This window comes from uncultured Campylobacter sp., assembly GCF_938045205.1.
In the GTDB taxonomy this organism is placed as follows: Bacteria; Campylobacterota; Campylobacteria; order Campylobacterales; family Campylobacteraceae; genus Campylobacter_B.
On the sequence record NZ_CALIMY010000034.1, the window covers coordinates 1 to 57,671 of the forward strand.

The 57,671-nt window shown below is 46.3% G+C and carries 59 protein-coding genes and 1 tRNA gene (1 of these 60 running past the window's edge); 52 read left to right on the forward strand and 8 right to left on the reverse strand.

Annotated features, from left to right (window positions below):
- Positions 1–275: 275 nt before the first annotated feature.
- The 9 genes from rpmE (at position 276) to trxB (ending at position 7,804) form a co-directional block, all read left to right on the forward strand.
- Positions 276–476 carry a 50S ribosomal protein L31 gene (gene rpmE / locus Q0198_RS02010; protein ID WP_177387662.1) on the forward strand — a complete coding sequence of 67 codons (201 nt, stop codon included), beginning with the start codon at positions 276–278 and terminating at the stop codon, positions 474–476.
- Positions 477–1,292 (forward strand): 16S rRNA (cytidine(1402)-2'-O)-methyltransferase, encoded by an 816-nt coding sequence (gene rsmI, locus Q0198_RS02015; RefSeq protein WP_297894404.1) that lies wholly within the window; start codon positions 477–479, stop codon positions 1,290–1,292.
- Positions 1,293–1,327: 35 nt separating this feature from the next.
- A complete protein-coding gene (gene rlmB / locus Q0198_RS02020) occupies positions 1,328–2,029 on the forward strand; it encodes a 23S rRNA (guanosine(2251)-2'-O)-methyltransferase RlmB (RefSeq protein ID WP_297894406.1) in 702 nt (233 codons plus the stop codon).
- Positions 2,001–3,017, forward strand: coding sequence for a hypothetical protein (locus Q0198_RS02025; protein WP_297894408.1), 1,017 nt, complete (start codon positions 2,001–2,003; stop codon positions 3,015–3,017). The genes rlmB and Q0198_RS02025 overlap by 29 nt, the downstream gene beginning before the upstream one ends.
- A 533-nt stretch (positions 3,018–3,550) precedes the next feature.
- The gene (locus tag Q0198_RS02030; RefSeq protein WP_297894410.1) at positions 3,551–4,756 is read left to right on the forward strand and encodes an LL-diaminopimelate aminotransferase; all 1,206 of its coding nucleotides are present in this window, start codon (positions 3,551–3,553) and stop codon (positions 4,754–4,756) included.
- On the forward strand, positions 4,756–6,024 hold the full coding sequence (locus Q0198_RS02035) for a homoserine dehydrogenase (RefSeq protein ID WP_297894412.1): 1,269 nt from the start codon (positions 4,756–4,758) through the stop codon (positions 6,022–6,024). The genes Q0198_RS02030 and Q0198_RS02035 overlap by 1 nt, the downstream gene beginning before the upstream one ends.
- 1 nt (position 6,025) lies before the next feature.
- Positions 6,026–6,364: a YraN family protein gene (locus Q0198_RS02040; RefSeq protein WP_297894413.1), complete on the forward strand. Its 339-nt coding sequence runs from the start codon at positions 6,026–6,028 to the stop codon at positions 6,362–6,364.
- 70 nt (positions 6,365–6,434) lie between these two features.
- On the forward strand, positions 6,435–6,749 hold the full coding sequence (gene trxA, locus Q0198_RS02045; RefSeq protein ID WP_295151069.1) for a thioredoxin: 315 nt from the start codon (positions 6,435–6,437) through the stop codon (positions 6,747–6,749).
- A 110-nt stretch (positions 6,750–6,859) separates the two neighbouring features.
- Complete coding sequence (gene trxB / locus Q0198_RS02050; RefSeq protein ID WP_297894415.1) at positions 6,860–7,804, forward strand: thioredoxin-disulfide reductase; 945 nt, start codon at positions 6,860–6,862, stop codon at positions 7,802–7,804.
- A 156-nt stretch (positions 7,805–7,960) separates the two neighbouring features.
- On the opposite strand, the gene Q0198_RS02055 is transcribed toward trxB, so the two are convergent.
- The 4 genes from Q0198_RS02055 to Q0198_RS02070 form a co-directional block, all read right to left on the reverse strand.
- Positions 7,961–8,614, reverse strand: a complete 654-nt coding sequence (locus Q0198_RS02055; RefSeq protein ID WP_297894418.1) for a hypothetical protein — start codon at positions 8,612–8,614, stop codon at positions 7,961–7,963.
- A gap of 347 nt (positions 8,615–8,961) precedes the next feature.
- A complete protein-coding gene (locus Q0198_RS02060) occupies positions 8,962–11,745 on the reverse strand; it encodes an MMPL family transporter (RefSeq protein ID WP_297894420.1) in 2,784 nt (927 codons plus the stop codon).
- A gap of 23 nt (positions 11,746–11,768) precedes the next feature.
- On the reverse strand, positions 11,769–12,353 hold the full coding sequence (locus Q0198_RS02065) for an ABC transporter substrate-binding protein (RefSeq protein WP_297894422.1): 585 nt from the start codon (positions 12,351–12,353) through the stop codon (positions 11,769–11,771).
- Between the two features lie 2 nt (positions 12,354–12,355).
- Complete coding sequence (locus Q0198_RS02070; RefSeq protein ID WP_297894424.1) at positions 12,356–13,078, reverse strand: VacJ family lipoprotein; 723 nt, start codon at positions 13,076–13,078, stop codon at positions 12,356–12,358.
- Positions 13,079–13,261: 183 nt separating this feature from the next.
- On the opposite strand from Q0198_RS02070, the gene Q0198_RS02075 reads away from it, so the two are divergent.
- The 10 genes from Q0198_RS02075 to carA all read left to right on the forward strand — a co-directional run bounded on the left by Q0198_RS02075 (position 13,262) and on the right by carA (position 25,870).
- Positions 13,262–14,050 carry a TOBE domain-containing protein gene (locus Q0198_RS02075; RefSeq protein WP_297894426.1) on the forward strand — a complete coding sequence of 263 codons (789 nt, stop codon included), beginning with the start codon at positions 13,262–13,264 and terminating at the stop codon, positions 14,048–14,050.
- Positions 14,051–14,151: 101 nt separating this feature from the next.
- Positions 14,152–14,919, forward strand: a complete 768-nt coding sequence (gene modA / locus Q0198_RS02080; protein ID WP_297894428.1) for a molybdate ABC transporter substrate-binding protein — start codon at positions 14,152–14,154, stop codon at positions 14,917–14,919.
- Positions 14,919–15,311 carry a hypothetical protein gene (locus tag Q0198_RS02085; RefSeq protein WP_295151054.1) on the forward strand — a complete coding sequence of 131 codons (393 nt, stop codon included), beginning with the start codon at positions 14,919–14,921 and terminating at the stop codon, positions 15,309–15,311. The genes modA and Q0198_RS02085 overlap by 1 nt, the downstream gene beginning before the upstream one ends.
- Positions 15,298–16,146 (forward strand): ATP-binding cassette domain-containing protein, encoded by an 849-nt coding sequence (locus tag Q0198_RS02090; RefSeq protein WP_297894430.1) that lies wholly within the window; start codon positions 15,298–15,300, stop codon positions 16,144–16,146. Before Q0198_RS02085 ends, Q0198_RS02090 begins: the two co-directional genes overlap by 14 nt.
- Positions 16,147–17,193: 1,047 nt before the next feature.
- A complete protein-coding gene (gene modB / locus Q0198_RS02095) occupies positions 17,194–17,883 on the forward strand; it encodes a molybdate ABC transporter permease subunit (RefSeq protein WP_297894431.1) in 690 nt (229 codons plus the stop codon).
- Between the two features lie 51 nt (positions 17,884–17,934).
- Positions 17,935–22,002, forward strand: coding sequence for a diguanylate cyclase (locus Q0198_RS02100; RefSeq protein ID WP_297894433.1), 4,068 nt, complete (start codon positions 17,935–17,937; stop codon positions 22,000–22,002).
- Positions 21,999–22,862, forward strand: a complete 864-nt coding sequence (locus Q0198_RS02105; protein ID WP_297894435.1) for an ATP phosphoribosyltransferase regulatory subunit — start codon at positions 21,999–22,001, stop codon at positions 22,860–22,862. The genes Q0198_RS02100 and Q0198_RS02105 overlap by 4 nt, the downstream gene beginning before the upstream one ends.
- Positions 22,859–24,109: an adenylosuccinate synthase gene (locus Q0198_RS02110; protein ID WP_297894437.1), complete on the forward strand. Its 1,251-nt coding sequence runs from the start codon at positions 22,859–22,861 to the stop codon at positions 24,107–24,109. The genes Q0198_RS02105 and Q0198_RS02110 overlap by 4 nt, the downstream gene beginning before the upstream one ends.
- Before the next feature lie 91 nt (positions 24,110–24,200).
- Entirely contained in the window at positions 24,201–24,752 is a 552-nt protein-coding gene (locus Q0198_RS02115) for a DUF507 family protein (protein ID WP_297894439.1), read from the forward strand.
- Complete coding sequence (gene carA / locus Q0198_RS02120; protein WP_297894441.1) at positions 24,752–25,870, forward strand: glutamine-hydrolyzing carbamoyl-phosphate synthase small subunit; 1,119 nt, start codon at positions 24,752–24,754, stop codon at positions 25,868–25,870. Before Q0198_RS02115 ends, carA begins: the two co-directional genes overlap by 1 nt.
- A 500-nt stretch (positions 25,871–26,370) precedes the next feature.
- On the opposite strand, the gene Q0198_RS02125 is transcribed toward carA, so the two are convergent.
- Complete coding sequence (locus Q0198_RS02125) at positions 26,371–26,574, reverse strand: hypothetical protein (protein ID WP_297894443.1); 204 nt, start codon at positions 26,572–26,574, stop codon at positions 26,371–26,373.
- Between the two features lie 108 nt (positions 26,575–26,682).
- Between Q0198_RS02125 and Q0198_RS02130 the strand changes: the two genes are divergently transcribed.
- The 8 genes from Q0198_RS02130 (at position 26,683) to Q0198_RS02165 (ending at position 37,746) form a co-directional block, all read left to right on the forward strand.
- Entirely contained in the window at positions 26,683–27,408 is a 726-nt protein-coding gene (locus tag Q0198_RS02130) for a response regulator transcription factor (protein WP_297894445.1), read from the forward strand.
- A gap of 276 nt (positions 27,409–27,684) precedes the next feature.
- Positions 27,685–30,597 (forward strand): PD-(D/E)XK nuclease family protein, encoded by a 2,913-nt coding sequence (locus Q0198_RS02135; RefSeq protein WP_297894447.1) that lies wholly within the window; start codon positions 27,685–27,687, stop codon positions 30,595–30,597.
- Positions 30,584–33,502: a RecB-like helicase gene (locus Q0198_RS02140; protein ID WP_297894448.1), complete on the forward strand. Its 2,919-nt coding sequence runs from the start codon at positions 30,584–30,586 to the stop codon at positions 33,500–33,502. The genes Q0198_RS02135 and Q0198_RS02140 overlap by 14 nt, the downstream gene beginning before the upstream one ends.
- Positions 33,503–33,617: 115 nt before the next feature.
- Positions 33,618–34,043: a 50S ribosomal protein L13 gene (rplM, locus tag Q0198_RS02145; protein ID WP_005869672.1), complete on the forward strand. Its 426-nt coding sequence runs from the start codon at positions 33,618–33,620 to the stop codon at positions 34,041–34,043.
- Between the two features lie 2 nt (positions 34,044–34,045).
- Positions 34,046–34,435, forward strand: coding sequence for a 30S ribosomal protein S9 (gene rpsI / locus Q0198_RS02150; protein ID WP_005869670.1), 390 nt, complete (start codon positions 34,046–34,048; stop codon positions 34,433–34,435).
- 99 nt (positions 34,436–34,534) lie between these two features.
- On the forward strand, positions 34,535–35,557 hold the full coding sequence (locus tag Q0198_RS02155) for an OmpA family protein (protein ID WP_297894450.1): 1,023 nt from the start codon (positions 34,535–34,537) through the stop codon (positions 35,555–35,557).
- A 66-nt stretch (positions 35,558–35,623) separates the two neighbouring features.
- Entirely contained in the window at positions 35,624–36,706 is a 1,083-nt protein-coding gene (locus Q0198_RS02160) for an HAD family hydrolase (protein WP_297894452.1), read from the forward strand.
- Positions 36,707–37,672: 966 nt separating this feature from the next.
- A tRNA-Gln gene (locus tag Q0198_RS02165) sits at positions 37,673–37,746 on the forward strand.
- A gap of 169 nt (positions 37,747–37,915) precedes the next feature.
- Here Q0198_RS02165 and Q0198_RS02170 read toward each other — a convergent pair.
- Both Q0198_RS02170 and Q0198_RS02175 read right to left on the reverse strand, forming a co-directional pair.
- Positions 37,916–38,377, reverse strand: a complete 462-nt coding sequence (locus Q0198_RS02170) for a DUF411 domain-containing protein (protein ID WP_297894454.1) — start codon at positions 38,375–38,377, stop codon at positions 37,916–37,918.
- Positions 38,378–38,535: 158 nt separating this feature from the next.
- The gene (locus Q0198_RS02175; RefSeq protein ID WP_040303372.1) at positions 38,536–38,964 is read right to left on the reverse strand and encodes a hypothetical protein; all 429 of its coding nucleotides are present in this window, start codon (positions 38,962–38,964) and stop codon (positions 38,536–38,538) included.
- 220 nt (positions 38,965–39,184) lie between these two features.
- On the opposite strand from Q0198_RS02175, the gene rplU reads away from it, so the two are divergent.
- From rplU to fmt, 5 genes are all read left to right on the forward strand, one after another.
- On the forward strand, positions 39,185–39,493 hold the full coding sequence (gene rplU / locus Q0198_RS02180) for a 50S ribosomal protein L21 (RefSeq protein WP_040303368.1): 309 nt from the start codon (positions 39,185–39,187) through the stop codon (positions 39,491–39,493).
- Between the two features lie 10 nt (positions 39,494–39,503).
- Positions 39,504–39,761: a 50S ribosomal protein L27 gene (gene rpmA / locus Q0198_RS02185; RefSeq protein ID WP_291938329.1), complete on the forward strand. Its 258-nt coding sequence runs from the start codon at positions 39,504–39,506 to the stop codon at positions 39,759–39,761.
- A 110-nt stretch (positions 39,762–39,871) separates the two neighbouring features.
- Positions 39,872–40,927: a GTPase ObgE gene (obgE, locus tag Q0198_RS02190; RefSeq protein ID WP_297894455.1), complete on the forward strand. Its 1,056-nt coding sequence runs from the start codon at positions 39,872–39,874 to the stop codon at positions 40,925–40,927.
- 126 nt (positions 40,928–41,053) lie between these two features.
- Positions 41,054–41,395: a hypothetical protein gene (locus tag Q0198_RS02195; protein ID WP_297894457.1), complete on the forward strand. Its 342-nt coding sequence runs from the start codon at positions 41,054–41,056 to the stop codon at positions 41,393–41,395.
- A gap of 114 nt (positions 41,396–41,509) precedes the next feature.
- Positions 41,510–42,430 carry a methionyl-tRNA formyltransferase gene (fmt, locus tag Q0198_RS02200; RefSeq protein WP_297894458.1) on the forward strand — a complete coding sequence of 307 codons (921 nt, stop codon included), beginning with the start codon at positions 41,510–41,512 and terminating at the stop codon, positions 42,428–42,430.
- Positions 42,431–42,714: 284 nt separating this feature from the next.
- On the opposite strand, the gene Q0198_RS02205 is transcribed toward fmt, so the two are convergent.
- Positions 42,715–42,879 (reverse strand): hypothetical protein, encoded by a 165-nt coding sequence (locus Q0198_RS02205; protein WP_297894459.1) that lies wholly within the window; start codon positions 42,877–42,879, stop codon positions 42,715–42,717.
- A 41-nt stretch (positions 42,880–42,920) separates the two neighbouring features.
- Between Q0198_RS02205 and Q0198_RS02210 the strand changes: the two genes are divergently transcribed.
- The 20 genes from Q0198_RS02210 to Q0198_RS02305 form a co-directional block, all read left to right on the forward strand.
- Positions 42,921–43,556, forward strand: coding sequence for a biotin--[acetyl-CoA-carboxylase] ligase (locus Q0198_RS02210; RefSeq protein WP_297894460.1), 636 nt, complete (start codon positions 42,921–42,923; stop codon positions 43,554–43,556).
- The gene (locus tag Q0198_RS02215) at positions 43,553–44,344 is read left to right on the forward strand and encodes an AAA family ATPase (protein ID WP_177389424.1); all 792 of its coding nucleotides are present in this window, start codon (positions 43,553–43,555) and stop codon (positions 44,342–44,344) included. Before Q0198_RS02210 ends, Q0198_RS02215 begins: the two co-directional genes overlap by 4 nt.
- Positions 44,332–45,195: a ParB/RepB/Spo0J family partition protein gene (locus tag Q0198_RS02220; RefSeq protein ID WP_297894461.1), complete on the forward strand. Its 864-nt coding sequence runs from the start codon at positions 44,332–44,334 to the stop codon at positions 45,193–45,195. Before Q0198_RS02215 ends, Q0198_RS02220 begins: the two co-directional genes overlap by 13 nt.
- 74 nt (positions 45,196–45,269) lie before the next feature.
- Positions 45,270–45,692 (forward strand): F0F1 ATP synthase subunit B', encoded by a 423-nt coding sequence (locus Q0198_RS02225; RefSeq protein WP_297894462.1) that lies wholly within the window; start codon positions 45,270–45,272, stop codon positions 45,690–45,692.
- A 10-nt stretch (positions 45,693–45,702) separates the two neighbouring features.
- Positions 45,703–46,218, forward strand: coding sequence for a F0F1 ATP synthase subunit B (locus Q0198_RS02230; protein ID WP_297894464.1), 516 nt, complete (start codon positions 45,703–45,705; stop codon positions 46,216–46,218).
- On the forward strand, positions 46,218–46,748 hold the full coding sequence (locus Q0198_RS02235) for a F0F1 ATP synthase subunit delta (protein ID WP_295099002.1): 531 nt from the start codon (positions 46,218–46,220) through the stop codon (positions 46,746–46,748). The genes Q0198_RS02230 and Q0198_RS02235 overlap by 1 nt, the downstream gene beginning before the upstream one ends.
- Before the next feature lie 11 nt (positions 46,749–46,759).
- Positions 46,760–48,274, forward strand: a complete 1,515-nt coding sequence (gene atpA, locus Q0198_RS02240; protein WP_297894466.1) for a F0F1 ATP synthase subunit alpha — start codon at positions 46,760–46,762, stop codon at positions 48,272–48,274.
- 12 nt (positions 48,275–48,286) lie between these two features.
- Positions 48,287–49,195, forward strand: coding sequence for an ATP synthase F1 subunit gamma (atpG, locus tag Q0198_RS02245; protein ID WP_297894467.1), 909 nt, complete (start codon positions 48,287–48,289; stop codon positions 49,193–49,195).
- Positions 49,196–49,206: 11 nt separating this feature from the next.
- A complete protein-coding gene (gene atpD / locus Q0198_RS02250; protein WP_297894469.1) occupies positions 49,207–50,604 on the forward strand; it encodes a F0F1 ATP synthase subunit beta in 1,398 nt (465 codons plus the stop codon).
- 10 nt (positions 50,605–50,614) lie between these two features.
- The gene (gene atpC, locus Q0198_RS02255; RefSeq protein ID WP_291938303.1) at positions 50,615–51,019 is read left to right on the forward strand and encodes an ATP synthase F1 subunit epsilon; all 405 of its coding nucleotides are present in this window, start codon (positions 50,615–50,617) and stop codon (positions 51,017–51,019) included.
- Between the two features lie 2 nt (positions 51,020–51,021).
- Entirely contained in the window at positions 51,022–51,597 is a 576-nt protein-coding gene (locus tag Q0198_RS02260) for a MotA/TolQ/ExbB proton channel family protein (protein ID WP_297894471.1), read from the forward strand.
- Positions 51,597–51,995, forward strand: coding sequence for a biopolymer transporter ExbD (locus Q0198_RS02265; RefSeq protein WP_005869629.1), 399 nt, complete (start codon positions 51,597–51,599; stop codon positions 51,993–51,995). Before Q0198_RS02260 ends, Q0198_RS02265 begins: the two co-directional genes overlap by 1 nt.
- Entirely contained in the window at positions 51,988–52,968 is a 981-nt protein-coding gene (locus Q0198_RS02270; protein WP_297894473.1) for a TonB C-terminal domain-containing protein, read from the forward strand. Before Q0198_RS02265 ends, Q0198_RS02270 begins: the two co-directional genes overlap by 8 nt.
- 17 nt (positions 52,969–52,985) lie before the next feature.
- On the forward strand, positions 52,986–53,399 hold the full coding sequence (locus Q0198_RS02275) for a hypothetical protein (RefSeq protein ID WP_297894475.1): 414 nt from the start codon (positions 52,986–52,988) through the stop codon (positions 53,397–53,399).
- Positions 53,396–54,643, forward strand: a complete 1,248-nt coding sequence (tolB, locus tag Q0198_RS02280; protein ID WP_297894477.1) for a Tol-Pal system protein TolB — start codon at positions 53,396–53,398, stop codon at positions 54,641–54,643. Before Q0198_RS02275 ends, tolB begins: the two co-directional genes overlap by 4 nt.
- A gap of 55 nt (positions 54,644–54,698) precedes the next feature.
- On the forward strand, positions 54,699–55,172 hold the full coding sequence (locus tag Q0198_RS02285; protein WP_291938293.1) for an OmpA family protein: 474 nt from the start codon (positions 54,699–54,701) through the stop codon (positions 55,170–55,172).
- A 1-nt stretch (position 55,173) separates the two neighbouring features.
- The gene (locus Q0198_RS02290) at positions 55,174–55,992 is read left to right on the forward strand and encodes a tetratricopeptide repeat protein (RefSeq protein ID WP_297894483.1); all 819 of its coding nucleotides are present in this window, start codon (positions 55,174–55,176) and stop codon (positions 55,990–55,992) included.
- A 50-nt stretch (positions 55,993–56,042) separates the two neighbouring features.
- Positions 56,043–56,690: an FKBP-type peptidyl-prolyl cis-trans isomerase gene (locus tag Q0198_RS02295; protein ID WP_297894485.1), complete on the forward strand. Its 648-nt coding sequence runs from the start codon at positions 56,043–56,045 to the stop codon at positions 56,688–56,690.
- A gap of 9 nt (positions 56,691–56,699) precedes the next feature.
- Positions 56,700–57,644, forward strand: a complete 945-nt coding sequence (fabD, locus tag Q0198_RS02300; protein WP_297894488.1) for an ACP S-malonyltransferase — start codon at positions 56,700–56,702, stop codon at positions 57,642–57,644.
- Positions 57,641–57,671, forward strand: partial view of a 5'-methylthioadenosine/adenosylhomocysteine nucleosidase gene (locus tag Q0198_RS02305; RefSeq protein ID WP_297894490.1) — the 5' portion only. It continues 668 nt past the right edge of the window; only the first 31 of its 699 coding nucleotides appear in the window; the start codon lies at positions 57,641–57,643; its stop codon lies beyond the right edge, outside the window. Before fabD ends, Q0198_RS02305 begins: the two co-directional genes overlap by 4 nt.

Sequence of the window (57,671 nt, forward strand, 5' to 3'; positions counted from 1 at the left end):
CGGCAAGCTCGAAGCCGAGGGCGAGTTTGAGCGTGGCAGGCTCGTGCGCACCAAAAAATACGACGAAAGCGGCAAGCTAATCAGCGACAAATCCGATAAAAACGGGCTAGCAAGGGAGTAAAGCGGGCTAAATTTTAAAACTTCGCGTCCAAAAAAGCATATTCAAAAAGAAAATCCACGCTTTGCCGAGAGTTTTTAAAAACCCTTTAAATTTGCTTTTTAGATAAAAAAGTTGTATAATCGCAACCTCTTAAAATCATCAAAAAGGATCAAAAATGAAAAAAGATATACATCCGAACTTTGTCGAAACGACCGTTACCTGCGCTTGCGGAAACACTTTTAAAACGCGCTCGAACAAGCCAGAGATCCGCGTCGATATCTGCTCCAATTGCCATCCGTTTTTCACGGGCAGCGAGAAGATCGTAGATAGCGCGGGCCGCGTCGAGAAATTTAAGCAAAAATACGGAATGAAATAGTTGCTATATCTCATTCCTACGCCGATAGGAAATCTAAGCGATATCTCGAGCCGCGCGCTTGAGGTATTGCAAAGCTGCGAAATCCTAATCTGCGAGGATACGAGGGTTTCAAAAAAACTTCTAAACTTATTATCCGATAAATTTCAAATTTCATTTAAAATTTCACAGTTTTACTCGCTGCACACGCACAACGAAGCGGAATTTTTCGCAAGCTTTGATGCAGCGCTTCTGCGCGAAAAAGTTTGCGCATACGTAAGCGACGCCGGCATGCCCTGCATCAGCGATCCGGGAATTGCGCTCGTTAAATTTGCGCAGCGAAGCGACGTGCCTTACGAGGTGCTTAGCGGCGCAAACGCTCTGCTACTCGCAGCCGCCGCAAGCGGGCTAGTGGAGAAAGAATTTAGCTTTTTAGGCTTTTTGAATAATGACGGCGCGCAGCGCAAAGCTCAGATTCTAAATTTAATGCAAAGCCCCTATCCGTGCGTGCTATATGAATCCCCAAAGCGCGTGGTAAAACTGATAGAACAGATCGCTGGGATCGACACGCAGCGCAAAATTTTTGCGATCAAAGAAGCTACGAAAAAATTTGAAACCAAATTTTTCGGTAGCGCCGCAGAGGTTCTATCCAGCCTAAACGGCGCAAATTTAAACGGCGAGTGGTGCGTCGTGATTGACGGTGCAGGCGAGAAAAGCTTTGAAAAAATCACGCAGGAAGATATTTTGTCGCTTGAGATCGCGCCGAAAATAAAAGCGAAACTGCTCTCAAAAATAAACGGCGAACCCGCCAAAGAAATATATAAAAATTTGATACGCTAAGTCATATTTTAACCGTTTTTTGCTAAAATCTCAAAATGATTATTTACGGCAAGCAGCTGTTTTTGCACCTTTTAAATCGGCATCCGCAGAAATTTATCCGCATCATCCTTGCAAAGGAGTGCGAGAAAGAAATTTTTAAAAAGATCGCCGCGACCGGCGTAAAAATCGAGCGCGCCGATGCGAAAAAAGCTCAAGCCCTCGCTCGCGGCGGCAACCATCAAGGCTTCTTGGCCGAGGTGGAGGATTTTAGCTTCGGCGATCTGGCTAGCGTCAAAGACGATAAATTCGTGCCGATCTTTTATGGGCTTACCGACGTCGGAAACATCGGCGCGATAATGCGCAGCGCCTATGCTTTGGGCGCGGACAGCGTGATCGTCGTCGCAAATAATCTAAATATGGCGGGCGTAGTGCGCGCAAGCTCGGGCGCGGCGTATGAGCTAAACGTCGTTAAGGCCGCAGACGGGCTTAGCGTGCTAAACGAGCTTAAACAAAGCGGCTTTGAAATTTACGCCGCGAGTGCGGGCGGGACGAACTTTAAGGAGTTAAAGCTCGGCGCGAAAAACGCACTCGTAATGGGGAACGAAGAAGAGGGGATACCTGCTAGAGCGCTTAAAAAATGCGACTGCGCGGTATCGATAAAGATGCGCGAAGGCTGGGATTCGCTTAATGTAAGCGCGGCATTTGCGATACTATGCGATGGAATTTTAAATGGAAGAAATAGAAGAGAAGTTAAATAATACGGACGAGAAGGCGGAACAAACCGAGAAGCCGGAGCAAACACAGCAGCCAAAAAATAGCGATCTGGATAAATTAAAGTCCATGGATCTGATAGAGATAGCGCGCACGACGCGCATCGACGCGCAAAATTTAGAATACATCATCAATAAAGATTTCGAGAAGCTAGCAAATTTTAACGTGAAGGGCTACATTAAAATTTTAGAGCGCGAGTTCGGGCTGGATCTATCGGACTGGCTTAGCGAGTTTGAGAGCGCCAAAGCGAGCTTTGTGCCCGTTAAAAAAGCTAAAGTCGAGCAGGTCTATGGTCAAAGAGTTAGCCCTAACAAAAGCGGCAGCGGCTGGCTTATGTGGCTGCTTGTGATGGTGTTAATTATAGGTGCGATCTTTTATTTCGGACTTTATAAAAGCTTCGGCGAATTTTTGGGCTCGCTTTTATGGGAACAAAACAAAACCACCTACTCGGACGCTCCAATCGTAAATAACACTCAAAAAAAGCTTGAAAACATCGGTATCGACGTCGTTTCGCACAACGCTACAGATGAAAAATTCGCACTAAAGTCAGATGCCAATGCAGCCGCTGTTGCGGATGAAAATTTAAGCTCGCTAAACGCGCTGGACCGCTCTATTAGAATTGAGCGTGCGAGCATTAAGACTGAGGAAAATTCTACCGACGGAAACGCTACTCAAAGCGCGCCCGCACCCAGCAAAGATATCGTGCTTAGCCCGCGCGGTAAGATGTGGATCGGCATCATCAATCTAAAAAGCGGCAAGAAGCGTGAGATGGTCATAAATACCCCTTACGTCGTCGCTTCGCAAGGAGATGAGGAACTGCTAATCTCTACCGGTCACGGGATGTTTGAGCTCGGCAAAGCCGATGGCAACGTAACTTTCAGCGAAAGAAACACTCAAAAATTCCACGTCAAAGATGGTAATATCACTAAAATTTCAGCAGATGAGTTTCTGCGCCTAAACAAGGGCAAAAAGTAGTAAAATCCTCGCTCTCGCGCGTGGCTCTTCGCTCGTAGGACTGCGCCGCCGCCGAGGATAGAATTTCGGCTCTCTGCGGCGAGTGCGACTTAAAATAAACCCACGAGCGTAAATTTAGAAGGTTTTGAACCGCGCCGCCTTAGATAGAATTTTAAGCGGCGCAGGCAAAATTTAACGGTGCGATAAAATTTCAAACGGTGCGGGCGGCTTGCTGTAGCGCGGCAAATTTAAAGGGCATCGTTCGAGGACGCGGCGTAAAAACGGCAGCTTTAATCGTTATCGTTTTGATCGGACGTAAATTTAAACAGCGCCGCAAAGGGTCGTGATGCTCTAAATTTAAACAATCAATGCCTCCGCGGTTTTAAAATTTTAGCGAGGTAAAAGTTTAAATTGCTCGAGCAATATAAAAAGCGCCGCCGCATCGACGCTAAGGCTTGAAATTTTAGCCTCCGTGCGGCGCGAGCAGATCGCGGCGCTTAAGGCGCGAAATTTTAAATATGGTTTGAAAATTACTTTAAGATAAGAGGTTTGAGATGTTTGACGAAATTCGTTTTTCAAAAATCGAGCGTTTGCCCAATTACGTTTTTGCCGAGGTCAATGCCATAAAAATGGCGGCGCGCAGATCCGGTGAAGATATAATCGATTTTTCAATGGGCAATCCCGACGGCAGGACGCCGCAGCATATAATAGACAAGCTTTGCGAAAGCGCGCAAAAGGACAAGACGCACGGCTACTCCGTAAGTCAGGGCATCTACAAGCTGCGACTTGCCTGCGCGAATTGGTACAAGCGCAAATACGGCGTGATCTTGGACCCAGAAAGTGAGATCGTCGCCGTGATGGGCTCTAAAGAGGGCTTCGTGCATCTAACTAGCGCGATCGTAAATCCGGGCGATGTCGCGGTGGTGCCCGATCCTGCGTATCCGATCCACACCCAAGCCTTCATCATCGCGGGCGGCAACGTCGTTAAAATCCCGCTTGCCTATGATGAAAATTTAAATTTTAACGAGAATAAATTTTTCATCGATCTGCAAAAGACCTTCGACGAGAGCATTCCGCGTCCAAAATACGTCGTCGTAAATTTCCCGCATAACCCTACGACGGTCGTCGTGCAAAAGAGCTTCTACGAGCGGCTTGTGGCGATGGCGCGACAGGAGCGGTTTTATATCATCAGTGACATCGCTTACGCAGAGATCGCTTTTGATGATTACAAAACGCCGTCCATTTTTGAGGTTCAGGGCGCAAAGGACGTCGCAGTCGAGGCGTACACTCTCTCTAAAAGCTACAATATGGCGGGTTGGCGCGTAGGTTTCGTATGCGGCAACAAAAAGCTAGTCGCCGCGCTTAAAAAGATCAAATCGTGGTTTGATTACGGTATGTTTACGCCGATCCAAGTAGCCGCCACGATCGCGCTGGACGGGCCGCAAGAGTGCGTAGAGGAGATCCGCGCGAGCTATGAGAAGCGTAGGAATTTTTTGATAGACGCTTTTGCGGACGCGGGCTGGCAGATCGCTAAACCTAGCGCGTCGATGTTTGCGTGGGCGAAATTGCCGCCGGCTGCGGCTCATCTAAGGAGCATGGAGTTTTCCAAGCAGCTTCTTACCAAGGCGTGCGTCGCCGTAAGCCCGGGCGTTGGCTTTGGCGCAGCGGGAGACGATTACGTGCGGATCGCCTTTATCGAAAACGAAAACAGGATCCGTCAAGCCGCTAGAAATATAAAAAAATATTTGAAAGAGATCTGATGAAAGTAGCTATTTTAGGCGTCGGCACCGTAGGTAGCGAAGTTGCAAACATTTTGATTAAAAATAAAGATATCATCCTTGCGCGCGCGGGCGTTAGCATAGAGCCAGTAATCGGACTCGTGCGCGATACGAGCAAAAAAAGGGGCGTGCAAATTCCGCTTAGCAGCGACGCTGGGAGTATCATCGAGCGCGACGATATTGACGTTTTTATAGAGCTTATGGGCGGGGTAGAAAAGCCATATGAGATCGTAAGTGAAATTTTAAAGCGCAAAAAGGCGGTTGTTACCGCAAATAAGGCGCTTTTGGCTTATCATCGCTACAAACTTCAGGCTTTGGCGGGCGATACGCCTTTTGGCTTTGAAGCGAGCGTAGCGGGCGGAATTCCGATCATAAAAACCCTGCGCGAAGGGCTAAGCGCCAATCGTATCGAAAAGATAATCGGCATCGTAAACGGCACGAGCAACTTCATCCTTACGAATATGATGCAAAAAAATGAGAAATTTGAAGACGCGCTAAAGCGAGCTCAAGAGCTCGGTTACGCCGAAGCCGATCCTAGCTTCGACATTGGCGGGTTTGATGCGGCGCATAAGCTCTTGATCCTAGCTAGCATCGCATACGGCGTGCACGGAGATCCTGAAGATATCCTAATCGAAGGGATCGAGGAGATCACGCAGGAGGATATCTATTTTGCGCGCGAATTTGATTTTATAATCAAGCTGCTTGCGGTAGCTAAGCGCGCGTGCGATAACAAAGTCGAGCTGCGCGTCCATCCTGCGCTCATTTCAAAGGATCAAATGCTCTCAAAAGTCGATGGCGTGATGAATGGCGTGAGCATCTACGGAGACTGCGTCGGCGAGAGTATGTATTATGGCCCGGGCGCGGGCGGTAGCGCTACGGCAAGTGCGGTTATAAGCGATCTCATCGACATTGCGCGCGATAACAAAAATCCGATGCTCGGCTATAAAATTTTGCCGAGCGAAAATTTTATGCAAATTTTGCCGAACGAGCAGATCCGCACGAAATATTATTTCAGGCTGCGCGTGCGCGACGAAAAGGGCGTGCTCGCGAAGCTTACGAACATTATGAGCTTAAACGATCTTTCGATCGATAGCTTTTTGCAAAAGCCGAAGCTCAAAACGGACGAGGAGGTGACGCTGTTTTTCACGACGCATACGTGCTGCGAGAAGAATATCAAGCGCGCAATAAGCGTGATCGGCGGCGAAAATTTCATCACGCAAAAGCCTTTTATGATCAGGATCGAAAGCTAAGTTGAGCTTAAAAGAATATCTTTTCGGCTTTGCCTGCGAGGACCGTGCGGCGGAATTTTTACGCGGCGAAGGGTTTGAAATTTTAAAGCGAAATTTTCGCTGCCGCTTCGGCGAGATCGATATAATCGCGCATAAGGGCGGAATTTTGCACTTTGTAGAAGTAAAGGCCACGAGCGGCGATTACGACGCCGCAGAGCGCGTGACTGGCGCCAAGATGGCTAAAATTTTAAAAGCGGCGGAATTTTATCTGATGAGCTGCGATACGGACGAGCCGTGGCAGATCGACGTAGTGGAAGTTTATCCAAAGCAGATAAAATTTATCGCCAACATATCTTTTTAAATTAGAATTTTTATTATTTATTTAAGATAATGAACTATAATCCGCGGAATTTTAACACAAGGAGAACATTATGGGAAAGTATATAGAGCTTACTTCGGAGAATTTCGACGTTACTAAAGAGGGTGTCGCATTAGTCGATTTTTGGGCGCCTTGGTGCGGGCCGTGCCGTATGATCGCCCCGATCATCGAGGAGCTTGCGAACGATTACGAGGGCAAGGCTAAAATTTGTAAAGTGAATACCGACGAAGCGCAGGATTTGGCGGTGCAGTTCGGCGTCCGCTCGATCCCTACGATTCTATTTTTCAAAGACGGCGAGCTAAAAGCTCAGCTCATCGGCGCGCAATCTAAGCAGATCATAGCCGACAAACTAAACTCGCTTCTGTAAATTTTAAAAGGGCGGCTTTCGCCCTTTTCCCTTCTACTCATCGTTTTATTAATTAAATTCGTAAATTTAACGCCCGCGACTTTACTTAATAAAATAATTAAGGAGAAAAAATGTTAGATTTAGCAATTATCGGCGGCGGTCCTGCGGGGCTAGCGGCGGGGCTTTATGCTACAAGAGGCGGTTTAAAGGACGTCGTGATGTTTGAGATGGGGATGCCCGGCGGGCAGATCACCTCAAGCTCCGAGATGGAAAACTACCCCGGTGTCGCCGCGGTGACCGACGGGATGAGCTTTATGGCGCCTTGGCAGGAGCAGTGCTTCCGCTTTGGCTTAAAGCATGAGATGGTGCGCGTGCTGCGCGTCTCAAAAGACGGCGATGGAAATTTTACGATCTATCTCGAGGGCGATCAAACACGACGCGCGCGTGCCGTTATCGTCGCTACGGGCTCTACTCCGCGCCGCGCGGGGATTGAGGGCGAGGATGAGTTCTTCGGTCGCGGCGTCAGTACCTGCGCGACCTGCGACGGGTTTTTTTACAAGGGCAAAGAGGTTGCCGTCCTCGGCGGCGGCGATACGGCGCTAGAGGAGGCTCTGTATCTAGCTAAAATTTGCTCTAAAGTCTATCTGATCCACCGCCGAGACGAGTTTCGCGCAGCGCCTTCGACAGTGCAAAAGGTGCGCGAAAGTGAGAATATTGAGCTCATTACAAGCGCGCTCGTAGAGCAGATCAAAGGTGATGCAAGCGGCGTAACGGGCGTCGTCGTCAAGGATAAAACCAGCGGCGCCACGCGCGAGCTGCAGCTGCCTGGGATCTTCGTATTCGTGGGGCTTGACGTGCGAAACGAGGTGCTAAAGGGCGATGATGGCAAGTTCATCTGCGACATCACGCCTGGCGGACAGGTCGCGGTAAATTTAAAGATGCAAACAAGCGTGCACGGGCTATTTGCGGCGGGCGATATGAGACAGGATGCGCCTAAACAGGTCGTCTGCGCGGCAGGCGACGGCGCGGTTGCCGCACTTAGCGCGATTGCGTATCTGCAAGGACACGATAAATAAGCTTGTATTCGGCGGAAAATTTCACGGCGCGGCAGGCGAAATTGATTCCGCCGCGCTTTAAATTTAAAACTTCACATAAAATTTTGAATGAAATTTTGATATAAAAAGGCGGCTAAATTTTAAAATTTCATCAAATTTAGCCGCGAGATGAGGCGCTTATTGCCTTTCGTAGAAGCCTGCTATGACATCTTTTGACTTCATTTTATTCACGGGATCTTCTTTGCCATTCGTGATAAGTTTAAATTTATCAGACAGATTTACGCTTTTACCCTCATTTACGATAAAATTTAGCTCGATAGCAAGCTTTGATGATCCGCCTTCTTTATGTCCGAAGCTCGCGTCCAATTGTTCTGCGGTTATTTGCGAGTAATAAATGGCTGCTTTTAAGCACTCCATAATAGAGTCTATGTAGATTTCGGTATTGCTTTCTTTTAGTATCTCCCCTTTTAGTTTGTCGTCGCAATCGACCGACTTCCATTCTTCTTCAAATTCTATTTTGCCTTTGGTTTTAAGCGTTTCTTGGAATTTGGCTTCGTTTAGCTTGCAGTATTCTTTTGCCAGCTTAAACAAGCCTTGCGCGTCGTAAGCCTTGCCCTCATAAAAAGTCATAACTCTTTTTAAAGATGAGTCCAACATCTCTTGTTTATATGATTTAAGTCTCTGCTCTACATCCACGTCGCAGACCATCTTAACCGTCTTTAATCCGCCGTTTTCCTCTTTGCTCCACGTGATATTTTTGCAGATTTTCGAGCCCTCGATCGCCGTGCCAATACTCATCGACTTGAAATCAGGCAAAGTATAGTTTTTCACAAGCCCCACATCGTCATCGCCACATCCTGCAAAAATAAATGCCGCAAGCGCAGCACCTAATGCGTATTTTATACGCGCTCCTTCAAGAAAAGTTAACGAGCAATGCTATCCATCTCTGTTTAATAACGGATAAATTTAGAGCCGAAATTTGATATAAATTCGCGAAGTACGTGGCTAAAAGCGTGAAAGATAAAATTTAAAGATAGAATTTTAAAAGAATTCGGCGAGAGAGGGAGGGAATCGAACCCCCCGGAAAACGGTCAACCGCCCTCCTATCGGATTTGAAGTCCGCAGACGCCACCAGGTCGCCATCCTCTCCAAATGCGGGAATTATAGCGAGATAAAATTTATTTAGCTTTAAAGAGGCTAAATTTTAAGCCCTTTCGGCTCATTATTAGCGACGGCAGGATTATGAGCGCACCCAAAAGAAGCAGGCTCATCACCAGACATATTAACATCCCAAAGTAGATCGTAGGCCAGAAATTACTCATCATCATCACACTAAAGCCCAAAATGATCGCAAACGACGTATAATACATCGCGTATCCGATACTTGCGTGGCTCGCGCGGATTGCCGCGGCCTCGTCGCCCAGGCGCGCAAACTCCCGCTTGTAGCGATAGATATAGTGGATGACGTCGTCAACGCCGATACCGATGCTAATCGCCGCTATCGTGATACTCATGATATCTAGTGGAATGCTCGCAACCCCCATAATGCCGAAGCAGGCGCAAAGCGGAATTAAATTTACGACGATCGCGATAAGTGCGTATGAAAACGAGCGAAAGATGATCACGAAAAGCACGAAAAGCACGAGCACGGTAATACCCAGAGTGCCTATCTGCGAGCTCATCAGGCTTTGAAGCATATTGTTATAAAGCACCATTATGCCGCTGATCTGCACCGTGACGTTATCCTTAGCGAGTAGAGAGTCCAGATCGCGCTTAAGATCGGCTAGGAATTGCGCCCTGCGGAGATTCGGATCGCTATCTATCGTGCGGACGCTAAAGTGCGCCTCGTTCGCTTCGATATTTACAAAAGGTGAAAGCACCATCTCGCGGTAGTTTTCCGGCATTTCAGAGTAGATTAGAGCAAGGCTTAGATCGTCCAGATCGCGCCCCTGATTAATCTGCTTGCCGAGCTTTAAAAGCGATGCGAGCGAGCTTACGTTGCCAATAAACTCGTGTCCCGTGACGTTTTTGTCCTTCAAAAAATCATCTATTTTGCCGATGATACGCATCTTTTCGGAGGTGAACCAATACTGCGGCTTGTTTTCGTTGGCGGCGTATTCGGCTTCGAAATCGCCAAAATCGTCGCTCGCGGTGGAATTATGCTCTAAATTTGCGGCATCGGTTTGATCTGAATTTACGGCTTCGCTTGGTTGTGTTGCCGCAGCGGAACCTTGGGGCATAGAATTTTCTGCAATAGAATTTTGCGCCGCGGTGGTAGAATTCTGAGTAGCGGAATTTTGTGCGATAGAATTTTGCCGAGTAGAATTTGCCGCAAAATTTCGCCCCGAGGGATTGGAATTTTCGCCGTTTTTAGAATTTGCGCTGCCGATTGCGGAATTTTCACTCCCGCTAGCAGAATTTGCGCCGCCTGCGCTTTTAAATTTAACGACGATATCAAGCGGGATAGTTCCGCCCAGATTTGTATCGATGACCTCCATGCCCGCGCGGATATCGGTACTTTTTTTGAAGTAGCCGATGAAGCTGTTTTCGACGCGCAGCTGCGAGATGCCGTATAGTCCAAAGATCACCGCCGCAGCGCAAACGCCGTAAACCGCGCCTCTGCTACGTAGCGCCGTTTCGGCGCACCAAAGCGTAAATTTAAAGTGCTGCTCGAAGCTGCGGTTATTGTGCGTGCGTGGCAGAAGCGACATAACCGCGCCGAATACTCCAAATGCCGTAACTAGCGAGATGCTGATGCCTACGCTCATCATAATTCCCAGAGAAATTACGGGTTTTATATCGCAAAAAATTAGCGACATAAAGCCGATAACGGTCGTAAAGATCGCGAAAAAGCAGGGTCTTGCGCGCTCGCGCAGCACCGCATAAACGAGCTGGCGCTGCGAAAATGCGTGAAAGCGCGCGCTAAACTCGCGGTAGGCGACGATTAGGTGGATACAGACCGAAACCGTGATGATGAGCTGAAGCGCTATGAAATTTGAGCTAATCACCGTAACCTCAAAGCTCAAAAAGCCGAATAATCCCGCTGCGAGCACGACCGAATACGCGCAGATGATAAGCGGCAGCAGGATAAATTTCGCCTGTCTAAAAAAGAGCCAAAAGCACGCTAACAGAAGCACCAAGGCGCCGAGTCCGTAGGTCGTTAGATCCGAGCGGACGTAGCCTACCATATCGTCGGCGATCATATTCAGTCCGCCCAAAAACAGTCTATCGCCCGCAAATTCCTTCTCAAAACCCGCGATCAACGCGCGCAAAGCCACAATGTCGCGGTGATCTTTTTCGCGAAGCTCGTCGCGATAGGATTTGAAATTTTGCTCCGAAGCTTTAAGCGCATCTTTGAGCTGTGAAATTTGAGCTTTGGAACTATTGCCCTCATGCTCCGCTTGCTTTAGAGCGCTTTTGGCTCCGTCTCTTAGGCGCAAAAGCTCCTCGTAGCGGGTCTGCGGTTTTAAATTTATTAAAATTGCGGTAGTGCGAAGATCGGCGCTTACTAAATTTGACGCATAAAAGGGGCTCGTAGAAAGCTCGCGCCTAGCCGCGGTTAAATTTACGTCCGCGTCGGTAAGAGTGGGTATGTGCTTAAGCAGCTCGCTCATACCGCTACCTTTGTTTAGCAAAAGCGGCACATTCGTGATGTCCGTGACGCCGGCGACGAAATCCAGCTTAGAAAAAGCGGCATCCATCTGCGCTATCTTGCGGATCGTCTCGGGCGCTAAAAGATCGCCTGCGGGAGTGTAGGCGACGACTAAGAAATTCGGCGTTTCGTAGCGCTTGGATACTTCGCGCCAAATTTGAAGATCCTCGTCGTTATCAAGCAGTAGCGTCTGGGTCGAAGCGTCGATTTCGAGCTTTGTGGAGTAGTAGCCGAAAAACAGCGCCAGCGCCGTAAACAGCGCGAGCGTGATTTTCGGAAACGCGACGATTAGGCGAAAAATTTTTTTCAAATACCGCTCTTTTGGGCGTGCCGCTATTCGCCGCTATTGATGACGGTGGAATTTAGCCGCTTTATGAGCTCGTCAAAGCCCAAATTTTGCGTTACGTCGCCTAGCTGCGAGCGATAGGTTTGGATTAGGCTAACGCCCACGATATCGACATCGTAGATGCGCCAATCAGAGCCGTTAGGATAAAATTTAAAATCTATGTCGTAGTTTTTCTGCTCGCCGATGACCTGCGTTTTTAGCACGCGGCGCTTATCGCTCGGGCTTTGTTTGCTTAGCACCTTCATATCCTGATCGGTATAAAGCGAAAGTTTTTCGATAAACGAGCGCTTTAGATGCGCTTCAAAGGCCTTATTAAATTCCGCGATCTGCGCGGGGCTAAGGCTAGCGTAATGCTTCGCAAGGGAGAGCTTCGCCATCATCTTATAATCAAAATAGCCGTCGAAAAGCGCAAAGATTTTCGCTGGCTTTGCGTCTTTGGGCGCGCTGCTTCGCATAATGCCTACGGCCTCGGAGACCTTTTGGCTCATCACGGGCTCGATATCCGCATCGCTAATAGCGTGCGCTGAAATCAAAAGCGCTCCGCAAAGCGCTAGAACTTTTAAAATTTTCATTGTTATTCCTTTATTAGTTTCTCGCGATTTTGCTCGTAAGCATCGCGTAAAAATGGATACAGATCCACCGCATCTTTGGTCATTTTTTCATAAAATTCCGGATCGCGCGAGTAGTCATTAAATATTCTAAATCCGTTGACGGAGTTTCGCACCGTGCCATCTTTAATATAATTTATCGGGTTTGAAAAATAATCTCCTACAAGTCCAGCTGTATCGCGTAGATTGCTCTGTCCTAAGATCGGCCAGACGATGTGAGGACCTGCCGGCACGCCCCAATATCCGAGCGTTTGCCCGAAATCCTCGTCGTGGCGCGGAATCCCGTAGTATTTGCCTGCCATATCGTTAAGTCCGCCGAAGCCGACGGTCGAATTGATCAAAAACCGCTTCGTCTCGTCCCAAGAATTTTCAAATTTACCCTGCAGCAGGTTGTTTACGAGCCTCATCGGATATAAAATATTATAGAAAAAATTTGAAAACGCGCCCTGGATCGGATCGGGCATTACATAGTCGTAACCGCTGGCTACGGGGGTTAGTATATATGAGTAAAATACGTCGTTGAAGCTCGTCATAACGCGGTTGTAGCCGCTAAGTGGATCGAAAACCTCGCGCTTGGCGAACTCCTCATCAAAACCATCTGTGTCGCTAGGCGCTACTATTTCTTGCTTTTGCGAGCAACCACAAAGTGCCAATGCCGCGGCTAAGAATAGAATTTTTATAAATTTCAAATGTGACCCTTCTTTATAAATCAAAGTGGCGATTTTACAAGTTTAAAGAAATTTTGTCAATAAGGGTAAAATTTCGTATAGAATTTCCCTCTTTATATCGCAGAATAAAGCCTGTAGCTCTTTAAGAAATATATCAGAGGATATATTATAAAATCACGTGAAAGTAAATAAGAAAGGATGAAAATGGACGCAAAATTTGCTTTGGAATTCCTGCTTGGCAACAAAGCATCGCTTTTAGCCAAGCACATTAAGTTGCTTAAGGCCGTAGATGAGACTAAAAGTATTACAAAGGCCGCAGAGATCGTAGGAGTGTCGTATAAAAACGGCTGGGACGCGCTAAATTTAATCAACAACGCGAGCAAAAAACCCCTCATCGTCCGCACTCAAGGCACAAAGAAAAATAGCGGCTCCGAGCTTACCCCTTACGCTCACAAGCTGATTCGCGCTTATGATGCTATCAGCCACGCAGGTGAGACATTTTTGAGTGAAATTTTAAAGCTTGACGAGATCACCGAAGAGAGTCTTTTAAGCTTAGAGAAGATCGGTATGAAGCTTTCTGCGCGCAATCAGCTAAGTGTTGAGATTACGGATGTTCAAACAGGCGCTGTAAATTCTCAAATCACGGCTAAACTCGCAGGTGGCGAAATTTTATGCGCGACGGTAACCGTAGAGAGCGAAAAAAATTTAGGGCTAAAGGTGGGCAAGGATGTGCTGTTTTTATTTAAGGCTCCAAGCGTCATCATCGCTAAAGGAGCCTCGGAGAAGCTAAAACTTAGTACGGCGAATCAAATCAAGGGCACGATTAGCGAGGTCAAAATCGGCGCGGTAAACGCAGAGATCTGTCTAGGCACAAGCTCGCATCAAAACATCACCGCGATCATCACGCGAGAATCTGCCACCGCGATGGCTCTAGGAGTAGGAGATGAAGTAACGGCGATCATCGAGCCTAGCGAGATCATTATTGGCGCGTAATAGGGTGAAATTGGGTGCGCAAAATTTTAAAATTTAAGGCGTAAATTTAAAATTTTAGATACAATTCAATTCTCGGTGAGAGCCGAAACGAAAGGCATAAAATGAAGTTGAAAGCGGTGCTTTTAGGAATTTTAACCGCAGGCGTGCTAAGCGCCGGAGAGGTCAGCGTAGCAGCCGCTGCGAACACGACGTATGCGTTTGACGAGATTAAGGCGGAATTTGCCAAGTTACATCCGCAAACTACGCTAAATGTGAGCTTGGGTGCGAGCGGTGCGCTTAGCACGCAGATCAAAAACGGCGCGCCGTTTGATATTTTTATGGCGGCTGATATGAAATTTGCAGACGACCTGCATAAAGAGGGCTTTGCGACGGCGCCTGCCAAAACCTACGCAAAGGGCAAGGTCGCGATGTTTAGCGTGCGCGGCGTAGATCTTAGCAAGGGGCTTGAAATTTTAAAAGACCCTAGCGTTAAAACGATTTCCATAGCAAATCCAAAGACCGCTCCTTACGGCACCGCAATCGTACAGGCCTTCCAAAAAGCGGGAGTTTACGATGAGATCAAAGGCAAAATCGTAGAAGCAAAATCGATCGGCGAGGCACTTTCGCAAGCGCTCAAAGCTTCCGACGTCGGCTTTATCGCGGCTAGCGCGATGTATGCGCCTAAGATGGCAAAGGACGGCTGCAACGACAAGCCTTGCAAGCAGGGCAAAAATTTCGTCTTAGTCGATACCAAGCTCTACGAGCCGATAGCTCAAGGCATGGTTGTGCTAAACCGCGCCAAAGACAATGCCGAAGCCAAGGCATTTTATGATTTTATTCTAAGCGATAAGGGCAGGGCGATCTTTGCTAAATACGGATACGAGTTTTAATGATTAGAGCGAGAATCAACGAAATTTTACAAAAAGACGGCATCCATTCTGTAGGATTTATCGCGGGCGGCATCAAGCTACGTGGCGTATTTCTGCAGCTAAGTAGCGAGCTTAAGGTGGGCAGTGAAGTTTACGTGGGCTTTAAAAGTACTGATGTGCTTTTATCTCGCGAAGCCCTAAGTGGTGTATCTAGCGAAAATGAAATTCACGGCAAGATTATGAGCCTAAGCTTAGGTGAAATTCTATGCACGCTCAGGTTTGAAGGCAAGATAAGCTTTGATGTGCTCATTAGCGCGCATTCTGCGCAGGAGCTTGCTTTACGCGAGGGCGACGAGGTTTTCGCATACATTAGCGCCACTGCGATATATATAGAAAAATATGATAACGATTGATTGTAAGAAAAAAATCAGTGATGATTTCTCGATTGATGCTCGCTTAGAGATTAACAAAGGCTCGTTTGTGTGCCTATATGGGCGCAGCGGCAGCGGTAAGACTACACTGCTGCGCATTTTGGCTGGATTTTTGCGCGCAGATAGTGGTAGCATAAAAGACGGCGATCGTGTGCTGCAAGAAGGCAATGAATTCTTAAGTGCGGGCAAGCGCAGGATCGGCTTTTTATTTCAAGACTACGCACTTTTTGAGAATATGAGCGTGACGGGCAATCTACTTTTTGCCAGAAACGATCCGCAAAAAGCCGCAATGCTGCTTGAAATTTTAGAGCTTAGCGAGTTTGCGAAATCCGGCGTCGAGGGTCTTAGCGGCGGACAGAAGCAGCGCGTAGCACTTGCTCGCGCACTGATGCAAGAGCCTGAAATTTTGCTACTTGACGAGCCGCTTTCGGCGCTTGATTTTACGATGCGCGAAAAAATCCAAGAGTATCTGCTAAAAATCCACGAGCAGTTTCATCAGACCGTGATTTTGGTAAGCCACGACGTAAGCGAGATTTATAGACTTTGCAAGCGGGTTTATGAGATGAAGGACGGCAGGATCGTCCGCACCGGTACGCCGGAGGAAATTTTTCTTAAAACTAGCGGCTCACAGAAGTTTTCTTTCGCGGGCAAGATTGTCGATTTGCAAGCACGCGACGGGGTCAAAGTAGCCGTCGTAGCGATCGGCAGCCAGCTGTGCGAAGTGGTGCTAAGCAATGCAGAAGCCGATGGCTTGCAAGTAGGCGATGAGGTCAAAACAGGCGCCAAAGCCTTTAATATCACTCTGCGTAAAATTTAAACTTGCAGGCAAGCTTGGGCGCGCATAAGTGAGAAATTTCAACTAGATTAGAGATTTAAATGCAGACTCTTATGGAATTTTGCGCGGAATTTAGACGAGGAATTTTGCAAAATTTTAGCTAGATTTGCCCGCAAAATACGGCGAGATTTTAAAATTTCATTCGCATCGCGCTTAGAGTTTTATGAAACACAAAATTTAAACGCAGGCTAGAGCAAAATTACAATGCGAGACTAGATAGCGTGCGAAAATTAAGCTTTAAATTTTAGATTTTACGCAGACAGGCGCCGTTAAATTCCTTCTTTGAATTTATTAATTGGCGTGGTGGGTTTATTTTTAAATTTGGCGGCTTTTAGCTTACTTTTTTGGCAGGAGTTGCGCGAATTCTATCATGCGATCTTGGTAAAAATTTAATGTAAAGCTTCGCAAAAACTTAAATTTTTAGATTTGGAATTTTGCCTGGATTTTGTGGCTTTGAAATTTTAAAAGCTTTAACGGCTCAAAGCTTGCGTGCTAAACTCGCTTAATTTGCAAGCTGTGGCAAGGTTTTATTAACCCGGTTTTTTAGGTTTATGCGAAATTTTAAAATTTTGTTTTGTCGGGCTCAATCTAATTCCGCCAAGTTGTTCGGAGGGCGTAGTTTAGCCATATTTTTCGTGAAATTTACGCTCAGATAAATCCTGCCCGCTCAAGTTTTAAAGCTAAGCTAAGCTTTTTGAAATTTAGCTCAGCAAAATTCGTGACCTTAAAAATTTGCCGGCTTGGGTAGAGCTTAAAAGCTCAGCAGGATTTGCGCGCTTGAAGGAATTTATTAGCCAAGCACTTTTATAAATTCCGCTCGCTTTAGCTTGCGCGAAATTTTTAAAATTTCATTTCGCTAAAGCTCTTGCGCAGCTAGGTCTGCGCAGAAATTTTTAAAATTTCATTTTGCAAAGCCTTATGACTATGAGGTTTGCGTAAATTCTATCTAGCTTTGCCTCTAAATTTTAAAGTAGGGCTAGGCTTTTAAGATTTTATAGTTTGGGCCCAGCGGCTCGGCTCGGAGGATAAATGTTTGAAATTCTAAAGGGGCTCGATTACACGCCGTTTCTCGTCTCATTAAAACTTGCGAGCTTAACGACATTTGCGTTGTTTATCATCTGCGTGCCGCTCGCGTTTTTTATGGCGAGAAAAAATTTCCGAGGCAAAAGCGTGATCGAATCGATCATCTCGCTTCCGCTCGTGCTTCCGCCTTCGGTGCTAGGCTTTTACCTGCTCGTTTTTCTATCGCCGTATTCGGTGCTAGGGGAGTTTTTTGACAAACACTTCGGGCTTCGGCTCGTATTTAATTTCAGCGGGCTCGTGATCGCGAGCTGTATCTACTCGCTGCCGTTTATGTTTTCGCCGCTGGTTTCGGGCTTTCGCTCGCTTCCGCGCTCGCTTTTTTGGGCGTGCGACTCGCTCGGCAAGGGCTATTTTTCCAAGCTTTTTCGAGTCGCGTTGCCCGCGATACGCCACTCCCTGCTTAGCGCCTTGGTGATCTGCTTTGCGCATACGATGGGCGAGTTTGGCGTCGTGCTGATGATCGGCGGCAGCGTGAGCGAGCAGACTAAGGTTGCCTCCATCGCAATCTACGAAGCAACCGAAACGCTCGATTTTGCGCAGGCTCACGCATATTCGGCGCTGATGCTGCTCTTTAGCTTCGCCGTGCTTTTGATTATGCATTTTTTGGGCGCAAAGGGCGCGAAAATACAAGCTTAAATCGGCTTTAAAACGAAATTTGCTAAAATCCCGCAAAATTTGGAATTTGGCATGAAAAACAAAAAAGACTTCGTTACCGAAAGATTTAACGCCGCCTTGATTCTAGGCGCTGCGCTGCTTACGCTTGTAGTAGTTTGCGAGATTAGCTTTTTGCGCACTAGGATCGCTACGCAGCTTGATTTGCGGACGCGCACGGCGATTACTTTACTTAAAAATACCGACGAGTCGCTTTTTAGCGAGCTTGAAATTCTAAAAGAAAATATCCTTTCTTTGGATGCAAGGCATGAGGCTGCGCAAAGCGAGCTTTACGCGGATTTGATCCGCAACGTCGTAAAATCTTCTCATAGATTTTACGCTATTTTTTATCTGCGCGCCCACGGCGCGGAACAGGAGAGCTTGGCGCATTTTTCATCGGATGCGCGTATTTCGGATCTTGGCGAGATACGGCTTGCGGATATCGCAAGCGAGCTAAAAAAGGATGAATGGGTATCGCGCTATATGATGATGGACGGGGCTTGGCGGTATTTTTTGATCAAGCGCGTAAACGCTGATTCATATCTGCTAGGCTTTGCCAACACTACTAGGCCGATTGCCAGGCTCTCTTCGCTGGGAGATATTTTGGTCTTTAACGCCGAAGGCAAATTCTTTAACGCTCCTGGCAGCGTAACCGATCTATTGGGGCAGGATTTTGATTTTTCGCGTCTAGGCGAAGTGGTGAGCTTCGAAGACGAATCGGGGCTAAGCTTTGCATATCTTGCGAAATTTGGAGATAATTTCGTAATGGCTCGCGAACGAGCCGGCTATTTTTTAGGCGTGGACGATTTTATCGTCGTAGCGCTAGCAGCGGTAATTTTAGCTTATTTAATCCTTCTAATTTCAAATTTTACGTTTTTAAAAAAGCGCGTTTTTATCCCGCTAGCGGCAGTTCAAAACGCGCTGCGCCAAGGGGATTATCACTCCAAAATTCGCGATATAGAAGCGCTAAATCCGCTAAGCTCCGTCTTAGAAATTTCTAAATCCATAGATGAGGTTTTGAAGTCTAATTTGCGCCACGGCGATTTTAGCCTCAGCTTTAAAGATGCGCTAAAATACAGCTCTCTTTCGGTGCTTAGCATCGATAACGTCGCAGGCACGATCGAAAGCGCTAGCAACGGTGCGCGCGAGCTTTATGGCGATGACGTCGTAGGACGGAATATATTCGCGCTGCAAGCAGGCTCGTTTTACGATCACGCCTATCAAACCCAGCGTGCAAACTATGTCAAAGAAAACTATGTCGTAACCCGCCAAGAGACCAAAAATGGCGTCAAAGACCTTTATGTTAAAAAATCTTATATCCGCGACGGAAGTAAAATTTCAACCCTTTTCGTGGTGCTTGACGCGTCGAAATATCGCAGATTTTACGATGAAACTAAGCAAAAATATGAGTATTTAAATCACGCGCCTATCGTTACACTCGTGTTTGACTACACTTCGGGCAAGATCGTAGATGCTAGTAAAAATATAAAAGAGCTTTGGGGTTACGAAGCGGCGCAGTTTTTAAGCGGCGAGATAAGGCTATGGGATTTGCTGGATGAAAAGGATGCGAATGAGGCTAAAAATGAAATTTTAAACCGCTTAGCCGATATGCCCGCAGAAGAGCTAAGCTTTTCTCAAAGCTATAAAATTCGCCATAATGACAATATCCGCTATAGCTACGAAGTGAGCATCTATGTCAAAAAGTCCGCCGCCAGGGCTGCGTTTTATTTTCAAAATATTGATGACGATGTTAAGGCGATCCGCGGCTTGCAGGAGGATTTGGACTTTTACCGCACCGTAATCGAGACTAGGAATTTTTGCACCTGCTTAATCGATCTTGATGCGCAGACGCTGTCGTTTGATAAAAATTACTTTAAAATTTTAAAATATCGCGGCAAAAGGCTAAACACTGCGATGAGCTTCGGGGAGTTCAGTTATGAAATTTACTTCGCGGATTTAGAGAATTTCAATAAAATGATCCGCGAATGCACCGCCGGGCTTAGGAGCGATTTTAGCTGCGAATTCCGTCTGCGAAATGCCGCTAATGCCTATACTTGGATCAGTATGCAAGGCTACGTCACCGAAAAGCAGGGCTCTCGCTCGCGCCTTGTAAAAACTACGCTCGAAGATATCAGCTCGCGCAAACAGACGGAGCTGGAGTTAAATTTAAACGCCAACGTCTTTTCGCGCTCGCTAGAGGCGATCTTAATCACAGATGAGAGCGGTCGCGTGCTGCGCGCTAATAACGCCTTTTATGAAATCACCGGCTATAGCGAAAGCCAAACTATCGGCAAAATTCCAAATTTCTTCGCTCCTACGGAGGGCGGAGCAGACGTGATGGAGAGGATTAGAAAAAATCTCGTTGGCAAACAGACCTCCTATAAAGATGAAATTTACGGACTAAAAAAAGGTGGTGGCACCTTTCCTGCGTTATTTACGGCAATTGCGATAAAGGATGATTTTTCGCTTACTTCAAATTTCATTCTGATGTTTACCGAAATTTCGCAGATTAAGCAAAAAGAGAGCGAGCTAGCCAAGATCGCCCATCACGACGCGCTTACCGGGCTTCCAAATAGAGTGTATTTTATGAAAGCTGCGCAGAGATTTACGGCAAACTCGGGCGAAAATTCCAAGCTTATGGCGGTGCTTTTCATCGATTTTGACGGCTTTAAAGCGATCAACGACACCTACGGGCACGAGGTCGGCGATATGTTTTTACAAGCGATCTCAAAAGCGATGAGCGGGCTACTGCGTAAAGGCGATATTTTAGCGCGCCTTGGTGGCGATGAGTTCGGCGCCATTATCGGCGATCTGCAAAGCAAGAACGCCGCGCATGTGCTATTAGATCGCCTGCTTGGAATTTCAAAGATTAAATTTAACCTCAAAGGCAATGAGATTAGCGCAAGTATCAGCGTTGGCGCAGCGTTTTACGACGGCAGCGAAAAGATCGATTTTCCAGGACTTTTATCGCGCGCGGATAGGGCGATGTATCGCGCCAAAACGAGCGGCAAAAACCGCTACTGCATCTTTGAGCGCGCCGAAGCAGACGGACCTAGCGAGGAAGGGATTGCTGCGGCGATCGAAGAGGGGGAGTTTTTCGTGCTCTATCAGCCGATCATTAGCGGAGCGCAGATTTACGGATATGAGCTGCTTTTACGCTGGGATCGCGGAAAGCGCGGAATTCTTGCCCCACAGGATTTTGCGCAGATATTAAGCGAGCCGCGATTTGAGTTGCCGATCTCAAAATTTGCGTTTTCAAAGATGATGGAATTTAACGCTCAAACGGGCGCAAACTGCTCTATAAACGTAAGTTTAGCCGTGCTTACAAACGACGAATTTTACGATTTCGTAGCTCACAGCTTGCGAGACAGAGCTAATGCAAAAGGCGAGTTGATGTTTGAGATAACCGATTTTAGCGAGCAAAATTTTAAGGAATTCGCCCCTGCGCGTGGGCGTTATGCAGATCTTGGGGTTAAATTTGCTCTTAATAGCGCAAATAAAAATAATATCCCATTCCTGAATGCCCAGCCTTTCGATATCGTTAAAATTGACCGCGAGCTCTGCCTGGACATAGGCAAGAAAAAAAATGCTATCCGAACGATGGTGGAGATCACAGGCAAGCTAAAGCGCGAGTTCGGATTCGCAGTAGGTGCTCAAGGCGTCGAAAATGCGCTATCTCTGCGGCTTTTAAACAATTTGAAATTTAACTATCTGCAGGGAAATTTTATCGCAAAAGCGCTTGATCGCAGGGAGATAGACGCTTTCATCGCGCGATTTAAAGATACGCCCAAGCTTGCAGCCATCGACAAAGATGAGTTTATCAGCTTCTTAAACGCGCTTGATTACAAAGAGCTTGCTTTAAGCTTCATTTCGCGCGCCGATGCAGGCGATCTGAGCCCCGGAGAGTTTGAAGGCTTTAGAGCAAAATTCGGCGAAATTTTAAACAAAACTCAAAGCGCGGGCAGCGAAAAATTTGCGCTAACTACAGAAATACGTAAGCAAATTTTAGATATTCTTTCGCTTGATTACCGCGTTTTGGCAAGCTTCATTCAGAGCTTTAAAACGCGGCTGAATCAGTTCATAAGCGATTTGGAGGCAGCATGATAGATAGCGTTAGCGCCGATTTTGATCACGAGATACCCAACGGCTCGAGGCTTTATTTCGGAAAGAGCGCGCAGCTCAAGCGCGAGCTGGAAAATAAAGCGAGCGAAATCCTCGTTAAAAACGGCTTTAGCGAAATTTTAACGCCATATTTTTCATATCATCAACACCTAAGCGTCGCGCCGCAAAAGCTTCTTAAGCTCTCCGATCCCACGAACCACGAGCTCGCGCTTCGCGCAGACAGCACCGTGGACGTCGTGCGTATCGTGCGCAAACGGCTGAAAGACGATAAGCTAAGGCGGCTATTTTACGTTCAGCCGACCTTCAAATACCCAAGCGACGAGTTTTATCAGATCGGCGCGGAGCTAATCGGGGAGAAAAATCTGCCGCTTGCGATCAAAATCGCGCAGGAATTTTTTAAAGAATTTGATCTTGTGCCCGCGCTTCAGCTAAGCAATATCGAAATTCCTAAAAAAATTTGCGAAATTTTAAACCTGCCGCTTGAAATTTTTGAAAAGGGCAAGATTGAGACGCTGCTTGAGCAAAATTTGCCTTGGCTGGACGCTACGGCTCGCGCCACGTCGCTAAAGGACGTGCAGGATCTGCGCGCGCAGGTGCCTGAAGAGCTAAAGCCGTGTTTAGATGAAATTTTAAATTTAGGCGTAGATTACGACAATATACGTGTTTCGCTGCTATATTACTCTAAAATGCGCTATTACGATGCGCTATTTTTTAGATTTTTAGACGCGGGCGCGGTGTATTGTAACGGCGGAAATTACGAGATTGACGGGCTAAAATCCAGCGGCTTTGCGCTGCTAGTAGATGCTTTGATAGAAAAAATTATGCAAAAGGATGAAAAATGAGCAAAGTTGACGTAGTCATCGGCGCCCAGTGGGGCGATGAGGGCAAGGGCAAGATCGTAGATATGATAAGCGCGAATTACGATTTCGTATGTCGCAGCAGCGGCGGGCACAACGCAGGCCACACCATCGTTATAAACGGCGAGAAATTTGCGCTGCATCTGGTGCCTAGCGGCGTGCTTCATAAAAATATCATCAACATCATCGGAAACGGCGTCGTGATCAATCCCGACGTGCTGATTACCGAGATGGCGCAATTTGAAAATTTAAAGGGCAGATTTTTCATAAGCGAGAAGGCGTTTTTAAATTTACAGTACCACTCGCTGATCGATCAGGCGCGCGAAAAAAGCAAGGGCGAGCTTGCGATCGGCACCACCGGCAAGGGCATAGGGCCTGCGTATGCCGATAAGATCGCGCGCACGGGACACCGCGTAGCGGAGCTTTTGGAGCCCGAAAGGCTCGCCGAGGCGCTATCGCGCGATTTTGCTTCGCATGAGAGCGTTTTTGAAAAAGCGGGGGTTAAAATCCCTAGCAAGCTTGAAATTTACGATGAACTAAAGCGCTATAAAAGCGCGCTCGAGCCATACATCGCCGATACCACGCATATGCTGTGGAAGGCGCTTGATTACGATAAGCGCGTACTCGTAGAGGGCGCGCAAGGAAGCTTGCTTGATATCGATCACGGCACCTATCCTTACGTCACGAGCTCGACGACTATCGCGGGCGGGGCTTGCAGCGGACTCGGGCTCGCGCCGAAAGATATCGGCACGGTGATGGGGATTTTAAAAGCCTACACCACTCGCGTGGGCAACGGCGCGTTTCCTACCGAGGATAAGGGTCCGCAAGGCGAGGCGATGCGCGAGATCGGCAAAGAGTATGGCACCACGACGGGCAGGGCGCGCCGCTGCGGCTGGTTCGACGGAGTGGCTACGAAATACGCCGTGCGCCTTAGCGGCATCGACAAGCTCGCGCTGATGAAGCTTGACGTCTTAGACGGCTTTGAGAGCATTAAAATTTGCCGAGCATATCGCTATAAGGGGGAGGAGATCGATTATTTTCCGATCGATTTGGAAGCTGCCGAGCCGGTTTATGAGCAGATGCAGGGCTGGGACAGCGTCAAAGGAATTTCAAAATTTGAGGATCTGCCGCAAAACGCGCAAAATTATATCCGCAAAATAGAGGAGCTAAGCGGCGCGAAAGTGGGCTTTATCTCTACCAGTCCCGAAAGAAGCGACACGATAATTTTATAAAATCGGGCGGAATTTTAAGAATTTTAAAATTCCGCCGTTTGCAAACGCGGGCGGCGCGACCGCTCATAGAACTGAATTTAAAGGAACGATCATGCGAATACGACTACCACACGTGCCATATATCGCGCATAAAATAGCGCTGGATCTGCTAAACTCGGGCTGCGTTACGCTCGGTGCGGGCATAGAACCCGTCGCCAAGGAAGCGGACGAGATCATAAGGACCGATCTGCAAAAAGAAAGAGCGATAGACGAGCGCGCAAACGAGCTGATAGATGAGCGCATAAGCGAGCTAGATGAGATGAGCGTGAATAAAAAAGATATGTTTTGGCTCATCAAGCGCCACATCGCAAACGATGAGAATTTCGAGCTAAATTTCGAGGATCGCTACGGCACCATATCGCATAAAATTTTAGAAACCGTTTGGAAGAAAAATTTGATCGATTACAAAGTCTCGGAAAACAGGCTAAAGACGATAATTTATAACGCGATCGAGGAGTATTTGAAAAGCTACCAAAAGATCGAAGACGAGGTCTATGAAAAGATCGAGGGCTACAAGCAAAAATTGATCCCGGGTACCGAAGAATACGAGCTTGTGTTTGAAAAGCTCTACGAAGAGGAGCTAAGAAAACGGGGTATGCTGTAATGAACGCGTATATCTACATAGAAAACGGCATCTACCTGCAAGCCAAGGCGTTCGGCAAGGGCGGCAGCGCATTCGGCGAGCTCGTGTTTAACACCTCCACCACCGGCTACGAGGAGATCATCTCAGATCCAAGCTACGCGGGGCAGTTCATTATCTTTACGATGCCCGAAATCGGCATCGTAGGGATCAACGAAAACGACAAGGAAAGCTCCAAAATCCATGCCAGCGGAATTTTCGTAAGAAATTTTAATAACGAGCCTTCAAATTTCCGCTCGCAGATGAGCCTAGAAGATTATTTTCTGCAAAACGGGAAATTCGGCGTTTACGACATCGACACTAGATTTTTAACCAAGATGCTGCGCGATCAGGGCAGCCTGCGCGCCTTCGTTTCGACCGAGATCAGCGATAAGGCGGCTCTTAAAAAGGCGCTTAGCGAGTCTGCGCGTATAGAGGAGATCAACTACGTAAGCATCGTAAGCACGAAGGCGCCGTATAAGCACACCTCCGGGCGCTGGGATGCCGAGCGCGGAAGCTACGCTCAGCCCGCAAGCCGCGGCAAAAAGATAGCCGTGATCGATTACGGCGTCAAGCGAAATATCCTAAACGAGCTTTGCGATCTGGGGCTCGGCGTCGAGGTTTTTCCGCACGACGTTAAAGCGGAGGTGCTGATCGCCAAATTTAAAGAGGGGCAGATCGACGGCGTGTTTTTATCAAACGGCCCGGGCGAGCCTCGCATGCTTAAAGAGGAGATCGCGCAGATCAAAAAGATGGTTGAGGCGCGCGTGCCGATTTTTGGAATTTGCCTAGGTCATCAGCTGTTAAGCAACGCGATGGGATATGAGACCTACAAGCTGAAATTCGGCCAGCACGGCGCAAACCACCCCGTGCAAAATCTGCGCACTAAATCGATCGAGATCACTGCGCAAAACCACAACTACAACGTCCCAGAGACGATCGCGCAGATCTGCGAGATCACGCACCGAAATCTTTTCGACGGCACGATTGAGGGCGTGCGCTACAGGGAGTATCCCGTATTTTCGGTGCAGCACCACCCCGAAGCCAGCGCAGGGCCTACCGAGAGCAAATATATATTCAAAGAATTTCTTGAAATTTTATGATTTTTAAAATTTTGCCCACATGAAATTTTACCGCGATCGCGCGGTAAAATTTTAAATTTACGGCAAGCTTTAAATTCTAACGCGGTCTTTGAGTCGTAAATTTAAAGCTCGTCGCAGCCTGGATAATTGCAGGCTAGAGTAGCGTGTAAAGCGCACTTTTGCGGGCTGAGGATTACCGCGGTGATTTTGAATTAAGCAGCTTTTTGGATGAAACGAATCTGTGCTAGTCGCGGTTTTAAATTTAAACCGGCTGCGCGCCGTAACTTTTCATTTGCGCGATTTTGCTTCCACATAGCTTTTAAGCGCACGCGCGGCTAAATTTCATGCGTTTTAAATTTAAAAGTTGGCTTGACGCACTTAGCCCTTTCAAAACAGATCCTGCGGTACATTTCGCCCAGTCTCAAGCCGTTTAAATTTGAGAAGTCGTCTTGTTGCTGTCAAAAGTTTCGCTAGCAAGCTGCCTTGCCGTCCGTAAAATTTTATCTAACGCCGTTTGCCTACTAAAACCTTATCGGCGCCGTTTCATTTCCCTCTAAAAGCCATTTGCCTAAAATAAAATTCCGCTCCGCCGCGTAGTGAAATTTTACCTGCGCCAGCTTTGGAATTTTACTTTCAGCCGCTCTTAAATCTTTTTCGCACTGATAAGATTTAGCTCGCGTTACTTTAAATTTTTGCTCCATTCCTAGGCTGCGGTTTTTATCCATGCTTCTTTTTTAATCCCGCCCATATTTGCACCTAAAATAAGAGTTGTGTTACTTTATGAAATTAAATTTTTAACTTAACATTATTTTAAGCTCAATAAAAGAGAAAATTTGAAAGAATTTCGTTTGAAATTTCGCCTTGAGGGGTCTGCTATGAGCTGCGCTTTAAAAGAGCTGGACGTCTTGCTAGTCGAGGATGATACTAAATTACTAGCCTCGCTGCATAAGGCGTTTGAGGGTATTTTTAACAACGTTTACAATGCCCAAAACGGGCTTGAAGGTGTGAAAAAATTCAAAAAATTTAGCCCTAATCTCGTCATTACCGATATTTTGATGCCGATCGAAGATGGGCTAGCGATGATACGTCAGATCAAACAGATCTTTCCACATGCCCCAATCGTGGTGCTTAGCGGCTTCAGTAGGGAGGAGCAGCTAAAAGGCGTTATGGAGATTGGCGTCGAGCGGTATTACTTTAAGCCGGTAGATATCGCCGCATTCGTGCTAGAGATAAGTGCGCTGATGAAGTCTAAGCTGGACTCTGTACGAGTCGTAAATATGGGTGCGGGCTACGTATTTGATGGGCTTCGTCGTATTTTACTGAAGGATGGCGAGCAGATCGTGCTTACTAAAAAGGAGCTTTCTTTTGTTTCGCTGCTAGCCAGTCGCGTGGGCGAGCTGGTACTTTACGAGGAGATCAAGCGTTATGTTTGGACCGAAGGAGCCGTGAGTGATACGGCGCTTCGCACCTTCGTCAAGCGTATCCGCGATAAAGTGGGTGGTGAAATCATAAAAAACGTCCCGAGCCTGGGATACAAAATCGAGCTTGAGCCTGCTTAAATTTGATCGCGTTTTTGCCGCTTTGTAATTTATGGAATTGCACTCGTAAAATTTTACGTTTAAATATGCCGCGATTAATGCGGAGCGAGGTAGAATTCCGCGCTCAAAGCGCCACAGATTAAAATTTTATGCTCGTCCAACTTACTAAATTTGACTTGATAAAATTTAACCTCTCAAGCTTTTCAAAAACTTCTTTGCTTAAAAGCCCAAACTAAAAATTTCTTGCTAAAATATCGCAAAATTCCGCGTTCTGCGAATCGTTCTAAAGGATTTGTTTTGAAAAATTTGCCCTCTAAAAATCTCTTTGTCTACACTAGCTCGCGTGCGCTACGTGCGGCGCTGCAAAACGAGAGCGGCGGCGTGCTGGCGCCTAGGATTACTTTGGCGGAATTCTACGAAAAGGCGCTTTTTGTACCGGATCTTGTCGCTTGCGGCGAGATAGACCGCGCGCTTTTTATGAAGCAGGCGGTGAGCGAGAGCAAGCGCGCGGACGAGAGGCTTAAATTCCCTAACGAGCTTTACGAGTTTATGCGTAACCGCGAGTATCTTTTTGGTTTTTTCAAGGAGCTTGCGACGGAGCGCGTAAGTATCGATGCGCTCGATCTTAGCGACACCTATGCGTGGTATGCCGAGCATTTTGAAATTCTGCGAAAGCTAGCGGGGGCATATGCAAGGATTTTGCGTGAGCATGGATTTTACGACGAGATCACGCTGCCCGCGCTTTATGAACTAAACGAATCCTATCTGCGCGGATTTGAGCGGATAGAAATCAACATCGACGGCAATCCTAGCGCATTTGAGTTCGAGGTTTTTAAGCGCGCTGCGGAGCTGAGCGAGGTCGTACTGAGCTTTAGAGCCACGACTTTAAATTCCAAGCCCGTGCGCGCGGTGGAGGAGCTTTGCGGCATAAGCCTAGAGCCAGGTTTTACCTACCGCGTAAATCTTGGTACGGGTGAAATTTTAAGCCGCAAGCCGCTAAGCGTGGGCGGAGCGGTTGTGTGTAGAGGCTTTGAGCTGCGAAGCTTGCAGGCGAGCTACGTTTTTGAAAAAATTTCATCCTTCGTGCGCGCGGGCATCGCGCCGGAGAGCATCGCGGTGATTTTGCCCGACGAGAGCTTTGCCGGCACGCTGCGGCTTTACGACGAGCGCATCGCAAGGGCTCGCGGCTCGCACCGCATGCTAAATTTCGCGATGGGCGAGAAGCTTAAAGATAGCCTATTTTACGTAACGCTAGAGAAAATTTCGCAGTGCTTAAAAGAAGCGCGCATGCCGAAATTTGGCGTAGATTACCACGCATTCAAAAGTCCGGATGGAGGATTTTTGAATGCGGAGGATTCCGCGGTACAGCAAAATTTAGCGCTAGGGAATTTCGCTTCGGAGAATTCTATTTCGCAAAATTTCGCACAGCAAAATTCCGCGTTTGATTGCGAAATTTTTTCAAATTCTAAAACGGATTTAAATTTTATATCTGCGGAGGCATTTGAAAATACGGAAAATTTTGAAATTCTGCACGAAATTTCGGCGGAACGCGCGAATAGCGCGGAAGAGCAAAGCTTTTCGGCAGAGTTTGCAGAGTTGCAAGAGCCCTTGGAGCATGTGCAGCAGCGCGATTATTCGGTTAGTGCAAAACGGCAGGAGCCTTCAAGGAAGCAGCAAGGGAGCCTACGAGACTCTATGCAGCGGGAGCATATAGAGCTTGAGGAAGAAGATGGGTATTCAAAAAGCCCTGAGCAGCGCGATCGTTTTAGGCACTCTAAAATGCGCGAGGACGCAGATGAATATCCGCAGCGCCCAAACCCACAGGAGCTTGATCTGTTTTTTGCGAGTGTGGGCGTGGATGAGGCGTTTTTTGGCGAGTTTGCGCGCGATTTTGCAAAGCAAGTAAGCTTCGAGCATTTTGAGGCACTAATTGCCAAGCTCGCCTGTTTACCTAAAATTAGCGATGCGCTGCTGCAAGAAAAGCTAAAAGAGCCGCTATATCTAATTAAAATTTTGCTTCGAAAATTTAAGGACGAAAACCTAAGCTTGGGCAATCTAATCGATCTTTTTTTGTTAGAAATTTCGCGCATCAAGCTCGACGATGTTCGTGGCGGAAAGGTCACGGTAATGGGGCTTTTAGAGAGCCGTGGGCTACAATTTGACGGCGTGATAATCCCCGATTTTAACGATGATCTGGTGCCAAAGCGCAGTAGCGGAGAGATGTTTTTAAACTCTGCTTTGCGCGCTAGAGCAGGGCTCATCAGCCACGCAGATCGCGAAAATTTACAAAGATTTTACTACGACGGCTTGCTAAGAGGCGCTAAAAAAAGCGCGATTTGCTATCTGCAAAGCGTCGAGAAACTACCTTCGCGGTTTTTGAAAAGCTTTGAAGTGCGACAAGACGCGGAATTTTCGCAGGAGGATTATTTGCGGCTTTTTGGGCGAGAGGAATTTAAGCCCACCTTATGCGGACAAGAAGATCCCGTGGCTCGCCATGATTTTTTTGCCGAGGAGCTATCGTTTTCGCGGCTGGATACGTTTTTAGAATGCAAGAGAAAGTATTATTACCGCTACGTTTTCGGGCTGAAGGAGGGGCTAAAATTTGGCGAGGATAATGCGCTTTTGGGCAAAATTTTACATACGAGTTTTCAGCGTTTATATGAGCGAGCGGGGATGAAATTTAGCATGGAAAAATTTCGCCCTATTTATTCGCAGCTTGCGCGAGAAGCGGGCATCGCGCGCTTTGATGCGGAGCTTGAGCTAAAATCGGTAGAAAAGCTAGCTAAGCTTTTAGAAGAGCATGAGCAAATTTGGAGCTTTAGCGGTAGTGAAATACCACTAAAAGGCGAGCTTGACGGAGTGCGGCTGAGCGGGCGGATCGACCGCATCGACGAAGATAAGGCAGGACGGAAGTTCATCATCGATTACAAACGTGGTTCAGCTAAAAAGCATATGGAAAAATTTCAGCTTACGTTTTATCGCGCGCTTTTAGCCCAGGAATGCGAATGCGCCTATCTGTCGCTAAAAGATTGCGCGTTTGCGGCTCCTGGCGACAAAACGCCTAGCTTAGAAAATCTGCGCGAGACGCTAAGCTCTATCGGCAAGGAATTTGCAAGCGAGGTTGCTTTTACGCGTACGGAGGCGGTGCAAAGCTGCGAATACTGCGATTATAAAATCATTTGCAAGGGGCAGATCGATGGCAAAATTTGAAAATTATCTGGCGCTTGAAGCAAGCGCGGGCAGCGGCAAGACCTTCAATCTCGCAGTGAGGTTCATCGAGCTGGTTCTAAAAGGCGAGCCGATCAATGAAATTTTAGCGCTTACCTTCACCAAAAAAGCTGCTGCTGAGATGAAAACGCGCATCGTGGAGAAATTTCAAAATTTGTTGCTTTTGCAGGATGGCTCGCTAAAGCCTAGCGCCGAGCTGGAGCAAATTTGCGCTGATTTGGGACTAAGCGCGGATGAGATTTTGGCAGCGCAGCAGCGCCTACTGCCTAAATTTTTAAGCGAGAGCCTAAATGTCTTTACTTTCGATGCGTTTTTTGCAAAGGCTCTGCGCTCCTTTGCGCTAAATAGCGGCATCGATCCAGGCTTTGAAAACGATGAAAGCATACTAGGCGTGCAGCAGGCGGCGTTTTTAGGCGCGATTTGCAAAAAAGAAGCGCTATTAAGAGAGGTCGTGGATTATGTAAGCGACTCAGGAATGACAAAGAGCGAGTTTTTAAATAGCTTGCAAAGCATTTGGAGAGGCGATATAAGCATAAATCCGCCCACGCTTCCCGCAAACTCCGCACTGGCAGAGATAAATGAAATTTTATCTCGCTTGCAAAAAGCGGCGAGAGATGCGGGCGTAAGTGCTGGAGCCGTAAATGGGCTAAGCCCTGTTAGCGATTTGTCAAAATTATCTTCGGGCTTCATTCTTTCGGCTCTTGCCAACGGCAGTTTCGATTATCCGCGCTCACAGCTTAAAAAAATTTCGTATCTTGACGGCGAGTTAGCAAGGCTAAAAGACGCCGTAGCTCGCGAAATAGCGTGGATGGATGCGACATATGCGGTTAAGCTGGCAGGACTAATTAGAATTTATGCCGAAGCGCTTAAATCGGTGCAGCGCAAAAGCGGCAAGCTTACGTTCGGCGATGTCACCGCAGCCGTGCACTCGCTGCTAAATCCGAGCGCAGAGGCGTTGCAGGGCAACCGCGAGCTTTTGTATTTCAGGCTCGATTCTAAAATCACGCATATTTTAATAGACGAATTCCAAGATACCGACATTTGCCAGTATGAAATTATGCTGCCGCTAATCTCTGAAGCGCTTGCTGGCAAAGGGGCGGAAGAGCGCTGTGGCAGCTTTTTTTACGTAGGCGATAAAAAACAGAGCATCTATAAATTTCGCGGTGCAGAGAGAAAAATTTTTGATATTTTGCGCGAGCAGTTTAGTCAAATCAAAACGCAGAGCTTGCCGCGCAATTATCGCAGCTTAAAACTCATTGTAAAATTTGTAAATGAGATCTTGCGCGATAAATTTGCGTCTTATGAAGATCAAATCGCAGCAAATAAGCTAGATAGCGATCTGCCCGCTTCGGTGCTGCAAAAAATCAAGGACTATCCGCTTTCCCATCCGCAAATGCCGCTATTTGAGGTACAAAGCGACGATTACGGCTACGTAGCGGCATTTTCATACGACGACGTGCTAAAGGGGGCTGCGGAGCAAGCGCGCAGGCTTGTTGAGGAGTGCGGCGTGAGAGCTGATGATATTGCGATTTTATGCTGGAAAAACGAGCATGTAAGCGCGCTAAAAGAGATGCTATCGGAATTCTGCGAGGTTTGCAGCGGCTCAAATAAGGCTCTGCGTTGCAGCGAGCAGGTAAATGCCGTAATTCAATACGCGAAATTTTGCGTAGGTGGCGATGAAATTTATCTGCGAAACGCCGAAGCGATTTTAGGGAGGCGGCTTAAAAAGATAGCGGTCGATCTGCATAAAAACGCGCAAAAAACGGCAGAATTTATAGCTAGCTCGCTGAAATTAAATTTCGTCGATCCAGATCTGCTACTGTTTTTTGAGACGCTGGCAAAATTTAATAGTTTTAGCGAGTATCTGTTTGCAAACGACGAAACGGAGGTATTTGCCAAGGAACAAAGTGGCATTAAAATTATGACCGTGCATAAGTCCAAGGGGCTTCAGTTCCCGCACGTAATCGTTTGCGACCGCATCGGAGGAAAAGACCGGGGCGAGAGCTCAAAGCTCGCGACGGACTATGATTTTGCCACGCATAAGTGGAGAATTTTTTATAAATTTGCGAGCAGAAAGAGCCTGGATACGGAATTTGCAGCATTAATGGACGAAAACGATCGCTCTGCACACGAAGAGGATATAAACAAACTCTATGTGGCATTTACACGCGCCGAACGCTCGCTCATCATCGTAAAACGCTTCGAGGCAAAAATAGATCAATACAATTATAGCTTTTTTTCGCCTTACGCCAAAAAGACCAAGGGCGCGGGCGTCGTGGAGTGGCTGGATATCCCGGATTTTCAATACGGCTATGTAATCCCAAGCTTCGTAAAATCAGAAGAGCAGTCGTCGCGAAAAAAGATCGCGCTCGTAGCAGGCGAGTCTCAAGGCGCGCAAGAAAAAGCTAGCGGAGGCGAAGCTGAGGCGCTAAGCGCGATATATTTCGGCGAGGCGCTGCACTATGCTCTGGAGATGAGCGAAGGCTTTACGGCGGATGAAATTTTGCGAGGAGTAAGTCTGGCAAGAGGTTGCTACGCTAAATTTTTAAACGATGCGGATTTTGAAAACATCGCGGCACGGGCGCTTGGCCTAAGCAAAAACGAGGAATTTTTAGCTCTGATAAAGGGCGCTCAAGCTTATAAAGAGATGCCGATCAAAAGCGCGGAGGGGGATCTTTTGCGCGTGGATCTGGCGTGCTTTGGGCAGGATGAAATTTTGCTTTTTGATTACAAAAGCTCCGAAAAATACCTCGCGCAAAACAAAGCTCAAGTGGCGCGGTATAAAAGCGTGATCCGCGAGTTTTATCCGCATGCGCGAGTGCGCGCCTTCGTGCTGGTTCTCGAAGCTGCGGGCGCTAATCTGATCGAAGTAAATGAGGAGGGATAAAATTTTAAAATTTAAATAAAATTTGAGCGTAGATAGATTAAAGATAGCTTAAATTAAGCTATACGTAAGGATATTTCTATATAATCACAGCTCAAATTTTAATAAGGCGGAAACCATGACAGAAATTACAAAGCCTAGCGAAGTTAAGCGCGACTGGGTCGTTATCGATGCGACCGACAAAAGATTCGGTAGGATGCTTACCGAAGTTGCGGTATTGCTACGCGGCAAACACAAACCAAGCTATACTCCAAATGTAGATTGCGGAGACTACGTCGTTATCATCAACGCTTCAAAAGCCGTATTTACCGGCAATAACAAAGGCGACGACAAACTTTATCACAGCTACTCGGGCTATTTCGGAAGCGTAAAGAGCGTAAAATTTCAAGACCTGCTTAAAAACAATCCCGCAAAGCTCTACAGACTTGCGGTTCGCGGCATGCTTCCTAAGACGAAGCTTGGCAAGGCGATGATCAAAAAGCTATTCGTATATGAAGGCGGTGAGCATCCTCATACTGCGCAAACAACTAAAAAAGGAAAATAATCATGGCGACAATTTATGCAACCGGAAAGAGAAAAACTGCCGTAGCTAAGGTTTGGGTAAAACCGGGAAGCGGCAAGATCGTAGTAAACGGCATGGATCTAAACACCTGGCTAGGCGGTCACGAGGCGATCAAACTAAGGGTCGTTCAGCCGCTTTTAGCGACCAAGCAAGAGACCTCGATGGATATTACCGCGCAGACTTTGGGCGGTGGATATTCGGCTCAAGCGGATGCGCTAAAGCACGGAATTTCAAAAGCGCTTGCCGCGATGGATAAGGATTTTAGAGCGGCTCTTAAGCCAAAAGGTCTGTTAACTCGCGATAGCCGCGTGGTCGAGCGAAAGAAATTCGGTCGCCGCAAAGCGCGTAGAAGTCCGCAGTTTTCTAAGAGATAATGTTTTTTACAAATTTGTGACGAAATTGTCACGAATTTGTAAATTCTTTAAAAATTTTATGGTAATATCGAATTACAACTTTATTTGAAAGGATGTTTAATGAAGAAAGTTCTACTTGCATTAAGCTTATGTGCATCCGGCGCATTGTTCGCTAGCGATGCTGATTATCACTGGGAGATCACCCCTACTATTGGTGGAATGACTCATGAAGGCAATATGGATTTGGATTCGAATTTTATGTTCGGTCTACGTCTTGCCAAAAATCTACAAGATTCGTTTATCGATCAAGTAGAGGTTGGTTTTGATTACTCTCGCAATATCGGCGTAGAGGATTTAGCTCACAGAGTAGGCAACGATAAGCCTGACGCTAAATATTATCACATCAATGCTGTAAAAGACTTGGTAAATTTCACCGATAATTTCAAATTATACGGCTTGCTAGGTCTTGGATATATGGATTACACTAAAGACGTTTACAACGATGGCGATCAAGATAGCGGCTTCGGTCAATACGGCTTGGGTCTAAAATACTACATTACCGACAACTTCGCTACAAAACTTGAAGCACGCGATGCTATCAGATTTGACGACGGCAACCACGTATTATTCTATACTCTAGGCTTTGCAGTTGATTTTGGCAAGAGATATGCTGATGCAGCTCCAGCTGCCGTTCCGGCTCCTACAGGTTGCAAAGATGCAGATAACGACGGCGTATGCGATAATGTCGATAGGTGCCCAGGCACACCTGCCGGCGTAGTTGTTGATGAATACGGCTGCGAGAAGGTTATTAGATTAAATTTGGGCGTAAATTTCGCTACAGATAGCTCAAAAATTTCCCCTGAGTTTATGAACCAGATCAAAAACGTAAGCGACGTGCTAGTGGCTCACCCTGATTACAAAGTAATTCTAGAGGGTCACACCGATAGCACCGGTTCGAATGCATATAATCAAAAGCTTTCCGAGCGCAGAGCTGCTGCAGTTGGAGGTGCGCTTAAGAGCTTCGGCGTAGATGCCAGCAGAATCACCACTGTAGGATACGGCGAAACTAAGCCTATCGCTACAAACGCTACTAAAGCAGGCCGCGCTCAAAATAGACGCGTTGATGCTAAATTTAGAAAATAATCTTTTCTAGATCCACATAAGCGGAGCTTCGGCTCCGCTTTTTTTATATCCAAATTAAATTTTAAAATGCCAAATTTCCAAACCACTCTGCTTTTTGATCTCGATGGTACACTCATAGATTCCACGCCCGCGATATTAGATGGTTTTCATTATGCATTTGCGCATTTGGGCGCCGTAGACCCTAGCGATGAAGCGATTAAAAAGCTTATCGGACATCCGTTAGAGGTAATGTTTGAGCGTCTAGGTGTGACGCGCGATGTGCAGAATTTCGTGTTCGCCTACAAACAGCGATACGCGCAGACTTTTTTGGATCAGACCGTTCTGCTAAGCGGTGCGTTCGAGACGGTTCGTGCGGCGAGCGAGTTTGCAAATTTAGGCGTCGTGACGACCAAGACGTCGAAATTTTCTAAAATTTTATTGCAGCATCTTGGTATTGCGAAATTTTTTGGCACCATCGTCGGGCGAGAGGACGTGCAAACTCCCAAACCAAGCGCCGAGCCGATCTTAAAGGCGCTTGAAAATTTAGGAATTTACAGCGCGACCGCTAGCCAAAGCCCGCATGCGGCTCGCGGTAAAACTCACGACGCGACTGATGATGAAAATACAAGCGCTGCTAGCAGGAGCGTGATTTTGAGTAAAATTTTAACGCCTGATTTAAAGAGCCTTCCTGCGCTTGATCCTGATCCTAGCAAAGTTTGCGAGCAAAATTTAAGCAGCATCGCGAGTCAAAATTCTGATAGAATTTCGTTTAAAGATTTAAGCGAAGTAAAGAGCGATAGACATGAGGTTGGCGACAAGGGCCAAAAGAGCGGTATCGGCATCGAGGGCGAGAGCTATAAAAGCGGAGCGCGCGGCGGTAAAATTTATGATGCACATGAGCTAAATTCCACTCCTTGTTATGACAAAATTTGCAGTGACGAAATTCTGCCTTCTGTAAGCCAAAATATCTTTATGATCGGCGATACGTCGCTTGACGCCATCGCGGCAAAGTCGGCAGCGGTGCGAAGCGTGGGCGTAAGCTGCGGCTACGGCAGCGCCTCGGAGTTACGGGCGCATTTTGAGTTCGTATGTGCGGACGCAAAAGAGGCGGTTGAGCTGATACGCGAAATTTCATCAAAATTTAGGCGCGACGGAGCGAAATTTTTCTAGCTTCGATGCACTATTTTTGCAAATACTATAAGCGAACCCGTGCCCGAAATTTAAAATTTGAAATTCCAATTAATTTTTGCGTTTTAAACAGCGCGCGATATAAAATTTGTCCGCGCTATTTAGCTGGAGAGCAAGACGCTTTCTAGGTGTTCAAACGATAGGCGGAGTTAAATTTCGCATATTTCTACTCTGGTCTAGCAATAGCCTGTGCCGAACTAACAATGTACGGGAATATTTCACTTTGTCCATAGTGCTTGATCTGATTCGTCAATGTTCGGTATTAACGACATATGGAAAAATTTTGCTACCTCGAGTAATTGTGTTCTATTCACTTTCGGTTTGTATTAACACAATGTATGAGAAAATTTTACCGCAGTCAAATTTTATGCAATTTTACAATGTCTTTTGAGCCTGCAAAGGGTTTTTGCAAGAAATTTTATGTAAGTTTCGCGCTCAAATTTTGGCTTTGATTTTAGTTTATACTCCACCTTATCGTGATAAATTCTATGTCCCGCTTGAGGCAAGTATTTGGTAGGACTTTTTTGTGCGATCTTTGCCGCAAGTCTATTTGATGCTTATTTAGGCGCCGTATTCGGGTTTTGTCGCAATTATGTTCGCTGCGGATTTTCGGTGCGATTTATATCATTTAAGGCCGCGCCCGCGCCCAGCGAGCACTAAACATATATGTTTTGAAGACAGGCTATATGCTAAAAATTTCATCCCGGAATAAATAAGCTCGCAAAGGCGTAAATATAGGATAAACTAGCCAAATTTTAAAATTTAGCTCCGCGGCGAGCTAAATTTTTTTATCGGAGCCTGTGAAAACAGCGTTAGCTTTTGCGTTTTAATTTTATCGTTTAGGCGCAGCAGAGCTTTAAATTTAATCTAAAATTTTGCAAAATTTTAAAATTCCACCCGCTCTTATGCTTTTTTAAAGCAAAATTCTATAAAATACCGCTTCCGCAATGGGCTATCGTCTAATGGCAGGACAACAAACTCTGGATTTGTGAATATAGGTTCGACCCCTATTAGCCCATCCATTCAAATTTTAACTCCATTTATTATAGCTATCCTAAAATTATTTTAGTAGGCGCCTGTTTGTGCATAAAAACGAAACGCTTAATGTCAGAAAGAAAATGGCGAAGCCAAATCCGTCAATCGATTAAATTTTGATGATTATAGGATGATTTACCGCTTTAAAGCGGCAAATCATTTGATTTTTTCTTTGCCTTTGTAAGTGGCGATGCTTTGATACGAGCCATCCTTTTTAAACGCTACCACATCATAGACCTCGGGCTGAGAGCCCTGCTCCATACCTGGCGCTTCTAGTGGCATGCCAGGTACTGCTATGCCGATGACGTCTTTAGGCTTATTTTTTAATAACGTGCGGATCTCACTTGCTGGCATATGCCCTTCGACTACATATCCGTCTATGATCGCGGTGTGGCAGCTAGCGAGCTCCAGCGGAAGCCCAAGCTCATTCTCCTTCTGAATAAGCGGCTCATCGGCCAGTGAAATCATCTCGACTTCAAATCCGTTTTGCTCCATGTATTTTGCCCAGTTGTGACAACAGCCGCAGCTCTCGCCGTGATAGACCTTGATGTGTTCACCCGCCGCCGCATAGCTACCTAATGCCGCTAAAAGCGCACCTGCAAATAAAATTTTCTTCATATTTTGCTCCAGTGATTGAAAGTCCTCGATTATACAATACGAATAGTAAATTTTTAAGAGCGAACCATATAATTCTAGGATTAAATTTGACGAAGCAGACCCGCTCGTAAGCCGAAATTTTAAGAAATTTTAAAATTTCGGTGTCGCGGATAAGTTGGTTATAGACACTGAGACAGTGCTGATTTGATAGCAGATTTTGATACGTAGCCTTCCGAGTCGCTGGTAAGCGATACGTCGCAGCCTGGCTTATAGTTTTTCCAGGTGTAGATGTTGCCATTGTCTTCGGTTGTTTTGATGGAGTCTGGCTGTTTATTCCACGCAGAAATTACTTGATTGATATGAAATGCATCGCTGCGATCTTTCGGCGCATTAGTCATACCTGTGCTATCGGGCAAGGTCGTTTCGACCATATCAGTGGTGCCTGCGGTGGAGACCTCTTGGACTTTATCATTTACGCCGCCGATATTTGTTTTGCTGCTTTGGGATTTTGTTTGATTGCGTACTCCGCTTGGTTCGTTGGATATATTCCAGTTGGAACAACCGATAAAAAATACCGCTGCTACGAGCGCAGCTATTAAATTTCTCATAAAATTCTCCTTCAAAAATTTCGTTGCGATAGTAGCACATTTATCTTTAGTTTAAAATAAATCCGAGCCCTTGAAATTTGAAATTTCGCAGGAATTTTGCGAGGCATTTCAGTAGGAATTTATAAAATTTGAGATAATATTGCAACCTTTCATACCAAACGGGCTTTTAAATTTTGCACGGCAAATGCCTTTTTGGCTACCAAATTTTAAAGGATTTTTGATGTATGCTATCATCAAACACGGCGGCAAGCAGTATAAGGTCGAAGAGGGCAACTACCTAAATTTAGACCATTTTAATGCTGAGCCGAAAGCAAAGCTCGAGCTTAGCGAAGTTTTAGCGCTAAACGACGGCGAGTTAAAGGTAGGAGCACCGTTCGTAAAGGGTGCCAAGGTGGTTTTGGAAGTCGTTTGCGAAGGCAAGGATAAAAAAGTCGTTATCTTTAAAAAACGCAGACGCAAAGATTCAAAAGTAAAACGCGGCTTCAGACGCCAATACACCCGCGTCAAAGTCGTTTCGATTAACGCATAAAGGATAGGAAATGGCACACAAAAAAGGTCAAGGCTCAACCCAAAATAATAGAGATAGTATCGGACGCCGCTTGGGCGTCAAAAAATTCGGCGGCGAGTTCGTTCGCGCGGGCAACATCATCATCCGCCAGCGCGGCACCGCGACGCACCCGGGCTGCAACGTAGGCATGGGCAGCGATCACACGATTTTCGCGCTGATCGACGGCGTCGTAAAATTTGAGCGAAAAGATAAAAATCGCAAAAAAGTATCGGTTTATCCGGCTGCGTAAGCATCGCTAAAATCTTCGGGGGCGCAAGCCCCTCTTTTAAAATTTCATCCGTTTAAAAATTATCTTCAACTCATTTGGCTATAATTGCCGTTTTAAATTTAAGGATAGCTATGTTCATAGACAGCGTAAAATTTAGCGTTAAATCTGGTAATGGCGGCGCAGGTTGCGTCAGCTTCCGCCGCGAAAAATTCGTCATCTCAGGCGGTCCCGACGGTGGCGACGGCGGCGACGGCGGCGACGTGTATTTTAGGGTAGATAAAAACTCCCACACCCTCTCATCCTACAAGGGTAAGCGTGAGTTTAAAGCGCAAAACGGCGCGCCCGGCGAGGGTCGCAAAAAGACGGGTAAAAGCGGCGAGGATCTCTATCTCATCGTCCCTCCGGGCACCAGCGTTTACGACGAGGATAGCGGCGAGCTGGTGCTTGATATGCTAAACGACGGCGAGACGAGGCTGTTTTTAAAAGGCGGCAAGGGCGGGCTTGGCAACGTGCATTTTAAAAGCTCGATCAATCAAGCCCCCGAATACGCGCAAAAAGGCCTTGAGGGCGAGACGCGCGAAGTGCGGTTGGAGCTTAAGCTCATCGCCGACGTGGGGCTCGTGGGCTTTCCAAACGTTGGTAAAAGCACGCTGATTTCGACCGTCTCAAACGCCAAACCCCAGATCGCAAACTACGAGTTTACCACGCTTACGCCAAAGCTCGGACTCGTCGAGGTGGACGAATACAGCGGCTTTGTCATGGCCGATATCCCGGGCATTATCGAGGGCGCAAGCGAAGGGCGCGGGCTTGGCGTGCAGTTTTTAAAACACGTCGAACGCACGAAAATTTTACTTTTTATGCTCGATCTTGCGAACTACCGCAGCCTTGAGGAGCAGTTTGACGCGCTGAGGGCCGAGACGGCGAAATTTTCAGAGGGACTTGCAAAAAGAGACTACGCGATCGCTCTAACTCGCGCGGACGCGGCAGAAAATTTGCAGGAAAAATTTGACGCGTTTTTGTCGCATTTGGGGCTCGCGGGCACGGCGGGCGAGATGAAATTTAAACAAGATATTTATGAGTTTGACGCCGCTAAGCCGTTTTTCGTGATGCCGATATCTTCGGCTACGGGACAAAATATAAACGAGCTAAAATTTAACCTGCTTGAGCTGCTTAAAAAGGAGCTGTAGGCTGCGGTAAAAGTCGCGCCGCAGAGGGCTTTTGCGAACGCAGGCCTTAAGCAGCCCGTATATGCGGATAAATTTTATGTTTATCGCTCGCAAACGCCGCAAAAAGATAAAATTTAAGAAGGCGAAATGAATAAAATTTTTATTCTAGTATTTTTATGCTTCGGCGCATACGGTTGTGATCCCGCCGATCCGGTGCCGAATTTTATGGAGTTTAACGACAAGGATCACGACGGCGCGTTGAGCTTGCAGGAGTGGACGGCGAGCGAGGTGCCGTCTGGGCTGAGAGTAAAGCTAAGTCTGCGCTCAGGCTCTGAATTTAAGAGGCTCGATGCTAATCGTGACGGCAAGATTAGCCTTGATGAGCTGGGAGCGAAACCGTCTGCAAAGATTTATTGGTCCGAAGATCCGTGCGCTTTTTGGCCTTGGTCGGACGGATCCGAGGATAAAAATCAATCCGCCGTTAAATAAGGCGCACGAGCGTGAACCCGTGTTTGCACTGCGGTATGCGTAAAATTTATTGCGAGCACGATTGCGCCCGCGCGATCGCTAGCGCCGTGATATGGCTAAATTTAAAGGAAAAGAATGGATATAGTTTTTATGGGTACGCCCGAGTATGCGGCTAAAATTTTGCGCGCTCTTGCGGAGGCGAAATTTAAGATTGCGGCCGTCTTTACGCAGCCCGATAAGCCCGTCGGCAGGAAGCAAATTTTAACTCCTAGCGAGGTGAAAACTTACGCGCAGCAGCATCTGCCTACTGTGCCGATCTTTCAGCCTGCGATACTCAAAGACGAGGCGGCCCGAGCGCAGATAAAAGAGTTAAAGCCTGATTTTATCGTGGTTGCCGCATACGGTAAAATTTTGCCGCAAAGCGTGCTTGATATCGCGCCTTGCATAAATCTGCACGCTTCGATCCTGCCTAAATACCGCGGCGCAAGCCCCATTCAAAGCGCGATCTTGGCGGGCGAAAAGCAGACGGGCGTGACGGCGATGCTGATGGACGTGGGGCTTGACACGGGCGATATGCTTGATTTTGCCTACACGCCTTGCGAGGACAAGACGGCGGCGCAGCTGTTTGACGAACTGGGCGATCTAGCGGGCGAGCTGATCGTGCGAGTGCTGCGAAATTTTGCAAATTTGACGCCGCTTAAGCAAGATGACGCGCAGGCTACGCACTGCAAAAAAATAAGCAAATCTGACGGGCTTTTTGGCTTTGATGAAAAAGCAGAGCAAATTTATAATAAATTTCGCGCGCTAACGCCATGGCCCGGGATCTATCTAGCTAGCGGGTTAAAAATTTTAGAACTAGAGCTTTTGCGCGAATCTTGCGGGCGTAAATTTGAACGCTCGGGCGAAATTCTGCACATTGATAAGCCCAGTTTTTGCGTCGCATGCGGCGAAGGCGCGGTTAAGATCATGAAGGTGCAAGAGCCGGGCAAAAAGCCCGTGGATGCTAGCGCGTATCTAAACGGCAAGCGGCTAAAGATCGGCGATCTGCTATGCTAAGCGGGATTCTAAATTCTCGCGTTTTATGCCGCACTTTCGGGGTCGCGGCGAAATTTTGTTCCAGGTTCGGTCGTGAAGTAAAATTTTACTGTGCGGAATTTCGAAGCGAAGCTCCAAAATCAAGGCTTTATAAAATTTTAAAACCTCGCTTCTATGCTCTAAAATTTTACGCTCACAGGAACTTTAAATTTCGCTTTGGCGGTTGCGAATCTTGCGACGTCGCACCGAACTCGCACCATTTAAAATTCTATGATCGTGCCGCAGAATTTTTGCGAGATAAAGCTTTAAAATTTTATCGCGGTGCCGCTAGGAAAATCCGCGTTACCGAAAAATTTAGCAAGAGCGTAAAATTTCATCGCACAAAATTTCACTATGTCGTAAAATTTAATCATGCTAAATTTTATCTTGTCGCAAAATTCTATCGCTACGCGGAATTTAAAGGCTTGCAATATTTCAAGGCGAGCCCTTCGTCTTACGCAAGGAGCGGGTTTTGCAAGTAGAATTTGTAGAGCAAATGCCCTCCACGCAGGAGTTTTTGGTGGGCGCCGTGCGCGAAGGCAGGATAACGCCGCCTTTTGCGATCGCCGCAAATCGCCAAAGCGCCGGTATCGGCTCGCGGGGCAATGATTGGGAGGGCGCGAGCGGCAATCTCGCATTTTCGTTCTGTGTCGCGCAGAGCGATCTGCCCGCAGATGTGCCGCCTCAGTCTGCGAGTATATATTTTGCGATGATTATGCAGGAGCTTCTCGCATCGCTCGGTTCGCAGCTTTGGCTTAAATGGCCCAACGATTTTTATCTGGGCGAGCGCAAAATCGGTGGGACAATGACGAATAAGATCAAAAATACCCTCGTCTGCGGCATTGGCATGAACCTACTCGATGCGCCCGAATATGCGGGAATTTTAGATATAAAAATCAGCGCAAAAGACGCTATAGAGGGCTTTTTTGCGCTATATGAAAATAAAATCTCGTGGAAGCAAATTTTTAGAAATTTTTCGTTACAATTCCAAAAATCGCAAAAATTTAGCGTTCATCTAGGCGGTGAAAAAATTTCGCTTGCGCAGGCTAAACTTTGCGAAGACGGATCGATCATAATAAACGAAGAAAGGGTTTATGCTTTAAGATGAGTGAAGTAATTACGATTGCCAATCAAAAAGGCGGCGTCGGAAAGACGACCACAGCGGTTAATCTCGCTGCGTCGCTAGCGATAAAGAAAAAGCGGGTCCTACTGATTGACGTAGACCCTCAGGCGAACGCTACGACCGGACTTGGCTTTAACCGCAGCGACTTTGAATTTAACATTTATCACGTCCTAACGGGGCGTAAGAGCATGTCCGAAGTGATCCAAAAGACCGAACTTGAGTTTATGGATTTAGTGCCGTCAAATATCGGACTTGTAGGCATCGAGCGCGAAGTAAGTGAAGAGAAAGACTTCAAACTGATGCTAAAAAATAAAATTTCCGAGGTTAAGGATAGATACGATTTCATCATCATCGATTCGCCGCCGACGCTCGGTAGCATTACGGTAAATGCCTTGGTTGCAAGTGATAGCGTCATCATCCCGATTCAGTGCGAATTCTATGCGCTTGAAGGTGTCGCGCTGATCCTAAATACCGTAAAAGTCGTCAAGCAAACGCTCAATAAAAATTTAAAAATTCGCGGATTTTTACCTACGATGTATAGTTTGCAAAACAATCTAGCCAAAGAAACGGTCGCGAATTTACGCGAGTATTTTGATGATAAGCTCTTTCGTATCGGCAAGAGTGATGATCTAGTCATCATCCCGCGCAATATTAAGCTAGCCGAAAGCCCAAGTTTTGGCAAGCCGGTGGTTTTATACGATATAAAATCCGCCGGCTCCATCGCCTATCAAGACCTCGCTAAATCCATAATGGAGCAAAAATGGGCAAGGTAAAAAGAGCGCTCGGGCGTGGGCTCGGTGCGATTTTAGACGACGTAGAAAGCTCCTATAACAGAGAGCTAGAAAGCGGAAATGCCGATAGCTTAGTTATCGAAATCGATGTCGATAAAATCGAGCCAAATCCATATCAACCGCGGCAGAGCTTCGATGAGGAGGCACTTAGGCAGCTAAGCGAAAGCATCGCCCGTCACGGGCTTATCCAGCCCATCATTGTTATTCAAAAAGATGATTCTTACGTCCTTATCGCCGGCGAGCGACGCCTAAGAGCGACGAAGCTTTTGGGCGAGAGTAAAATCAAAGCCGTAGTTGCAGACATAAAATCTCAAAATTTAAGAGAGCTTGCCCTCATCGAAAATATACAGCGCGAGGATCTGAATCCTATCGAGCTTGCCAAGTCCTATAAGGAGCTTATCGGTGAATATAGGATCACGCAAGAGGAGTTAGCCGACATCATCAAAAAGTCCCGCACGCAGATTACTAACACGCTAAGGCTTTTAAATTTATGCTCCGAAGTGCAAGACGCCATAAGCACAGATAAAATTTCGCAAGGGCACGCCAAGATAATGGTTGGACTTGAAAAAGAGGATCAAATTTTAGCTCTAAATACGATTTTAGGACAGCGCCTAAGCGTAAGAGATACCGAAAATTTAGTAAAAAAGCTCAAAGATAAAACCGTTCCGAAAGAGAAAAAGTCTGGCGTGGAATTTCAAAGCTTCAAGCCTGAACTTTTAAAGCTAAAGGCCAAGCTTGATCAATTTGGTAAAATAAGTATCAAAGAGCGTAAAATTTCGATCGAATTTAGCGAAATTTTACAAATTTCCGAGTTTTTAAAGAAAATCGGATGATTTTTTATAGTGTATTTTAATTTTTCATATTGTAAAATACACATTTTGTTTAAAACTAACCTAGAGGAGGTGCGATGCTAGACGTAAGTTTGACCGCCATGATAACGACCATCGTCGTATTTTTAGCTTTGATTTACTTCTTAAATATCAAGCTTTATAGACCGCTACTTTTGCATATGGAAAAGCGAGAAGCTATTATTAAAGAAGATGAGGCAAATGCGATGAAAAATGCACAGGATGCAGATGCCGATAAAGCAGAGATCGTAAGGATCATGGATGCTGCGAAGTTGCAAGCTGTTAAAATAAAGCAAGAGGCGATGGATAGCGCGAAGCAGGCTGCCGCCAGAGAAATAGCCGAGAAAAAAGCCGCTATGGAGGAAGATTTCGATCAATTCTTAGGCGGTTTGGATGAGCAAAAGCGCAACCTAAAAAATGATTTGCAAGCCAAAATTCCGGAATTTAAAAATGCTCTAAGCAGCGCTGTAGCTAAAGTATGAGGATTTCAGTATGAAAAAATATCTATTTTTATTTATCGTTCCGGCGTTTGTTTTAGCAAGCGGTGGGCACGATGGAGTCAAAGACTACGACGTGCTGTGGCGAAGCATAAATTTCATTTTATTTTTCGGAATTTTGTTTTATCTTTTAAAAGGTCCTGCAAAAGCAGCATATCAAGGTAGGATTGACGGCATCGCATCTAGACTTGAGGCTAATCAGAAAATTTTAAAAGAGTCCGCAGCTCGCAAGGAGCAAGCTAAAAAAGATCTGCAAGATGCCAAGGTCCAAGGCGCAGCTTTAATCGAAACCGCTAAAAAAGAGATCGTGTTCGCTGCCGAAAAGATAAAAAATGCAACCGAGCAAGAGATTACGAATTTGCAAAAATCTTTCGATGAGCAGAAGAGCTTTGAGGCGCGCAAGATCAAAAAAGAGGTCGTAAGCGAGATACTGGATGACGTTTTTGCATCGGATGACATTAAATTCGGTCAAGACAAACTGGTTAAAATCGTAGAGAAAAAGGTCGGATGATGATAAATAACACCTCAAAAAGATATGTAAACGCCCTGATACTGAGCTATAAAAAAGATGAACTAGGCTCTGTTTTGCAGACGCTCGAGAGCGTCGCGAGCGCATTTAGAATTCCAAAATTCCAAGATATTGTAAAATCTCCGACGCTAAAAGAGGAATCCAAAGTGGAACTTATTGCGTCGTTTATAAAAAATCCAAGCGAAAAAATCGTAAATTTTATTAAACTCCTAGCTAAAAATAGGCGTATTGCGCTAATTCCACAGATAGTCGAGGAACTGCGCAAGAATATTGCGGCGCTGGATAATAAATATTTGGGCAAAATTTATTCCGCTACCGAAATAGACGCCGCGAAAATAAAAGAGCTAGAGACTAAAATTTCAAAGAAATTTAATGCAGATATTACCCTACAACCCGTTAAAAGTGAGCTTGAGGGTATTAAAATTGAAGTAGAGGATCTTGGATTTGAGATTAGTTTTTCAGTTGATAGATTGAAACAAAAAATGAGCGAATATATTTTAAAAGCAATTTAAAGGAGTAAAGCGTGGGTGCGAAAATTAAGGCAGACGAAATCAGCAGCATAATCAAAGAGCGAATCGAAAATTTCGATCTTAGCGTTGATATCGAAGAAACCGGCAAGGTCGTTTCGGTCGCAGACGGTGTTGCTAATGTTTACGGCTTAAAAAACGTAATGGCTAACGAGATGGTCGAATTCGAAAACGGAGCTCGTGGTATCGCGTTAAATTTAGAGGAGAGCAGTGTCGGCATCGTTATTTTAGGCGATACTAGCGGTATTAACGAAAGTAGTAGCGTTAAAAGACTGGGTAAGCTTTTGCGCGTTCCGGTAGGTGATGCCCTAATAGGTCGCGTGGTAAACGCTCTAGGCGAACCGATCGACGGCAAAGGCGCGATAGAGACCAGCGATACTAGATTTGTCGAAGAAAAGGCTAAAGGCATCATGGCTCGTAAATCCGTTCACGAGCCACTTCAAACCGGCCTTAAGGCGATCGACGCGCTAGTGCCGATCGGTCGCGGACAGCGCGAGCTCATCATCGGCGACCGCCAAACAGGAAAAACCACCGTTGCTGTTGATACCATCATCAATCAAAAGGGCCAAGACGTCATCTGCATATATGTAGCAATCGGTCAGAAACAATCCACCGTCGCACAAGTCGTTAAAAAGCTTGAAGAGTACGGTGCGATGGATTATACGATCGTAGTTGCAGCCGGTGCTAGCGAGGCAGCCGCGCTTCAGTATTTGGCTCCGTATTCGGGCTGCACGATGGGTGAGTATTTCAGAGATAACTCCCGCCACGCGCTTATCATCTACGATGATTTGAGCAAGCATGCGGTTGCGTATCGCGAGATGTCACTTATTTTACGCCGTCCACCTGGGCGTGAGGCGTATCCTGGCGACGTATTTTACCTGCACTCCCGCCTGCTTGAGCGTGCTAGTAAGCTAAGCGACGCACTCGGCGCAGGCAGCCTAACGGCGCTTCCTATTATCGAGACGCAAGCAGGTGATGTTTCGGCATATATCCCTACAAATGTTATTTCTATCACTGACGGTCAAATTTTCTTGGAGTCGGGTCTGTTTAACTCAGGAATTCGTCCTGCGATCAACGTGGGTCTTTCGGTTAGCCGCGTCGGCGGTTCTGCACAGATTAAAGCGATCAAAAAGGTCTCAGGAACCTTGCGCCTAGATCTCGCTCAATACCGTGAGCTTCAGGCGTTTGCGCAGTTTGCGAGCGATTTGGACGAGAGCAGCCGTAAGCAGCTGGATCGCGGACAAAGAATGGTCGAAATTTTAAAACAGCCTCCTTATTCGCCGCTTCCGGTCGAAAATCAAGTGGTCATCATCTTTGCAGGAAGCCGCGGATTTTTAGACGACGTGCCTACGAGCTCAATTGGTAAATTCGAAGCTGAGCTCTATCCGTATATCGAGGCAAAATATCCTGAAATTTTTGAAGAAATTAGAAGTAAAAAGACCATCGAGAAGGATTTGGAAGAAAATTTAATCAAGGCTCTAAATGACTTTAAAGCGACCTTTGCCGCTTAAAAAGGCTAAATTATGGCAAATTTAAAGGATATAAAGCTTCAAATCAAAAGCGTCAGAAATACAGAGAAGACTACCAAAGCTATGAAGCTGGTCTCCAACGTCAAGCTTAAAAATACTAAAGAGGCGGCGATGCGCTCGCGTGCTTATGCGGTGAAGATTAACGAGGTCTTGGGTGAGATTTCTGCGCGCGTTAAAAATTACGTAGGCAATAATTCAGGCAACGACGAAAAACTTAGAATTTTTGATACCACGCGGGAAGTAAAGGTGGTTGATCTGCTGTTTATCACCGCAGATAAAGGACTTTGCGGCGGTTTTAATATCAACACCATCAAAAAGATCAAAGCTTTGATCGAGGGGCTTAAGGCTAAAAAGATCAAGGTTCGCCTTCGCGCCGTCGGCAAAAAGGGGATAGAGTATTTTGATTTTCAGGGCATTGAGCTTTTGGAGCGATATATCGGCGTGAGCTCATCTCCATCGTCCGAGAAAGCTAACGAAATCGTCCAAGCCGCAGTTAAGGATTTTAACGAAGGCAAAACCGACGAGGTCATACTCGTCCACAACGGCTATTTGAATATGATTACCCAAGAGATGCGGGTAAATACGCTGGTGCCGATCGGTGAACCTGCGATTAATGAGGACGCTTTAAAAACATCTACATTGGAAGTAGAGGTTGAAAGCCCTGAGGATGAAGAAACATTGATGTTAAATTTAATCCAGAGCTATCTTAGCTACAGTATGTATTACGCGCTGATCGACTCTTTGGCCGCGGAGCACTGCTCGAGAATGAATGCGATGGAGAATGCGACAAATAACGCCAAGGAGCGGGTATCGCAGTTAAATTTAGCATACAACAAAGCCAGACAAGGCTCTATCACGACTGAGCTTATCGAGATCATAAGCGGCGTCGAATCAATGAAATGAAAGGAAAACGGATGAAAGGAATAATTTCTCAGGTAATGGGTCCCGTGGTCGATGTCGATTTCAAGGACTACTTGCCGAAGATTAATGAAGCTATCGAGGTTAAATTTGACGTCGAGGGCGCTCATCGTAGGCTGATCCTAGAGGTAGCCGCGCACCTTGGAGACAACCGCGTCCGCACGATTGCTATGGATATGAGCGACGGACTGAGGCGAGGACTTGAGGCTATGGCTCTTGGCGCGCCTATTACGGTGCCAGTGGGCGAGAAGGTCTTGGGTAGAATTTTTAACGTCACGGGCGATCTGATCGACGAAGGCGAGGATGAAAAATTTGAAACCCGCTGGTCGATCCACAGAGATCCGCCTAGCTTTGAAAATCAAAGCACGAAGAGTGAAATTTTTGAAACCGGCATTAAGGTAGTCGATCTGCTAGCCCCTTACGCAAAGGGCGGTAAGGTAGGATTATTCGGCGGTGCTGGTGTCGGCAAGACCGTCATCATCATGGAGCTAATCCACAACGTCGCTTTCAAACACAGCGGTTACTCCGTATTTGCGGGCGTCGGCGAACGAACGAGAGAGGGAAACGACCTTTATAACGAGATGAAAGAATCGGGCGTTTTGGATAAAGTCGCCTTAACCTACGGTCAGATGAACGAGCCACCGGGGGCGAGAAATCGTATCGCGCTAACCGGTCTTACGATGGCCGAGTATTTCCGCGACGAGCTTGGGCTTGACGTTTTGATGTTTATTGACAATATCTTCCGCTTTTCGCAGTCGGGTTCGGAGATGTCCGCGCTTTTAGGACGAATTCCATCTGCGGTCGGCTATCAGCCTACACTTGCTAGCGAAATGGGTAAACTGCAAGAGCGCATTACTTCTACTAAGAAGGGTTCTATCACCTCCGTTCAGGCCGTTTATGTGCCTGCGGACGACCTTACCGACCCTGCGCCGGCGACCGTTTTTGCGCACCTTGATGCGACGACCGTTCTAAACAGAGCGATCGCCGAAAAAGGAATTTATCCTGCCGTCGATCCGCTTGATTCGACCTCAAGAATGCTCGATCCGCAAATCATCGGCGAGGAGCATTATAAAGTCGCTCGCGGAGTCCAAGCGGTACTTCAAAAATACAAAGATTTGCAGGATATCATCGCGATTTTAGGTATGGATGAGCTTAGCGAAGAGGATAAACTCGTAGTCGAGCGCGCTAGAAAGATCGAACGCTACCTATCTCAGCCGTTTTTCGTAGCCGAGGTATTTACTGGAAGTCCGGGTAAATATATCTCGCTAGAGGAAACTATTGCTGGCTTTAAGGGAATTTTAGAGGGCAAATACGACGATCTGCCGGAGAATGCCTTTTATATGGTAGGAAACATCGACGAGGTAGTGGCAAAAGCTGAAAAGATGAAAGCATAGGAATTTTAAGATGAAAGAATTTTTGCTTTTAGATATCGTTACGCCCGAAGGGATGGTCTTTTCGGGCGAAGTTAAATCCGTCCAACTCCCCGGCATTACTGGCGAAATGGGTATTTTGCCGGGGCATGCGAGCTTGCTAACGGGGCTTAAAGATAAAAGTGAAGGCGGCGTCGTAGAGATCGTGGATAAAGATGGCAAAAAGCAGCTTGTCTTGGTAAATGACGGATTTTTGGAAGTTACAGAAGAAAAAACTACTATCCTAGCCACTCAAGCCGTAGCTATCGGAGGCGATAGCGAAAGCGCCGTAGCGAAGTCTTTGCAGCGCGCCAAAGATATGCTTGCGTCCATTAGCTCCGATGCGGCAAATTCCGCAGCGATCATGGCTAGAGTCGACGAATTCGCAAGGCAAAGTTAAATATGTTAGATCTGATTTTAAGTTATTTTTCAAGAAGCACGTTTATTACGATATTCGTGCTTTCTTGGTTATCCATTTATTTTATCGTCACTTTTACGATTTTGATCTCCAGATTTGTAGGGCTTAGTGCGTGGCAACACCGCGAAGCAAAGGCGCTCGAATCCTTGCTGATGGGCGGTAGGATTTCGCTTTCGGGCTCTATTTTTCAAAAAGTAAATACCGATAAAATTTCAAAAGAAGCCTTGGAAATTTATAAAGGCAAGGCCGAACGCGACTCCACTAGCGGACTTACTTGGCTATCTATCGTCGCCTCTACTTCGCCGTTTATCGGGCTGTTCGGTACAGTTGTTAGCATACTTCACACATTTTCCAAGCTCGGCGGTGGAAATTCCGGCATTGATACTATCGCTCCTGCGATTAGCGAGGCCCTGGTTGCCACAGGATGTGGAATTTTTGTAGCGATACCCGCATACACCTTTAGCTTACTTATAAAACGCAAAGCATACGAAGTTATGAGCATCATAAATCGTACGGCAGATATTTTGCTATTTAAAGCAAACACTGGAAAAGCTATTTAATGTATAATTTCGACGAAAATCCAGAGCTAAATATCACTCCGCTCGTCGATATTATGCTTGTTTTGCTAGCGATTTTAATGGTCGCGCAAACGGCGATTATCTACGATGAGAAGATCGAACTGCCTAGTGGCTCAAAAGCACAGGTTTCGGAAAATACCGCGGAATTCTTGCTTGTGCGTATCGGCGAAGATCGCAAGGTTTATATCGACAAAAGCTCGATGAGTCTGGCAGAATTCCCGGATAATCTCGTACTGCTTAAAGGCACCGGCAAGTATAGCTTGGAAAAACCTGTCTATATCCAAGCCGATAAAAGACTCGTTTACGACGATGTAATGTTTGTTTTAAAGAGCCTAAAGCAGGCGGGTTTTACAAAAGTTGCACTTCAAACAAATGGCTAATTATTCAAATTTTACGGGGGTTAAATACGATAATTTTAAATCGTTTTTAATCGCCCTTTTTGCCTATCTACTGGTGATTTTCGTTCTTTTATATCAAATTTCAAAGCCGCAGGAAAAATTTAAAAAATATACCGACAATCCCAACGATTATATGGATGTTACTTTTGATTTCGAAATAGATGATAAACTTCCGTCCGCGCCTGAAATCGCTAAAGAAACGAAGCAAGGCGAGTTTGAAAATAAGAATGTGAAGGACGTGCCGGAGGATAAAATTAAGACTACGGCGCAAGTAGTTCCGCCGCCTCCGGTGCAGGCGAAACCGAAAGAGCCCGAAAAGCCGAAGGAAGAGCCGAAGCCGGAACCTAAAAAGGACGAGCCTAAAGCTGAGCCCAAAAAAGAGGAGCCCAAGCCTGAGCCTAAGTTGGAAGATAAACCTTCCGAAAAAGTAGTAGAGAAAAAAGAGGAAACTAAGCCGGAGCCAAAAAAAGAGGAAAAACCGAGCTTGAGCGATCTTTTTTCGGATACGACTAAGGACAATAAGAAGCTTGAGGAGAGCGCTAAAGCTAGCGACGCCGTTCAGAGTAACAAAAAGTCCGATAAAGAAACCGCCACCTCTAGTGCTAAGGATAAAGCGGCATCTAAAAATGCTGTCGTCAAATCCGATAAGCTTGGCGGCAGGACGCAAAGGACGGGCGAGTATAACGCTTATTACGGCGCTATCGAGAAGAAGCTTCAAGTTCTATGGAGCAGATATGTGGCGACCGCGAAGGACGACGCAAGGATTAAGATAGTCTTTAGCGCAGATGGGCGAGTAGCGGATTATACTATTATAGAGCTGGGGCGAGAGACGGAATTTAACCAGAAGTTGCGAGATTTCTTGGATAATCTATCGACTCAGAGTTTCCCGAAATCTCCCGACGGGGCGTCGCACGAGATTGATACTAGGATGTCCGACGTAATGAAGACAAATTAGAATTTGTAAGGAAAAAAGTGAAGAGACTTTTTTGTATTTTTGGCTTTTGCTGTATGCTTTTTGCAGAAGATGTGGATTCTGCTAAAAATTCTACCTCTTCAAATTTAAACACCGAAATTCAAAATTCCTATAAAATTAAAATTTATTATAATGATGTTAAAAAGCAGCTGGGTTATTTGTGGTGGGCGCAAAAAATGACTCCTGCTGAAGGCAGCGTGCTACTCAACGTAAGCTTAAGTGCTGATGGGAAAGTTATTGATTATAGCACAGATTATTTGGAGGGGGATGAAATATTCCGCAAAAAACTTAAGAACTTTTTGGTGAGGCTTTCGGAACAACGCTTTGTAAAAGCGCCAGACAATAAGCCTCGTAAATTTGCGATTTTTTTAAAATATAATGTTAAATCAGATCAAATTAAGGAGAAAAGATGAAGAAACTACTTTTGATTCTTGCATTTTGTAGTAGCATTTTCGCGGCAGATGCGACTATGTCTATCGTAAACGAAGGGGTAAATCTACCTAAAATCGTTGTTCAGGATGCATCGAACCTTGCAAATTCAGAATTTGGCAACAAATTCTTTAAACTTATGGTGGGCGATCTAAAGGTCGGCGCGACTTTTGAAGTCAGCGACGAGTATCTACAAAGCAGCTATGATGCGGGCGCTTCCAACAATCTAGGCTCTAGCGGTGCCGCTCTTATCGTGCGCTACGCGGTAAGTGATAAAAGCTCGCCGATGAGCCTAAAAGCCAAAGTGCTCGAAGCAAACAGCGGTAGGGTGATGTACGAGAAGAGCTTTACGCTTTCAAATGCCGAAAAGTATCCGTTTTTAGCACATATGGCGGTATCTGAAATCGTCAAGCAGCTAGGGTATTCAAACGTCGATTGGATGAAGGAGATGATTTTGCTCTCTCGCTACACTTCGACGCGCGAGAGCGAGATTATGGTGGCTGACTATACGCTTACTTACCAGCAGGTTGTGCTTCGTGGCGGATTAAATATCTTCCCTAAATGGGCAAGCGCAGCGCAGAACGAATTTTATTATACCTACTATGTCAATAAAAATACGCCCGCTATCTATAAATTTAATCTATCCAACGGTAGCAAGAGTAAAATTTTTACCGGTCATGGCATGACGATAGCTTCAGATGTAAGCGCCGACGGCAGAAAGCTTCTAATCACCAATGCGCCTAAAGATCAACCCGATATTTATTTATATGATATAGCTTCGGGCAGCGCTAAGCAAATTACTGATTATGCAGGCATTGATGTAAATGGAAATTTTATTGACGGCGATTCGCGCGTGGCTTTTGTGAGCGATCGTCTGGGCTATCCGAACGTATTTGCCACTAGCATAAACGGCGGCAACGTTCAGCAGCTCGTCTATCACGGCAAAAATAATAACTCCATCAGCACAAATGGTAATTACGTTACTTACTCTAGTCGCGACGGCGGGGGCGGATTTAATATATATTTAATCTCTACTCAAACCGATATGATTCGCCAGTTAACGGCTAGTGGCAAAAATATGTTTCCTAGATTTTCTAGCGATGGCGGCAGCATTATGTTTATCAAGCAAGACGGCAGCGGAAGCTCGGTAGGTATTATCAGAGTTAACGAGAATAAAAGTTTCCAATTTCCGTTAAGAGTGGGTAAAATTCAATCGGTTGATTGGTAAAATATTAAAAAATCTCGTGATATAATGACTTCAATTTTTTTTGAAAGGATAGAAAATGAAACATTTAGTTTTATCTTCGATAGCAGTTGCTGCTCTATTATTGAGCGGTTGTTCTAAAAAGACCCCAGAGGCCGATACTACAAGCACAAGTAATGCAGATAGACTAGCTGCTTTGGCATCTCAGATCCAAAGTGAAGTTGGTACTGTTTATTTCGACTTTGATAAATTTAATATTAGAGCCGATCAACAAGGCACAATCAATAATAACGCAGCTTTATTCAACCAAGCAGGCGCAGAGTCTCTAACCGTTAAAGTTGAAGGTAACTGCGACGAGTGGGGTTCTGATGAGTACAACTATGCTCTTGGTCTAAAGAGAGCTACTGCAGCTAAAGACGCATTGGTTGCTCAAGGCGTAAATGAGAGCAGAATTTCCGTAGTAAGCTACGGCGAGAGCAATATGGCTTGCACAGAGCATTCTAAAGAGTGCGACGCTCAAAACAGACGCGACGAATTCAAAGTTGGATTCTAATTTGAAATTTAAAAATTTCACGGTGGCGGCTCTTTTGGGAGCTGCCACTTTTTTAAATGCAGAAACTTCTGCATTTGATGCTGGCAATATTGATTCAGGCAGCTCTTACGGACTAACTGAAAACGAGCAAGTATTGCGCGACAATCGCAAGCGCATAAGCGAGATGCAAACTAGTGTAGATAATACACGCGAGAGTGTCGAAGGTTTGCAAAGCGTCCTTGAAGGAACAAATTCTAAAATTTCGAACCTGGAAAACAGGGTGGCAGATCTAGAAATTCGCGCTACCGGCAAAAGCCAAGGCAACAGTGAGCTAGATCAGATGAAACGAGATATCGCAACTATAAAAGCCCAAATTGCTGAAATCAATAAAAAATTAGGCAGCGGTGGCAGCGTAAAAAAAAACGCTGAATTAGACGCAGGTATTGCTTCAGTCCCTGCTAGTACAAAATCAGACTCCGATTTTAAATCAAAAGATCAAGCTTCAGTATTGAAAGAGGCTGACGCTTTATATGCCAAAAAAGACTATTCCGGCGCAAAAGAGCGCTACAATTATTTAGTATCTAAAAATTACAAGCCCGCTAAGGCAAATTACATGCTGGGCGAAATTTCATATTTCTCCGGCTCATACGCAGAAGCGATAAACTATTATAAAAAGAGTATCTCGCACAACGAGAGCCAAGACTACACCCCAAAACTTCTTTATCACACGGCGATCAGCTTCGATAAGATCGGCGATAAAGACAGCGCAGATAAATTCTACAAAGCGCTAAAGGCTTCATACCCGGACTCCAAAGAAGCTAAAGCCGCGCCCGCTAGATAACTTAAATTTAAATATAAACTCAAAAATAAAATTTTAAATAGGAGAAAACTATGGCTAACAACCGAGTTATAAAGATGCATTATGAGCTAAAAGACGGCAAAACCGGTGAAATTTTAGAGTCAAATTTAAACTCCGACCCGATTGCTTTTCTTAGCGGCAAAGATCAAATCATCCAAAAGCTGGAGGATGAAATTTTAAATTTACAAGCGGGCGAGAGCAAAACTGTTCGCATAAGCCCGAGCGACGGGGTCGGCGAGTATAAGCAGGACGCCGTGCAGATCCTGCCTAAAGAGCAGTTTGCGGGCATCGATCTGGTCGTCGGTATGGAGCTTTTCGGCCAGGCGGAGGATGGCGCGACTACCCGTGTGAGCGTCAAAGCTATCGGCGAGCAGGACGTTACCATCGATTTCAACCACCCATTCGCGGGCAAGGAGCTGGAATTTAACGTAAAAATCGTCGAGAACCGCGAAGCGACGGCAGACGAAATTCTTACCGGCCAGCCGGAGGGTGCGCACAGCTGCGGCTGCGGACATAATCATCACGAGGGGCACGAGTGCTGCGGCGGACACGGACACGATCACGCAGAAGATCACGAGTGTTGCGGAGGCCATGGGCATGCAGACAGTCATGAATGCTGCGGAGGCCACGATCACGGGAAAGATCACGAGTGCTGCGGCGGGCACCATCACGAGCATTAGGACTTTTTTATGAAATTTGCTTTTATCTTCCCTGGACAGGGCTGCCAAAGCGTAGGCATGGGCAGGGAGTTTTACGAAAACTCCGCTTCTGCGTGCGCGCTTTTGGATGAGGCTTCAGACTTTACGGGTATCGATTTTAAAAATTTGCTGTTTGAACCCAACGACAAGCTCGACGTTTCGGAATTTACGCAGCCTGCTATCGCGCTAAATTCTATGATGGCGCTTGCAGCGCTGCAAGAAAGAGCGGATCAAGAAAAGCTTAGCATCGCTCCGCAGTTTTTGCTTGGCCATTCGCTGGGCGAGTTTAGCGCGCTAAGCGCTGCGGGAGGCATGGAGCCGAAGCAGATGCTAAAGCTCGTAAATATTCGCGGCAGGCTTATGCAGAGCGCCTGCGAGGGCAAAGGCGCCGGAATGATGGTGATCTTGGCTCTTGCCGACGAGGCGGTCGAGAAAATTTGCGCGGATGCGACGAGCGCGGGCAAGCAGGTTTGGGCGGCGAATTATAACTGCGACGGGCAGATCGTAGTCGCGGGCAAAAAAGATGATCTCGCAGCACTCGAGGGCGAGTTTAAAGCCGCGGGCGCAAAGCGCGCAATGCTACTGAATATGAGCGTCGCGAGCCACTGCCCTATGCTACAAAGCGCCAGCGACGAGCTTTTGGAATTTTTGCGCCCCGCGTTAAAAGAGAGCTTTGCCCCCGTCATCGCTAACGCCACGGCGCGCGCATACACGACGAAATCCGAAGCGCTAGAGCTGCTGAAAGCCCAGCTTGTCGGCCCCGTGCTTTACAAGCAAAGCATCAAAAATTACGAGAGCGAGGCGGACTGCTTCATCGAGTTCGGCGCGGCGGTTTTAAAAGGTATAAACAAAAAGATCACGCAAAAGCCGACCTTTAGCATCACGGATCTTGCGAGCTTAGACGAGTTTGTAAAATTTGCAAAGGAGAATGGATGAAAGTAGCGATCTTAGGCGCTATGCCCG

Coding starts and splice junctions, on each gene's coding strand:
- fabD (WP_297894488.1), top strand. CDS start 56,700: ATGAAATTTGCTTTTATCTTCCCTGGACAGGGCTGCCAAAGCGTAGGC.
- Q0198_RS02170 (WP_297894454.1), bottom strand. CDS start 38,377: ATGAAGAAAATTTTATTTGCAGGTGCGCTTTTAGCGGCATTAGGTAGC.
- obgE (WP_297894455.1), top strand. CDS start 39,872: ATGTTCATAGACAGCGTAAAATTTAGCGTTAAATCTGGTAATGGCGGC.
- rpmA (WP_291938329.1), top strand. CDS start 39,504: ATGGCACACAAAAAAGGTCAAGGCTCAACCCAAAATAATAGAGATAGT.
- Q0198_RS02265 (WP_005869629.1), top strand. CDS start 51,597: ATGTATAATTTCGACGAAAATCCAGAGCTAAATATCACTCCGCTCGTC.
- Q0198_RS02295 (WP_297894485.1), top strand. CDS start 56,043: ATGGCTAACAACCGAGTTATAAAGATGCATTATGAGCTAAAAGACGGC.
- Q0198_RS02090 (WP_297894430.1), top strand. CDS start 15,298: ATGATAACGATTGATTGTAAGAAAAAAATCAGTGATGATTTCTCGATT.
- tolB (WP_297894477.1), top strand. CDS start 53,396: ATGAAGAAACTACTTTTGATTCTTGCATTTTGTAGTAGCATTTTCGCG.
- modB (WP_297894431.1), top strand. CDS start 17,194: ATGTTTGAAATTCTAAAGGGGCTCGATTACACGCCGTTTCTCGTCTCA.
- Q0198_RS02100 (WP_297894433.1), top strand. CDS start 17,935: ATGAAAAACAAAAAAGACTTCGTTACCGAAAGATTTAACGCCGCCTTG.
- trxA (WP_295151069.1), top strand. CDS start 6,435: ATGGGAAAGTATATAGAGCTTACTTCGGAGAATTTCGACGTTACTAAA.
- Q0198_RS02115 (WP_297894439.1), top strand. CDS start 24,201: ATGCGAATACGACTACCACACGTGCCATATATCGCGCATAAAATAGCG.
- Q0198_RS02220 (WP_297894461.1), top strand. CDS start 44,332: ATGGGCAAGGTAAAAAGAGCGCTCGGGCGTGGGCTCGGTGCGATTTTA.
- Q0198_RS02030 (WP_297894410.1), top strand. CDS start 3,551: ATGTTTGACGAAATTCGTTTTTCAAAAATCGAGCGTTTGCCCAATTAC.
- Q0198_RS02195 (WP_297894457.1), top strand. CDS start 41,054: ATGAATAAAATTTTTATTCTAGTATTTTTATGCTTCGGCGCATACGGT.
- atpC (WP_291938303.1), top strand. CDS start 50,615: ATGAAAGAATTTTTGCTTTTAGATATCGTTACGCCCGAAGGGATGGTC.
- atpD (WP_297894469.1), top strand. CDS start 49,207: ATGAAAGGAATAATTTCTCAGGTAATGGGTCCCGTGGTCGATGTCGAT.
- fmt (WP_297894458.1), top strand. CDS start 41,510: ATGGATATAGTTTTTATGGGTACGCCCGAGTATGCGGCTAAAATTTTG.
- Q0198_RS02085 (WP_295151054.1), top strand. CDS start 14,919: ATGATTAGAGCGAGAATCAACGAAATTTTACAAAAAGACGGCATCCAT.
- rpsI (WP_005869670.1), top strand. CDS start 34,046: ATGGCGACAATTTATGCAACCGGAAAGAGAAAAACTGCCGTAGCTAAG.
- Q0198_RS02125 (WP_297894443.1), bottom strand. CDS start 26,574: ATGGATAAAAACCGCAGCCTAGGAATGGAGCAAAAATTTAAAGTAACG.
- Q0198_RS02175 (WP_040303372.1), bottom strand. CDS start 38,964: ATGAGAAATTTAATAGCTGCGCTCGTAGCAGCGGTATTTTTTATCGGT.
- rpmE (WP_177387662.1), top strand. CDS start 276: ATGAAAAAAGATATACATCCGAACTTTGTCGAAACGACCGTTACCTGC.
- Q0198_RS02140 (WP_297894448.1), top strand. CDS start 30,584: ATGGCAAAATTTGAAAATTATCTGGCGCTTGAAGCAAGCGCGGGCAGC.
- Q0198_RS02285 (WP_291938293.1), top strand. CDS start 54,699: ATGAAACATTTAGTTTTATCTTCGATAGCAGTTGCTGCTCTATTATTG.
- modA (WP_297894428.1), top strand. CDS start 14,152: ATGAAGTTGAAAGCGGTGCTTTTAGGAATTTTAACCGCAGGCGTGCTA.
- Q0198_RS02215 (WP_177389424.1), top strand. CDS start 43,553: ATGAGTGAAGTAATTACGATTGCCAATCAAAAAGGCGGCGTCGGAAAG.
- Q0198_RS02065 (WP_297894422.1), bottom strand. CDS start 12,353: ATGAAAATTTTAAAAGTTCTAGCGCTTTGCGGAGCGCTTTTGATTTCA.
- rlmB (WP_297894406.1), top strand. CDS start 1,328: ATGATTATTTACGGCAAGCAGCTGTTTTTGCACCTTTTAAATCGGCAT.
- rplM (WP_005869672.1), top strand. CDS start 33,618: ATGACAGAAATTACAAAGCCTAGCGAAGTTAAGCGCGACTGGGTCGTT.
- rplU (WP_040303368.1), top strand. CDS start 39,185: ATGTATGCTATCATCAAACACGGCGGCAAGCAGTATAAGGTCGAAGAG.
- Q0198_RS02235 (WP_295099002.1), top strand. CDS start 46,218: ATGATAAATAACACCTCAAAAAGATATGTAAACGCCCTGATACTGAGC.
- Q0198_RS02075 (WP_297894426.1), top strand. CDS start 13,262: ATGGACGCAAAATTTGCTTTGGAATTCCTGCTTGGCAACAAAGCATCG.
- carA (WP_297894441.1), top strand. CDS start 24,752: ATGAACGCGTATATCTACATAGAAAACGGCATCTACCTGCAAGCCAAG.
- Q0198_RS02155 (WP_297894450.1), top strand. CDS start 34,535: ATGAAGAAAGTTCTACTTGCATTAAGCTTATGTGCATCCGGCGCATTG.
- Q0198_RS02230 (WP_297894464.1), top strand. CDS start 45,703: ATGAAAAAATATCTATTTTTATTTATCGTTCCGGCGTTTGTTTTAGCA.
- Q0198_RS02105 (WP_297894435.1), top strand. CDS start 21,999: ATGATAGATAGCGTTAGCGCCGATTTTGATCACGAGATACCCAACGGC.
- Q0198_RS02110 (WP_297894437.1), top strand. CDS start 22,859: ATGAGCAAAGTTGACGTAGTCATCGGCGCCCAGTGGGGCGATGAGGGC.
- Q0198_RS02025 (WP_297894408.1), top strand. CDS start 2,001: ATGGAAGAAATAGAAGAGAAGTTAAATAATACGGACGAGAAGGCGGAA.
- atpG (WP_297894467.1), top strand. CDS start 48,287: ATGGCAAATTTAAAGGATATAAAGCTTCAAATCAAAAGCGTCAGAAAT.
- Q0198_RS02225 (WP_297894462.1), top strand. CDS start 45,270: ATGCTAGACGTAAGTTTGACCGCCATGATAACGACCATCGTCGTATTT.
- Q0198_RS02160 (WP_297894452.1), top strand. CDS start 35,624: ATGCCAAATTTCCAAACCACTCTGCTTTTTGATCTCGATGGTACACTC.
- Q0198_RS02260 (WP_297894471.1), top strand. CDS start 51,022: ATGTTAGATCTGATTTTAAGTTATTTTTCAAGAAGCACGTTTATTACG.
- Q0198_RS02270 (WP_297894473.1), top strand. CDS start 51,988: ATGGCTAATTATTCAAATTTTACGGGGGTTAAATACGATAATTTTAAA.
- Q0198_RS02035 (WP_297894412.1), top strand. CDS start 4,756: ATGAAAGTAGCTATTTTAGGCGTCGGCACCGTAGGTAGCGAAGTTGCA.
- trxB (WP_297894415.1), top strand. CDS start 6,860: ATGTTAGATTTAGCAATTATCGGCGGCGGTCCTGCGGGGCTAGCGGCG.